This window comes from Pseudomonas sp. Ag1, assembly GCF_000278565.1.
In the GTDB taxonomy this organism is placed as follows: domain Bacteria; phylum Pseudomonadota; class Gammaproteobacteria; order Pseudomonadales; family Pseudomonadaceae; genus Aquipseudomonas.
In genome coordinates this window covers 1-57,671 of sequence record NZ_AKVH01000110.1, presented here as the reverse complement: position 1 = coordinate 57,671, position 57,671 = coordinate 1, and the positions used below count along the sequence as shown (strand labels likewise).

Annotated in this window: 50 protein-coding genes (1 of these 50 running past the window's edge); 26 read left to right on the top strand and 24 right to left on the bottom strand. The window is 61.7% G+C overall.

The genetic code is table 11. The features are described 5' to 3' along the window. Nucleotides 1-1,235, bottom strand: partial view of a membrane-bound lytic murein transglycosylase MltF gene (gene mltF, locus A462_RS05830; RefSeq protein ID WP_008438264.1) — the 5' portion only. It extends 226 nt beyond the left edge of the window; 1,235 of the gene's 1,461 nt are visible here — the first part of the coding sequence; the start codon lies at nucleotides 1,233-1,235; the stop codon falls past the left edge of the window. 287 nt (nucleotides 1,236-1,522) lie between these two features. On the opposite strand from mltF, the gene purL reads away from it, so the two are divergent. Further along, complete coding sequence (purL, locus tag A462_RS05835) at nucleotides 1,523-5,419, top strand: phosphoribosylformylglycinamidine synthase (RefSeq protein ID WP_008438262.1); 3,897 nt, start codon at nucleotides 1,523-1,525, stop codon at nucleotides 5,417-5,419. 4 nt (nucleotides 5,420-5,423) lie between these two features. Further along, nucleotides 5,424-5,735: an NIF3 1 gene (locus A462_RS05840; RefSeq protein ID WP_008438259.1), complete on the top strand. Its 312-nt coding sequence runs from the start codon at nucleotides 5,424-5,426 to the stop codon at nucleotides 5,733-5,735. Between the two features lie 179 nt (nucleotides 5,736-5,914). Here the strand turns inward: A462_RS05840 and nagE are convergent, their stop codons facing one another. From nagE to A462_RS05875, 7 genes are all read right to left on the bottom strand, one after another. Beyond that, nucleotides 5,915-7,573 carry an N-acetylglucosamine-specific PTS transporter subunit IIBC gene (gene nagE, locus A462_RS05845; protein WP_218170368.1) on the bottom strand — a complete coding sequence of 553 codons (1,659 nt, stop codon included), beginning with the start codon at nucleotides 7,571-7,573 and terminating at the stop codon, nucleotides 5,915-5,917. Nucleotides 7,574-7,647: 74 nt separating this feature from the next. Next, nucleotides 7,648-10,155, bottom strand: coding sequence for a phosphoenolpyruvate--protein phosphotransferase (ptsP, locus tag A462_RS05850; protein WP_008438255.1), 2,508 nt, complete (start codon nucleotides 10,153-10,155; stop codon nucleotides 7,648-7,650). Between the two features lie 36 nt (nucleotides 10,156-10,191). Continuing rightward, a complete protein-coding gene (locus tag A462_RS05855) occupies nucleotides 10,192-11,214 on the bottom strand; it encodes an SIS domain-containing protein (protein ID WP_085984656.1) in 1,023 nt (340 codons plus the stop codon). Beyond that, complete coding sequence (gene nagA / locus A462_RS05860) at nucleotides 11,195-12,301, bottom strand: N-acetylglucosamine-6-phosphate deacetylase (protein ID WP_008438250.1); 1,107 nt, start codon at nucleotides 12,299-12,301, stop codon at nucleotides 11,195-11,197. Before nagA ends, A462_RS05855 begins: the two co-directional genes overlap by 20 nt. Nucleotides 12,302-12,311: 10 nt before the next feature. Continuing rightward, entirely contained in the window at nucleotides 12,312-13,070 is a 759-nt protein-coding gene (locus A462_RS05865) for a GntR family transcriptional regulator (RefSeq protein ID WP_003209609.1), read from the bottom strand. Between the two features lie 264 nt (nucleotides 13,071-13,334). Then, nucleotides 13,335-13,838 carry a L,D-transpeptidase family protein gene (locus A462_RS05870; protein ID WP_003209608.1) on the bottom strand — a complete coding sequence of 168 codons (504 nt, stop codon included), beginning with the start codon at nucleotides 13,836-13,838 and terminating at the stop codon, nucleotides 13,335-13,337. A gap of 42 nt (nucleotides 13,839-13,880) precedes the next feature. After that, a complete protein-coding gene (locus A462_RS05875; RefSeq protein ID WP_003209606.1) occupies nucleotides 13,881-14,429 on the bottom strand; it encodes an NUDIX hydrolase in 549 nt (182 codons plus the stop codon). 146 nt (nucleotides 14,430-14,575) lie between these two features. Between A462_RS05875 and A462_RS05880 the strand changes: the two genes are divergently transcribed. The 5 genes from A462_RS05880 to purT all read left to right on the top strand — a co-directional run bounded on the left by A462_RS05880 (nucleotide 14,576) and on the right by purT (nucleotide 17,837). Continuing rightward, a complete protein-coding gene (locus A462_RS05880) occupies nucleotides 14,576-15,178 on the top strand; it encodes a CoA pyrophosphatase (protein ID WP_003209605.1) in 603 nt (200 codons plus the stop codon). A gap of 39 nt (nucleotides 15,179-15,217) precedes the next feature. Then, a complete protein-coding gene (locus A462_RS05885) occupies nucleotides 15,218-15,742 on the top strand; it encodes a gamma carbonic anhydrase family protein (protein WP_008438249.1) in 525 nt (174 codons plus the stop codon). Further along, nucleotides 15,739-15,954 carry a DUF1289 domain-containing protein gene (locus A462_RS05890; RefSeq protein ID WP_008438244.1) on the top strand — a complete coding sequence of 72 codons (216 nt, stop codon included), beginning with the start codon at nucleotides 15,739-15,741 and terminating at the stop codon, nucleotides 15,952-15,954. The genes A462_RS05885 and A462_RS05890 overlap by 4 nt, the downstream gene beginning before the upstream one ends. A 164-nt stretch (nucleotides 15,955-16,118) precedes the next feature. Continuing rightward, nucleotides 16,119-16,586, top strand: a complete 468-nt coding sequence (locus A462_RS05895; RefSeq protein WP_003209599.1) for a hypothetical protein — start codon at nucleotides 16,119-16,121, stop codon at nucleotides 16,584-16,586. A 69-nt stretch (nucleotides 16,587-16,655) separates the two neighbouring features. Then, nucleotides 16,656-17,837: a formate-dependent phosphoribosylglycinamide formyltransferase gene (gene purT / locus A462_RS05900; RefSeq protein WP_008438243.1), complete on the top strand. Its 1,182-nt coding sequence runs from the start codon at nucleotides 16,656-16,658 to the stop codon at nucleotides 17,835-17,837. Nucleotides 17,838-17,926: 89 nt separating this feature from the next. On the opposite strand, the gene A462_RS05905 is transcribed toward purT, so the two are convergent. From A462_RS05905 to A462_RS05915, 3 genes are all read right to left on the bottom strand, one after another. Then, nucleotides 17,927-19,237 carry an MFS transporter gene (locus tag A462_RS05905; RefSeq protein ID WP_008438242.1) on the bottom strand — a complete coding sequence of 437 codons (1,311 nt, stop codon included), beginning with the start codon at nucleotides 19,235-19,237 and terminating at the stop codon, nucleotides 17,927-17,929. Nucleotides 19,238-19,458: 221 nt separating this feature from the next. Continuing rightward, nucleotides 19,459-20,697, bottom strand: a complete 1,239-nt coding sequence (locus A462_RS05910) for a transporter associated domain-containing protein (protein WP_008438241.1) — start codon at nucleotides 20,695-20,697, stop codon at nucleotides 19,459-19,461. A 12-nt stretch (nucleotides 20,698-20,709) separates the two neighbouring features. Next, nucleotides 20,710-21,522 (bottom strand): cytochrome C assembly family protein, encoded by an 813-nt coding sequence (locus A462_RS05915; protein ID WP_010176828.1) that lies wholly within the window; start codon nucleotides 21,520-21,522, stop codon nucleotides 20,710-20,712. 234 nt (nucleotides 21,523-21,756) lie between these two features. Here A462_RS05915 and ffh point away from each other — a divergent pair, with 234 nt between their 5' ends. From ffh to A462_RS05970, 11 genes are all read left to right on the top strand, one after another. Beyond that, complete coding sequence (ffh, locus tag A462_RS05920; RefSeq protein WP_003209589.1) at nucleotides 21,757-23,133, top strand: signal recognition particle protein; 1,377 nt, start codon at nucleotides 21,757-21,759, stop codon at nucleotides 23,131-23,133. A 250-nt stretch (nucleotides 23,134-23,383) separates the two neighbouring features. After that, nucleotides 23,384-23,635, top strand: coding sequence for a 30S ribosomal protein S16 (gene rpsP, locus A462_RS05925; RefSeq protein WP_003209587.1), 252 nt, complete (start codon nucleotides 23,384-23,386; stop codon nucleotides 23,633-23,635). A 5-nt stretch (nucleotides 23,636-23,640) separates the two neighbouring features. Further along, nucleotides 23,641-24,177, top strand: coding sequence for a ribosome maturation factor RimM (gene rimM, locus A462_RS05930; protein ID WP_003175898.1), 537 nt, complete (start codon nucleotides 23,641-23,643; stop codon nucleotides 24,175-24,177). A gap of 43 nt (nucleotides 24,178-24,220) precedes the next feature. Then, nucleotides 24,221-24,931: a tRNA (guanosine(37)-N1)-methyltransferase TrmD gene (gene trmD, locus A462_RS05935; RefSeq protein WP_231988895.1), complete on the top strand. Its 711-nt coding sequence runs from the start codon at nucleotides 24,221-24,223 to the stop codon at nucleotides 24,929-24,931. A 45-nt stretch (nucleotides 24,932-24,976) separates the two neighbouring features. Beyond that, the gene (gene rplS, locus A462_RS05940; protein ID WP_003175895.1) at nucleotides 24,977-25,327 is read left to right on the top strand and encodes a 50S ribosomal protein L19; all 351 of its coding nucleotides are present in this window, start codon (nucleotides 24,977-24,979) and stop codon (nucleotides 25,325-25,327) included. 362 nt (nucleotides 25,328-25,689) lie between these two features. Next, nucleotides 25,690-26,586: a site-specific tyrosine recombinase XerD gene (xerD, locus tag A462_RS05945; RefSeq protein ID WP_003209584.1), complete on the top strand. Its 897-nt coding sequence runs from the start codon at nucleotides 25,690-25,692 to the stop codon at nucleotides 26,584-26,586. A 154-nt stretch (nucleotides 26,587-26,740) separates the two neighbouring features. Next, nucleotides 26,741-27,472: a bifunctional protein-disulfide isomerase/oxidoreductase DsbC gene (gene dsbC, locus A462_RS05950; RefSeq protein WP_003209582.1), complete on the top strand. Its 732-nt coding sequence runs from the start codon at nucleotides 26,741-26,743 to the stop codon at nucleotides 27,470-27,472. Between the two features lie 126 nt (nucleotides 27,473-27,598). After that, complete coding sequence (locus A462_RS05955; RefSeq protein ID WP_003209580.1) at nucleotides 27,599-28,903, top strand: homoserine dehydrogenase; 1,305 nt, start codon at nucleotides 27,599-27,601, stop codon at nucleotides 28,901-28,903. Between the two features lie 67 nt (nucleotides 28,904-28,970). Further along, entirely contained in the window at nucleotides 28,971-30,380 is a 1,410-nt protein-coding gene (thrC, locus tag A462_RS05960) for a threonine synthase (RefSeq protein WP_008438237.1), read from the top strand. Nucleotides 30,381-30,489: 109 nt separating this feature from the next. Next, complete coding sequence (locus A462_RS05965) at nucleotides 30,490-34,071, top strand: transporter substrate-binding domain-containing protein (RefSeq protein WP_008438236.1); 3,582 nt, start codon at nucleotides 30,490-30,492, stop codon at nucleotides 34,069-34,071. 73 nt (nucleotides 34,072-34,144) lie between these two features. Continuing rightward, nucleotides 34,145-35,389: an EAL domain-containing response regulator gene (locus tag A462_RS05970; protein ID WP_008438235.1), complete on the top strand. Its 1,245-nt coding sequence runs from the start codon at nucleotides 34,145-34,147 to the stop codon at nucleotides 35,387-35,389. Here A462_RS05970 and A462_RS05975 read toward each other — a convergent pair. Then, nucleotides 35,358-36,011 (bottom strand): response regulator transcription factor, encoded by a 654-nt coding sequence (locus A462_RS05975; RefSeq protein WP_003209573.1) that lies wholly within the window; start codon nucleotides 36,009-36,011, stop codon nucleotides 35,358-35,360. The two genes, A462_RS05970 and A462_RS05975, sit on opposite strands and share 32 nt — an antisense overlap. 150 nt (nucleotides 36,012-36,161) lie before the next feature. After that, nucleotides 36,162-36,362 carry a hypothetical protein gene (locus tag A462_RS05980; RefSeq protein WP_003209572.1) on the bottom strand — a complete coding sequence of 67 codons (201 nt, stop codon included), beginning with the start codon at nucleotides 36,360-36,362 and terminating at the stop codon, nucleotides 36,162-36,164. Nucleotides 36,363-36,664: 302 nt separating this feature from the next. Between A462_RS05980 and A462_RS05985 the strand changes: the two genes are divergently transcribed. Then, a complete protein-coding gene (locus A462_RS05985; protein ID WP_003209570.1) occupies nucleotides 36,665-36,949 on the top strand; it encodes a DUF3509 domain-containing protein in 285 nt (94 codons plus the stop codon). A 171-nt stretch (nucleotides 36,950-37,120) separates the two neighbouring features. Here the strand turns inward: A462_RS05985 and A462_RS05990 are convergent, their stop codons facing one another. Both A462_RS05990 and A462_RS05995 read right to left on the bottom strand, forming a co-directional pair. After that, on the bottom strand, nucleotides 37,121-37,999 hold the full coding sequence (locus A462_RS05990; RefSeq protein ID WP_003209569.1) for a TIGR02285 family protein: 879 nt from the start codon (nucleotides 37,997-37,999) through the stop codon (nucleotides 37,121-37,123). Continuing rightward, nucleotides 37,999-39,198 carry a CaiB/BaiF CoA transferase family protein gene (locus A462_RS05995; protein ID WP_008438232.1) on the bottom strand — a complete coding sequence of 400 codons (1,200 nt, stop codon included), beginning with the start codon at nucleotides 39,196-39,198 and terminating at the stop codon, nucleotides 37,999-38,001. The genes A462_RS05990 and A462_RS05995 overlap by 1 nt, the downstream gene beginning before the upstream one ends. Before the next feature lie 145 nt (nucleotides 39,199-39,343). On the opposite strand from A462_RS05995, the gene A462_RS06000 reads away from it, so the two are divergent. The 6 genes from A462_RS06000 (at nucleotide 39,344) to A462_RS06025 (ending at nucleotide 44,636) form a co-directional block, all read left to right on the top strand. Then, nucleotides 39,344-39,886, top strand: a complete 543-nt coding sequence (locus A462_RS06000) for a YaeQ family protein (RefSeq protein WP_003209567.1) — start codon at nucleotides 39,344-39,346, stop codon at nucleotides 39,884-39,886. Between the two features lie 186 nt (nucleotides 39,887-40,072). Next, nucleotides 40,073-41,782 carry a single-stranded-DNA-specific exonuclease RecJ gene (gene recJ / locus A462_RS06005; RefSeq protein WP_008438230.1) on the top strand — a complete coding sequence of 570 codons (1,710 nt, stop codon included), beginning with the start codon at nucleotides 40,073-40,075 and terminating at the stop codon, nucleotides 41,780-41,782. Nucleotides 41,783-41,933: 151 nt separating this feature from the next. Continuing rightward, a complete protein-coding gene (locus A462_RS06010) occupies nucleotides 41,934-43,040 on the top strand; it encodes an NADH:flavin oxidoreductase/NADH oxidase (protein WP_003209564.1) in 1,107 nt (368 codons plus the stop codon). A 192-nt stretch (nucleotides 43,041-43,232) separates the two neighbouring features. Beyond that, nucleotides 43,233-43,733, top strand: coding sequence for an AAA family ATPase (locus A462_RS06015; RefSeq protein ID WP_032899788.1), 501 nt, complete (start codon nucleotides 43,233-43,235; stop codon nucleotides 43,731-43,733). Further along, complete coding sequence (locus A462_RS06020; protein WP_008438225.1) at nucleotides 43,717-44,253, top strand: GNAT family N-acetyltransferase; 537 nt, start codon at nucleotides 43,717-43,719, stop codon at nucleotides 44,251-44,253. The genes A462_RS06015 and A462_RS06020 overlap by 17 nt, the downstream gene beginning before the upstream one ends. A 197-nt stretch (nucleotides 44,254-44,450) precedes the next feature. Beyond that, a complete protein-coding gene (locus A462_RS06025; RefSeq protein WP_003209560.1) occupies nucleotides 44,451-44,636 on the top strand; it encodes a hypothetical protein in 186 nt (61 codons plus the stop codon). Between the two features lie 45 nt (nucleotides 44,637-44,681). On the opposite strand, the gene A462_RS06030 is transcribed toward A462_RS06025, so the two are convergent. From A462_RS06030 to A462_RS06070, 9 genes are all read right to left on the bottom strand, one after another. Beyond that, nucleotides 44,682-46,307 carry a glucan biosynthesis protein D gene (locus tag A462_RS06030; protein WP_008438223.1) on the bottom strand — a complete coding sequence of 542 codons (1,626 nt, stop codon included), beginning with the start codon at nucleotides 46,305-46,307 and terminating at the stop codon, nucleotides 44,682-44,684. 357 nt (nucleotides 46,308-46,664) lie between these two features. Then, nucleotides 46,665-48,527 (bottom strand): NAD(P)-binding protein, encoded by a 1,863-nt coding sequence (locus tag A462_RS06035; protein ID WP_008438220.1) that lies wholly within the window; start codon nucleotides 48,525-48,527, stop codon nucleotides 46,665-46,667. 174 nt (nucleotides 48,528-48,701) lie between these two features. Beyond that, complete coding sequence (locus A462_RS06040; protein WP_008438218.1) at nucleotides 48,702-50,126, bottom strand: gamma-aminobutyraldehyde dehydrogenase; 1,425 nt, start codon at nucleotides 50,124-50,126, stop codon at nucleotides 48,702-48,704. A 178-nt stretch (nucleotides 50,127-50,304) separates the two neighbouring features. Then, entirely contained in the window at nucleotides 50,305-51,114 is an 810-nt protein-coding gene (locus A462_RS06045; protein ID WP_003209553.1) for an ABC transporter permease, read from the bottom strand. After that, nucleotides 51,104-52,033, bottom strand: coding sequence for an ABC transporter permease (locus A462_RS06050; protein ID WP_003209552.1), 930 nt, complete (start codon nucleotides 52,031-52,033; stop codon nucleotides 51,104-51,106). Before A462_RS06050 ends, A462_RS06045 begins: the two co-directional genes overlap by 11 nt. A gap of 1 nt (nucleotide 52,034) precedes the next feature. Continuing rightward, a complete protein-coding gene (locus tag A462_RS06055) occupies nucleotides 52,035-53,069 on the bottom strand; it encodes an ABC transporter ATP-binding protein (protein ID WP_003209551.1) in 1,035 nt (344 codons plus the stop codon). A 180-nt stretch (nucleotides 53,070-53,249) separates the two neighbouring features. Then, on the bottom strand, nucleotides 53,250-54,401 hold the full coding sequence (gene ydcS / locus A462_RS06060) for a putative ABC transporter substrate-binding protein YdcS (RefSeq protein ID WP_003209550.1): 1,152 nt from the start codon (nucleotides 54,399-54,401) through the stop codon (nucleotides 53,250-53,252). A 72-nt stretch (nucleotides 54,402-54,473) separates the two neighbouring features. Continuing rightward, complete coding sequence (locus A462_RS06065; protein WP_003209549.1) at nucleotides 54,474-55,931, bottom strand: gamma-aminobutyraldehyde dehydrogenase; 1,458 nt, start codon at nucleotides 55,929-55,931, stop codon at nucleotides 54,474-54,476. A 133-nt stretch (nucleotides 55,932-56,064) separates the two neighbouring features. Beyond that, nucleotides 56,065-56,976 (bottom strand): LysR family transcriptional regulator, encoded by a 912-nt coding sequence (locus A462_RS06070; protein WP_008438216.1) that lies wholly within the window; start codon nucleotides 56,974-56,976, stop codon nucleotides 56,065-56,067. Between the two features lie 168 nt (nucleotides 56,977-57,144). Between A462_RS06070 and A462_RS06075 the strand changes: the two genes are divergently transcribed. Beyond that, a partial coding sequence (locus A462_RS06075; RefSeq protein ID WP_008438215.1) for a tellurite resistance TerB family protein occupies nucleotides 57,145-57,671 on the top strand: 527 nt, incomplete at its 3' end.

The window sequence follows — 57,671 nt, the reverse complement described above, 5'->3', positions numbered from 1 at the left end:
TTCACGTCCAGCCACTTGTTCGGGTTCAGGCCTTCTTTTTCGGCCAGCTTGCGCGCGTCGTCCAAATGCCCGGTGCCGACGTTGTACGCCGCCAGGGCAAACCAGGTGCGGTCCGGCTCGGCAATCTTGTCGTCCAGCTCATCCTTGATCTTGGCCAGGTACTTGGCGCCGCCCATGATGCTCTGCTTGGCGTCCAGGCGGTTGGACACGCCCATGGCCTGCGCCGTGTTCTGGGTCAGCATCATCAGGCCGCGCACGCCGGTCTTGGAGGTCACCGCCGGCTGCCAGAGTGATTCCTGATAGCCGATGGCCGCCAGCAGGCGCCAGTCGACCTTTTCTTCCTTGGCATAGGCCCGGAAGTGTTTCTCGTATTTGGGCAGGCGCTGCTGCAGATGCTGGGCGAAGGTGTAGGCGCCCATGTAGCCGAGTACATCGACGTGCCCGTAATAGCGATCTTTCAGGCGTTGCAGCGTGCCGTTCTTTTCCACCTTGTCGAGGTAGTTGTTGACCTCGTTGAGCAGGCTGTTGTCTTCACCGGCGGCAACCGCCCAGGCTTGATGGCTGGCGTCACCGAGGTCAAAGGCCACCCGCACGTTGGGGAAGTACACCTGGTTCATCGCCACTTCGTTGGAGTCCACCAGCGTCAGGTCGATCTGGCCCTCATCCACCATGCGCAGCAGGTCGACCACCTCAACGGCGTCGGACTCTTCGTATTCAATCCCGGGAAACTGTTTTTTCAGCTGCGCCAGTTGCTCGGCGTGGGTGCTGCCCTTGAGCACCATGATCTTCTTGCCCACCAGGTCTGCCGCGGTGGTCGGCCGGGACTGGCCGTTGCGGTAGATGATCTGCGGGGTGACTTCCAGATAAGGGTGGGAGAAACGCACTTGCTGGCGACGCTGCTCACTGCTGACCAGGCCGGCGGCGGCCAGTACCGGGCCGTTGGGTTTGCCGATCTGCGAGAACAGGTCATCCAGGTTGTCGGCCGCCTCGATCTCGAGCTTTACCCCCAACTCGTCGGCAAAACGTTTCACCAGTTCGTATTCGAAACCGGTTTCGCCGTTACGGTCCTGGAAATAAGTGGCCGGACTGTTTCGGGTGACCACCCGCAATACGCCATCCTCCTTGATTCGCTCGAGCGTGTTGGGTTTATCCACACACGCACTGAGCAGCAGGAAGAGTCCGGTAACGAAGAGCCATTTGGCGCATCGCGGGCGTAAAGCAGTAGGGGAGAACATCTGCGCAGTATACGCAAAGGACCCTCGGCGCCATATCTCGACAGCGGGGCACTTGTCTGCTAGCGCCCGTAAACCTTGGCTGCAGCCCGCAGAAACGGGGCTTGGCAGCCGATTGTGACGGTTAAAATAACTGCCCGGAATAGCCTGTATGGCCATATGATATCGTGCGATTTATGCCAACTGACGTCCGGCTGCGGCCACTGGTGCCGTTTCGGGTGCCGTTGGCGACGGTTTACGCTAGAATGCACGGCCTCAAAGCACACCCCCTTCCCGAGGCTGTCCCGAAGATGTTGATCCTGCGCGGCGCTCCTGCCCTTTCTGCCTTTCGCCACAGCAAACTCCTTGAGCAACTGAGCCAGAAGGTACCTTCTGTCAGTGGCTTGTATGCTGAATTTGCTCACTTCGCCGACGTTACTGGCGTTTTGACCGCCGACGAACAGCAAGTGCTGGCGCGCCTTCTGAAGTACGGTCCCAGCGTTCCTGTTCAAGAGCCTAACGGCCGCTTGTTCCTGGTCCTGCCACGGTTCGGCACCATCTCGCCCTGGTCGAGCAAGGCCAGCGACATCGCCCGCAACTGCGGCCTGGACAAAATCCAGCGCCTGGAACGCGGGATTGCCTTCTATGTAGCAGGCCAGTTCAGCGAGGCCGAGGCCGAGCTGATCGCCAGCAGCCTGCACGACCGCATGACCCAGATCATCGTCAGCCAGCTGGAACAGGCCGCCGGTCTGTTCAGCCACGCCGAGCCCAAGCCGCTGACCGCGATTGACGTGCTCGGTGGTGGCCGTGCCGCCTTGGAAACCGCCAACACCGAGCTGGGCCTGGCCCTGGCCGAAGACGAAATTGACTACCTGGTCAACGCCTTCATCGGTCTGAAGCGCAACCCCCACGACATCGAACTGATGATGTTCGCCCAGGCGAACTCCGAGCACTGCCGCCACAAGATCTTCAACGCCAGTTGGGACATCGACGGCCAGAGCCAGGAAAAAAGCCTGTTCGGCATGATCAAGAACACCTACGTGATGCACAGCGAAGGCGTTCTGTCGGCTTATAAGGACAATGCCTCGGTCATCGTCGGCTCTGTCGCCGGCCGTTTCTTCCCGGACCCTGAAACCCGCCAGTACGGCGCGGTGCAGGAGCCGGTGCATATCCTGATGAAAGTCGAGACCCACAACCACCCGACCGCGATTGCCCCGTTCCCGGGCGCAGCCACCGGTTCCGGCGGCGAGATTCGCGACGAAGGTGCAACCGGTCGTGGCGCCAAGCCAAAGGCTGGCCTCACCGGCTTCACCGTGTCCAACCTGCAGATCCCGGGCTTCGAACAGCCGTGGGAAGTGCCGTACGGCAAGCCTGAGCGCATCGTCACCGCGCTGGACATCATGATCGAAGGCCCGCTGGGCGGCGCCGCGTTCAACAACGAATTCGGGCGTCCGGCCCTGACCGGTTACTTCCGTACTTTCGAGCAATCCATCACCACCCCGCGTGGCGATGAAGTGCGCGGTTACCACAAGCCAATCATGTTGGCCGGCGGCATGGGCAACATCCGCGCCGAACACGTACAGAAAGGCGAGATTCTGGTCGGCTCCAAGCTGATCGTCCTCGGTGGCCCGGCGATGCTGATCGGCCTGGGTGGCGGCGCCGCTTCCTCCATGGCCACCGGCACCAGCTCGGCCGACCTGGACTTCGCTTCCGTACAGCGTGAAAACCCTGAGATGGAACGCCGTTGCCAGGAAGTCATCGACCGTTGCTGGCAACTGGGTGACAAGAACCCCATCAGCTTCATCCACGACGTCGGCGCAGGTGGCTTGTCCAACGCCTTCCCGGAACTGGTCAACGATGGCGACCGTGGCGGCCGTTTCGAACTGCGCAACATTCCAAACGACGAGCCGGGCATGGCCCCGCACGAAATCTGGAGCAACGAATCCCAGGAACGTTACGTCCTGGCCGTCGGCCCTGCCGACTTCGAACGCTTCCAGGCGATCTGTGAACGCGAGCGCTGCCCGTTTGCCGTGGTCGGCGAAGCCACTGCCGAGCCGCAACTGACGGTCACCGACAGCCACTTCGGCAACAGCCCGGTGGACATGCCGCTGGAAGTGCTGCTGGGCAAAGCCCCGCGCATGCACCGTTCGGCCGTGCGTGAAAACGAACTGGGCGACGATTTCGACCCGTCGACCCTGGCCATCGCCGACTGCGTGGAGCGCGTCCTGCACCACCCGGCCGTTGCCAGCAAAAGCTTCCTGATCACCATCGGCGACCGCACCATCACCGGTCTGGTTGCCCGTGATCAAATGGTCGGCCCGTGGCAGGTCCCGGTGGCTGACGTTGCCGTCACCGCCACCAGCTTCGACGTGTACACCGGTGAAGCCATGGCCATGGGCGAGCGGACTCCGCTGGCGCTGCTGGACGCCCCGGCGTCGGGCCGCATGGCCATCGGCGAAACCCTGACCAACATCGCGGCTTCGCGTATCGCCAAGATCTCCGACATCAAGCTGTCGGCCAACTGGATGTCCGCTGCCGGTCACCCAGGTGAAGATGCGCGCCTGTACGACACCGTGAAAGCGGTCGGCATGGAGCTGTGCCCTGAGCTGGGCATCACCATTCCGGTGGGCAAGGACTCCATGTCCATGGCCACCCGCTGGAACGATGAAGGCGTGGACAAGAGCGTCACCTCGCCGCTGTCGCTGATCGTTACCGGCTTTGCGCCAGTCACCGACATTCGCCAGACCCTGACCCCGCAACTGCGCATGGACAAGGGCACCACCGACCTGATCCTGATCGACCTCGGTCGCGGTCAGAACCGCATGGGTGCCTCGATCCTTGCCCAGGTGCACGGCAAGCTCGGCAAGCAGGCCCCGGACGTCGACGACGCCGAAGACCTGAAAGCTTTCTTCGCCGTGATCCAGGGCCTGAACGCCGACGGCCACCTGCTGGCTTACCACGACCGTTCCGACGGTGGTTTGCTGACCAGCGCCGTGGAAATGGCCTTCGCCGGTCACTGCGGCCTGAGCCTGAACCTCGATGGCCTGGCAGAAACTTCCGCTGACATCGCAGCAATCCTGTTCAACGAAGAGCTGGGCGCCGTTATCCAGGTTCGCCAGGACGCAACCCCGGACGTACTCGCACAGTTCAGCGCCGCTGGCCTGGGCGACTGCGTGGCCGTGATTGGCCAGCCGATCAACAACGGTGAAATCAACATCGTCTTCAACGGCGAAACCGTGTTTGAAGGCCAGCGCCGCCTGCTGCAACGCCAGTGGGCCGAGACCAGCTACCAGATCCAGCGCCTGCGCGACAACGCCGATTGCGCCGAGCAGGAATTCGACGTGATCCTGGAAGAAGACAACCCGGGCCTGAGCACCAAGCTCAGCTTCGACGTCAACCAGGACATCGCCGCGCCTTACATCAAGAAAGGCATCCGTCCACAAGTGGCCGTCCTGCGTGAGCAGGGCGTCAACGGCCAGGTGGAAATGGCGGCAGCGTTCGACCGTGCCGGCTTCAATGCGATCGACGTGCACATGAGCGACATCCTCGCCGGTCGCGTCGACCTCAATGAGTTCAAAGGTCTGGTTGCCTGCGGTGGTTTCTCCTACGGCGACGTACTGGGTGCCGGTGAAGGCTGGGCCAAGTCGGCCCTGTTCAACAGCCGTGCCCGTGACGCGTTCCAGGGCTTCTTCGAGCGTAATGACAGCTTCACCCTGGGTGTGTGCAACGGTTGCCAGATGATGTCCAACCTCAGCGAACTGATCCCGGGCAGCGAGTTCTGGCCGCACTTTGTGCGTAACCGATCCGAGCAGTTCGAAGCGCGGGTTGCGATGGTCCAGGTACAGGAATCCAACTCGATCTTCCTGCAGGGCATGGCCGGTTCGCGCATGCCAATCGCCATCGCCCACGGTGAAGGCCATGCGGAATTCGCCAGCGAAGAAGCACTGCTGGAAGCCGACCTGTCCGGTACTGTGGCCCTGCGTTTCGTCGACAACCACGGCAAGGTCACCGAAGGCTACCCGGCCAACCCGAACGGCTCGCCGCGCGGGATTACGGGTCTCACCAGCCGCGACGGTCGCGTCACCATCATGATGCCGCACCCGGAGCGTGTGTTCCGCGCCGTGCAGAACTCGTGGCGCCCGGAAGAGTGGAACGAAGACGGCGCGTGGATGCGCATGTTCCGTAACGCTCGCGTCTGGGTGAACTAAGGCGGTGTACAAGCTCAGCTTCTTTGTGCCCGACAGCCACGTGGATACGGTGAAAACCGCCGTCTTCGCAGCCGGCGGCGGGCGCATCGGCAACTACGACAGCTGCGCCTGGCAGGTACTGGGCCAGGGCCAATTCCGCGCGATGGACGGCAGCCAGCCGTTTATCGGGCAGGTGGGGCAGGTTGAAGTGGTTGAAGAGTGGAAGGTTGAGTTGGTGGTGGCGGATGAGTTGATCGTGGCTGTGGTGGCTGCGTTGAAGCTTAGCCATCCGTACGAGACACCGGCGTATGAGGTGTGGCAGTTGGCGGATTTTTGATTCGCTGGCTGCAAAACAAGAAACCCGCTGGGCCAGTTTGGTCAGCGGGTTTTTTGTTGCCTGTCACGGCCATTCGCGAGCAAGCCCGCTCCCACATTTGACCGCGTTGCCATGACGGGCACCGATCAAAATGTGGGAGCGGGCTTGCTCGCGAAGAGGCCCTGATGCTCAGCAAGGATTCAGGCTTTTACCCCAACCTCACGGCCACTGACCAACCGCTCCAACGCCTCACCCAACCCCGAAGCCTTGTCACCAATCAGCAAGTGCCAAACCCCACTTTCAAGCTGGCTAACCCCCTGGCAACCCAGCGCAGTCAGTTGGGATTCCGACAACACCGAACCATCCCCCAGCTCCACTCGCAGCCGCGTCATCGCCACCGCATCCAGTTGCAATACATTGGCCCGACCGCCCAGCGCACTCAGCCATTTCTCGGCCTCATGCACGTTCACCGGCGTGCTCTTCTCAACCGGTGCAGCAGCGACCGGAGTGACTCCAACATACGAAGGCATCGCCAACCGAATCTCATCGGCAATGCTGTCCGCCATCGGCCCGACCACCACCTGCAAACTCCCGCCATTACCCGGTCGAACCACGGCCATCGCACCCAGCGCCTTCAACTCGGCATCCACCGCCTTGTTGCGGTCCACCATGTCCAGCCGCAGACGCGTCGTGCAAGCACCCACACTCAGCAGATTCTCTGCACCACCCAGCGCCCGAATGTAAGCCCCGGCCCGTTGGTTATCGGTCATGGCCTCGGCCTGCGCGACCTGAATATCCTCACGCCCGGGCGTCTTCAAATTGAAGCGACGGATGCAGTAGTTGAACACGCTGTAGTAGATCACCGCATACGCCAGCCCAACCGGGAATACCAACCAGCCGTTGGTGGATTTACCCCAACCCAGCACCATGTCGATAAACCCACCGGAGAAGGTAAAGCCCAGGTGAATGTTGAGCATGTTGGTGATCGCCATCGACAACCCGGTCAGCAGCGCATGCACCAGGTACAGGAACGGCGCGAGGAACATGAATGCGAATTCGATCGGCTCGGTGACCCCGGTCAGGAACGAGGTCAGCGCCATCGACAGGAAAATCCCGCCCATGATCTTGCGCCGCTCCGGCAGTGCATTGCGGTACATCGCCAGGCACGCCGCCGGCAGGCCGAACAGCATTACCGGGAACATGCCGGTCATGAACTGCCCACCTTTCGGGTCGCCGGCAAAATAGCGAGTCAGGTCGCCGGTCACTACCGCGCCGGTCGTCGGGTCGGTGAAGGTGCCGAACACAAACCACGCCATGTTGTTGAGGATATGGTGCAAGCCGGTGACGATCAGCAGGCGGTTGAACACGCCAAACACGAACGCGCCAAAGCTGCCGCTTTCCATCAGCAGCACGCCGAAGCTGTTGATGCCTTGCTGCACGGGTGGCCAGATCAAACCAAAGATCACCCCCAGCGCCACTGCGGAGAACCCGGTGACGATCGGCACAAACCGTCGCCCACCAAAGAATGCGAGGTACTCCGGCAGCTTGATGTCCTTGAAGCGGTTATACAGGGCACCGGCCATCAAGCCGCTGGCGATGCCCGCCAGCATGCCCATGTTGATGCTGGCGTCCATCACCTTGAGGGTGGAGACCATCACCAGGTAACCGATGGCGCCTGCCAGGCCCGCCGTGCCGTTGTTGTCGCGGGCAAAACCCACGGCAATGCCGATGGCAAAGATCAGCGCCAGGTTGGCGAAGATCGCCTGCCCGGCGTCGTGCATCACCGCGATGTTCAGCAGGTCAGTGTCGCCCAGTCGCAGCAGGAGGCCGGCGATCGGCAAAATCGCGATCGGCAGCATCAGTGCACGGCCCAGGCGTTGCAGCCCTTCGATAAAATATTGGTACACGGCGTGTCTCCCTATTCTTGTTGTTTTCAGCTCAGCGGCCAGTGGTGTTGACAGGCTTGGCGAACGGCCTTGGCGCTGCTCAGGTTAAGCAGGTTTTGGCTCAGTTGCCGGCATTGGGCTGCGTCCAGGTGACGGACACGGTCCTTGATTTCTCCGATTTGCGGCGGGCTGACGGACAGCTCGCTGATGCCCAGACCGATCAGCACCGGCGTGGCCAGCGGGTCGGACGCCAGCGCCCCGCACACACCGACCCAGCGCCCATGCTTGGCTGCGCCGATGCACGTCTGGGCGATCAGCCGCAGCAGCGCCGGGTGCATGGCATCGACCCGGGCGGCGAGGCCGGCGTGGTCGCGGTCCATGGCGAGGGTGTACTGCGATAGGTCATTGGTGCCGATGGACAGAAAGTCCGCGTGCTCGGCCAGTTGTTCGGCCATCAGCGCCGCCGCGGGCACTTCGATCATCACCCCCAGTTCCGGGCGTTGGGTCAGTTCCAGCTCGGCGCACAGTTCATCGAGGCGCTGGCGAATGTGCAGCAGTTCGTCGACTTCGCTGACCATTGGCAGCAGGATGCGGCAACGTTCCAGCGGGCTGACCTGGAGAAGGGCACGCAGTTGCTGGTCCAGCACCTCCGGACGCACTTGCGCCATGCGAATGCCCCGCAGGCCCAGCACCGGGTTGGTCTCGAACGGCAGCGGCAGGTAGTCGAGTTGCTTGTCGCCGCCGACGTCGATGGTGCGGATGATCACTGATTTGTCGCCCATGGCATCCAGCACGGCTTGGTAGGCCTGGCGCTGCTCCTGTTCATCGGGCGCAGTGCGGCGGTCGACGAAGAGAAATTCTGTGCGCAGCAGGCCGACGCCATCGGCGCCATTCTCGAAGGCCAGTTGGGCTTCGGCGCTGGAGGCGACATTCGCGGCCACTTCAATACGCACGCCATCCTGAGTGCTGGCGGTGCCTTGAGCCTGCGCGTGCTGCTGTTGGCGCCGCAGTTTCTGTGCATCGCGCAACTGGTGAACCTGGGCGTGGCGTGCATCATCCGGCGTCAGCTCCAGGCGGCCGTTGGCGGCATCCAGCACCACGCGCTGGCCTTGGGGCACATCAAGCAATTCAGTGCCCAGTGCAACCACGCACGGCAAGCCTTTACCCCGCGCCAGAATCGCCACATGAGACGTCGCGCCGCCTTCGGCCATGCAGATACCGGCGGCGTGTTGATTGCTCAGTTGCAGCAGATCCGATGGGGTCAGCTCATGGGCCGAGACGATAGCGCCGGCCGGCAAATCAAAATTCCAGGCCTCGCCCAGCAACGCCCGCAGCACGCGTTGCTGCAAGTCGCGCAGGTCGTTGGCGCGTTCGGCGAACAACGGTTTACCCAGTGCCAGCAGCACCGCGCATTGGGCCTGGATCGCATCGCGCCAGGCGTGAGTGGCGGCGCTGCCCTGTTCGATGGCGGCGGTGGCGGTCTCCAGCAACGTAGGGTCTTCCAGCAGGGCCAGGTGGGCGGCGAAGATCTCTTCTTCTTCCACATCCTTGCGCTGACGGGCCTGGTCCAGGGTGTGGCGGATTTCGCTACGCACCTGTTCCAGGGCACTGTCCAGGTGCTGCAGCTGCTCATCCGGGGCGTTGTTGCCCGGGTCCACCGGCAGCTCGATTCCGTTCAGGCGGAACAACGGGCCGCAGACCAACCCCGGCGCGGCACACACGCCTTGCAGTACTCCGGCTTCGGTATTCGCGCGGCGTGGGGCGACGGCCACTGGAGCGTGATGCGCTTCGCCAACTTCCACCGACAGCGCAGCGATCAGTGCTTGCAGCGCCGCTTCACAATCCTTGCCACGACAGGTGACCTGCACCTCGTCCTGCTCACCAATCCCCAGGCCCATCAAGCCGATCAAGCTGTCGCACGAAGCCGACTTGCCAGCGAAATGCAGCTGCGACTGGCTGCTGAATGCCTGTGCAGTCTTGCGGATCAAGGCAGCGGGGCGCGCATGCAGGCCGCCACGATGGGTGATGCGAATAGTCGCGCTGGCTTCGGTGACCGACTCATCAATCACTTTCGCTGCACCGGCCAACCGTGCAACCACATGCAGCAGCGGCTCGCCGACCTTCACTGTTTTCAAGGTGATCGGCCGTAGCTCAAACAGCTCGCTGTTGGTCAGGATGATCAAGCTGACCAGGCTTTTGCACTGCCGCGCAATCAGGTCCAGATCAAACTGCACCAGTGCCTGGCCCTTGCTGACGCGCGCACCTTGCTTGACCAGCAGCGCAAAGCCTTCGCCATTCAATTCCACCGTGTCGATGCCCACGTGCATCAGCAATTCAGCGCCGTTATCGGCGCGAATGGTCAGCGCATGCCCGGTGCGGGCGACGTGGATGATCACGCCATCACACGGCGCGTGCAGGCAATCGTTGAGCGGGTCGATGGCAATGCCGTCGCCCATGGCGCCACTGGCGAACACTTCGTCGGGAACGTCGCCCAGGGTCAGCACCGGCCCACTGAGGGGAGCGCTGAGGGTGAGGTCTTTATTATTGTGGGACATGGGCACGGTACTCATCAGGAAAACGCTGCAATCAACTCAGTGGGTGCGGGTCACTTTGCTCAAGTGACGCGGTTGGTCCGGGTCCATGCCCCGGGCCTCTGCCAAACCGGCGGCCATCACGTAGAAACTCTGGATCGCCAGGATCGGGTCCAGGGCCGGGTGTTCGGCGCGGCTCAGAGTCAGGTCGCGCTCGGCGATGTCATCGGGAGCGGCCAGCAGCACGCGGGCACCGCGCTGGCGCATATCTGCGGCCAGGCTCAGCAGGCCGGCTTGTTCGGCGCCGCGTGGGGCGAAGACCAGCAGCGGGTAGTTGTCATCGATCAGGGCCATCGGGCCATGGCGCACTTCGGCGCTGCTGAAGGCTTCGGCCTGGATCGCCGAGGTTTCCTTGAGCTTGAGCGCGGCTTCCTGGGCGATGGCAAAACCGGCGCCACGGCCGATCACCATCAGTTGCTGGCAGTCGCGCAGGGCGTCGATGGCCAGGCTCCAGTCTTGCCTGGCGGCTTCACGCAAACCTTCGGGCAGTGCCTTACAGGCTTGCAGCAACTCGTCTTCCTGATTCCAGTGGCTGATCAGTTGGGCGCTGGCACTCAGAGTGGCGATAAAGCTTTTGGTGGCGGCGACACTGCGTTCCGGCCCGGCGCACAGCGGCACGTGGAATTCGCAGGCGGCTTCCAGTGGCGAGTCTTCGGCGTTGACCATCGAGATGCTCAAGGCGCCGCGCTTGCGCAACAGGCGCAGGCTGTTGACCAGGTCCGGGCTCTGTCCCGACTGGGAGAAACCGAACGCCACTTGCCCGCTGACTTTGAGCGGCGATTGCAGCATGGTCACCACCGACATCGGCAGCGACGCCACCGGAATCCCCAGGTGTTGCATGGTCAGGTAGGCGAAGTAACTGGCGGCGTGGTCCGAGCTGCCACGGGCGATGGTCATCGCCACTTGCGGTGGCTGGCGACGCAGGCGGCCGGCGACTTCCACCAGCAGCGGGTCCAGGCGTTGCAGTTGAGCCTCGACGGCCTCACAGGAGGCCAGGGCCTCTTCAAGCATTTTTGAAGTCAATGGTTTCTCCTTCGACCATTACGTCGGTGAGGTGCAGGGAGCGGTCCAGGCGCACGCAGTCGGCAAAGCTGCCGGGTTGCAGGCGACCGCGTTCTTCGAGGCCCAGGTAGTCCGCAGGAAATTGCGACAGGCGTTGTGAGGCTTCGCTGATCGGCAGGCCGATCTTCACCAGGTTGCGCAGCGCCTGGTCCATGGTCAGGGTGCTGCCGGCCAGCGTTCCATCGGCCAGGCGGACGCCGCCCAGGCACTTGGTCACGGTGTGGCTGCCCAGCTTGTATTCGCCGTCGGGCATGCCGGCAGCGGCGGTGGAATCGGTGACGCAGTACAGGCACGGGATCGAGCGCAGCGCCACGCGCATGGCACCGGGGTGCACGTGCAGCAGGTCGGGAATCAACTCGGCGTATTTGGCGTGGGCCAGGGCCGCGCCGACGATGCCGGGCTCGCGGTGATGCAGCGGGCTCATGGCGTTGTACAAGTGGGTAAAGCTGGTGGCCCCGGCGGCGAGGGCGGCGACACCTTCTTCATAGCTGCCCAGGGTGTGGCCGATCTGCATGCGCACGCCACGTTCGCTGAGGGCGCGGATCAGGCCGTCATGGCCGGCGATTTCCGGGGCAATGGTGATCACCCGGATCGGCGCCAGGCGCAGGTATTCTTCGACTTCGGCCATCAAGGCGGTGTGGGCGAAGTTCGGTTGTGCGCCGAGTTTTCCCGGATTGATGTAGGGGCCTTCCAGGTGCACGCCCAGGACGCGAGCGGTGCCGGTCGGGCGGCTTTCGCAATAGGTGCCGATTTCGCCGAGCACGCGGGAAATCTCATCCACCGGCGCGGTCATGGTGGTGGCCAGCAGCGAGGTGGTGCCAAACCGCACGTGGGTGCGGGTGATGGTGTGGAAGGCGTCGGTGCCTTCCATGATGTCTTTGCCGCCACCGCCGTGCACGTGCAGGTCGATAAAGCCTGGCAGCAGGTACGGCAGGTCGTTGTCAGCCGGGTTGCACGGGCTGCCTTCTACGGCAGTGACCTTGCCGTGCTGGTGCACCAGGCGGCCGCGAACCCAGCCGTGTGGCGTGAGGATATTGTCTTCGGACATGGGCAGTTCTCTAAATTCGCAGTTCAGCGGAATAGTCGTGGCGGCGCAGTTCTGCGACGAAGTCGTAGTAGTCGTTGCGGCAGTAGGTGTCGGTGATTTCAATCGGGGTGTTGTCGGCGGTGTAGCCCACCCGGGTCATCAGCAGCATGGCGGTGCCAGGGGCGATGCCCACCAGGGCTGCGAACTCGTCCGAGGCGTTGATCGCCTGGATGTGTTGCAGGGCGCGCACGATGGGCTTGCCGATGCTTTCCAGGTATTCGTACAGCGAATTGCCGATGGCCTGCGGGTGGGGGAGGACGGAGGCGGGCATGGCGGTCATTTCAATCGCCATCACCGTGTCGTCGGCCTTACGCAAACGCTTGAGCCGCGCGACTTTGTCGCTGGGTGACAGGCCCAGGCGAATCAATTCTTCATGGGTCGGCGGGGTGATGTCGCGCTCGAGCCATTGGGACGTCGGCACAAAGCCCTTGAGCCGGAGCATTTCGCTGAAGCCCGAGAGGCGCGACAGCGGTTGTTCCAGGCGTGGCGTGATGAAGGTTCCGGAGCCTTGGCTGCGACGGATCAGACCTTGTTCGAACAGCACTTCCAGCGCCTTGCGGGCGGTCACCCGGGAAATGCTCAGTTGCTCGCTGAGGGCACGTTCCGACGGCAATGCCTGCTCGGATTTCCACTGGCCGGCATGAATCGCGGCTTCGAGGTTGCGGGCCAGTTGCAGGTACAGCGGCGTCGATTGTTTATCGTCGGGGCGCAGGGCCAGGATGGGGTTCATCGTGTCGGTTTCCGATGCGGTTATTGGAGTGTTGTCGCCCGGTAGTGATCGCAAGCTAATACCACTTAAATACCATGTCAATGCAGCGAAAACAGTGCGGGCGAGCGTTTGCGGGCGCCTTAATAGTGCGCCAGTTCAAGTGGTATTAGAGAGGTCTTTATTTCAGGCAGAAGCGCGCAGCTTGCCGAGGTGAACTGGTATTCACCGGCAGGCCACCCATGGGGCGGGAATTTTTTTTGAATTATTTTACGAGGGGCAGGAAAATTACGGACGAATCTCGATCATCGTGCCGTCTTTCACCAGGTTCCAGACTTCGCGCATGTCGACATTGCGCATGCCGATGCAGCCGTCGGTCCAGTCCAGGGTGTGGAACAGCTCTTCGGGGTAGTCCTCGGCGTCGGGGGTGCCGTGGATCATGATCATGCTGCCGGGCTTGACCCCTTCGCGGCGGGCGCGCGCGGAATCGCTGATATTGGGGTAGGAGATGTGCATGGCCAGGTTGAAGCGGTCGCTGGTCTTGCGCCAGTCGATCCAGTAGAAACCTTCCGGGGTGCGGCGGTCGCCTTCCATCAGCTTGGTGCCCTTGGGGTTCTTGCCCAGGGAAATGCGGTAGGTCCTGAGGGGCTTGCCGTCATTGATCAGTTGCAACTGATGGGCAGACTTGAGCACCAGGATTTTCTCGACGGGTTTGCCCCCCAGGATCACTTGGGTGGAGGCTGGCGACAGCGTGGCAAACGACAGGCAGATCAGAGCAAGCAACCAACGCATTGAAACGGTATCCCCTGAAAAGACTACGTGCCGCCTGGATTGTTATTTGGCCAACTGGGTCAGCGGCGGCACCGATTCGCTGCGCACCGGATACGACTGTTGCCGACGGTCAGCAAAAAAGCATTCTAAGGTACGCCCGACCGTGCGGAAAGCCAGCTCGGACCAAGGGATGTCGGCTTCATCGAATAAGCGCACTTCAAGGCTTTCGGGGCCGGCGGCAAAATCCAGGTCGATCAGTTCGGCCCGGTAGAAGATGTGCACCTGGCTGATGTGCGGCACGTCGATCAGGGTGTAGATGCTCAGGTTGCGCACCCGGGCGCAGGCTTCTTCCAGGGTTTCGCGCATCGCGGCCTGCTCGACGGTCTCGCCGTTCTCCATGAAGCCGGCGGGCAAGGTCCAGAAACCCAGGCGCGGCTCGATGGCGCGCCGGCACAGCAGCACCTGGTCGCCCCACACCGGTACGGTGCCCGCGACGATATTGGGGTTCTGGTAGTGAATGGTCTGACAGTGATCGCAGACATAACGCAAGCGTGCGTCGCCTTCGGGAATGCGCTGGGTGACCGGTTTACCGCACTGGCTGCAGAAGTTCATGCTGGGGTTCCTGGAGAGTGCGCCTATCTTGGCGTGACCGGGTATGGGCTGCAAGTTGTCGTTTAGCGACATGGCCAGGGTTTTGGGGTTGGGCGTGCGCAAGGTTTGGTGCATGATGCAAGGTAGCCAACAGACCGAGATGACTCATGCTGGACGAGCTACTTCGCCGGGTAAGCAATCATACGCCCCACACGCTGGAGACCGACGGTCGTTTCCCGGAAGCGGCGGTACTGGTGCCGATCACCCGCAGTGACGAACCCGAGCTGATCCTGACCTTGCGCGCCAGCGGGTTATCCACCCATGGCGGCGAAGTGGCATTCCCTGGCGGGCGCCGCGACCCGGAAGACCCGGACCTGATCTTCACCGCGCTGCGCGAAGCCGAAGAAGAGATCGGTCTGCCGCCGGGCCTGGTGGAAGTCATCGGCCCGTTGAGCCCGCTGATTTCCCTGCACGGTATCCGTGTCACGCCTTATGTAGGCGTTATCCCCGATTACGTCGAATACCTGGCCAATGACGCCGAGATCGCCGCTGTTTTCAGCGTGCCCCTGGAGTTTTTTCGCCAGGACCCGCGCGAACATACCCACCGTATCGATTACCAGGGCCGCAGTTGGTACGTGCCCAGTTACCGGTTTGGCGAATACAAGATCTGGGGCCTGACGGCGATCATGATCGTCGAGCTGATCAATCTGCTCTATGACGATGCCGACATCAGCCTGCATCGACCGCCGAAAAGCTTCATCAATACCTAAGAGCCAGATGGCCATCGTTCCTGCCGTGAGGATCCACCTATGAAATACCGCCTGGGCGACGCCCGAGTCGAAACCCATCCCAACAGCTGGGTGGCCCCCAATGCCACGCTGGTGGGCAAGGTCAAGCTGGAGGAGGGCGCCAACGTCTGGTTCAACGCGGTGTTGCGCGGCGACAACGAGCTGATCCTGATCGGCAAGAACAGCAACGTGCAGGACGGCAGCGTGATGCACACCGACATGGGTTACCCGCTGACCCTTGGCACCGGCGTGACCATCGGCCATAACGCCATGTTGCATGGCTGCACCGTCGACGATTACAGCCTGATTGGCATCAATGCGGTGATTCTTAACGGGGCGAAGATCGGCAAGCACTGCATCATCGGCGCCAATTCGCTGATCGGCGAGGGCAAGGAAATTCCCGATGGTTCGTTGGTGATGGGCTCGCCGGGCAAGGTGGTGCGGGAACTGACCGACGTGCAGAAGAAAATGCTCGAGGCCAGCGCTGCGCACTATGTGCATAACGCCCAGCGGTATGCCCGTGACCTGGTTGAGCAGGAAGAATGAACCCGGTAGAACGACCCGTCGCCTCGCCGTGCGTGAGCATTTGTGCGCTGGATGACGATGATATCTGCACGGGATGCCAGCGCACGGTGGATGAAATCACCCGCTGGAGTCGCATGGACAATACCGAGCGCCGGGTAGTGCTGGGGTTGTGCCATGAGCGGGCGAAGGCGAGTGGGCTGGTGTGGATGATTCCGGGGAAGTCCGGCGCCTGATAGACCGCTTTCGCGAGCAAGCCCGCTCCCACATTTGATTGCGTTTATCTTGGAGGAATGCGTTCAAAATGTGGGAGCGGGCTTGCTCGCGAAAGGGCCCGCCCAGACGACATATTTCCAAATGTGAAGTACCCTGTGCCCCTTGTTCACAGGTCCCTCGCCCCATGTTCTTCCTGATTGCCTACATCAGCAGCGTCGTGCTGATCAACTTCGCCTTTTCTACCGCTCCGCACCTGGATGTCATCTGGTCTGCCTGGGGCGGCCTGGTATTTGTCCTGCGGGACATGGTGCAAACCCGTTTCGGCCATGGCGCGATCATCGCCATGCTGGCGGCGCTGGTGCTGTCCTATATCACCTCCGATCCGTCCATCGCCCTGGCCAGCGCCACGGCGTTCGCGGTGTCCGAATGCATTGACTGGCTGGTGTTCAGCATCACCAAGCGCCCACTCCACGACCGCCTGTGGATAAGTTCGGCGCTGAGTATCCCCCTCGATACCTTCATCTTTTTCGGCCTGATCGGCGCCTTGACGCCCGCGGTCGCCGGCACTGCCCTGGTGTCGAAATTCGCCGGCGTTACCGTGGTGTGGCTGGCCATGGCCTGGCGTTTGCGCCGGCAGCGCGTCGCCAACTGAAGCCAATCTTTACAGTTCATGTAAAATGCCGGCCTTTCTCCCCACGATCCGCTCCCCTGAGGACCTGAGATGACCCGAATCGGAACTCCATTGTCGCCAACCGCGACCCGCGTAATGCTGTGTGGCTGCGGTGAGCTGGGCAAGGAAGTGGTAATCGAACTGCAACGCCTGGGCGTTGAAGTGATTGCCGTGGATCGCTACGCCAACGCGCCGGCCATGCAGGTTGCCCACCGCAGCCATGTGATCAACATGCTCGATGGCGCCGCGCTGCGTGCCGTGATCGAAGCCGAAAAGCCGCACTTCATCGTGCCGGAAATCGAAGCGATCGCCACCTCCACCCTGGTTGAGCTGGAAGCCGAAGGCTTCACCGTGATCCCGACCGCCCGCGCGACGTTGCTGACCATGAACCGCGAAGGCATCCGTCGCCTGGCCGCCGAAGAGCTGGACCTGCCGACCTCGCCGTACCACTTCGCCGACACCTTCGAGGACTACAGCAAGGCCGTCACCGACCTGGGCTTCCCGTGTGTGGTCAAGCCGGTGATGAGTTCGTCGGGCAAGGGCCAGAGCTTGCTGCGCAGCGCCGATGACGTGCAGAAAGCCTGGGATTACGCCCAGGAGGGCGGGCGTGCCGGCAAGGGTCGCGTGATCATCGAAGGCTTTATCGACTTCGACTACGAAATCACCCTGCTGACCGTGCGCCACATTGGCGGCACTACCTTCTGCGCGCCTGTCGGTCACCGTCAGGAGAAGGGCGACTATCAGGAATCCTGGCAGCCACAGGCCATGAGCCCGATTGCACTGGCGGAATCCGAGCGCGTTGCCAAGGCGGTAACCGAAGCGTTGGGTGGTCGTGGTCTGTTTGGCGTCGAGCTGTTTATCAAAGGCGATCAGGTGTGGTTCAGCGAAGTGTCGCCGCGCCCCCATGACACTGGCCTAGTGACCCTGATTTCCCAGGACTTGTCGCAGTTCGCCCTGCATGCGCGGGCAATTCTCGGCCTGCCGATCCCGTTGATCCGTCAGTTCGGGCCTTCGGCTTCGGCAGTGATCCTGGTGGAAGGCAAGTCGACCCAGACGGCGTTTTCCAACCTGGGTGCAGCCTTGAGCGAGCCGGATACGGCGTTGCGTCTGTTCGGCAAGCCGGAAGTGAATGGCCAGCGTCGTATGGGCGTGGCGCTGGCGCGGGATGAGTCGATTGAGGCAGCGCGGGCTAAAGCCACTCGTGCTTCGAAGGCTGTTGTTGTAGAGCTGTAACCGAGTCGCGCCCATCGCGAGCAAGCCCGGCTCCCACATTTGGAATGCATTTCCCTGTGGGAGTCGGGCTTGCCCGCGATGGCGGTTTATCAGCTAACGCGATTCAAATCGTTATTGCGCGTCTCTTTCAGGCACAACACAGCAATCAAGCTGATCACCGCTGCCGCCGACACATACCCGCCGACATAACTCAAACCGCCCATCGCCACCAGCTTGGTCGCGAAGAACGGTGCCGCCGACGCACCCACGATCCCACCCAGGTTATACGCCGCCGAAGCACCGGTATAACGCACGCGGGTCGGGAACAGTTCCGGCAACATCGCGCCCATCGGGGCAAACGTCACGCCCATCAGGAACAGCTCCAGCGCCAGGAACAGTGCCACGGCCCAGGTTGAACCGTGGGTCAGCAACGGTTCCATGGTGAAGCCGGAGAGGATGGTTAGAATCGCCCCCACAATCAGCACCGGCTTACGCCCGTAACGGTCGCTTGCCCACGCCGCCAGCGGCGTCGCCGCGCCCATGAACAGCACCGCGAAGCACAACAGCCCGAGGAAGGTTTCACGGCTGTAACCCAGCGTAGACACGCCGTAGCTCAGGGAAAACGCGGTGGTGATATAGAACAGCGCATAACACACCACCATCGAGGCCGCACCCAGCAGGACCGGCAGCCAATGCTGGCTGAACAGTTCCACCAGCGGCACCTTCACCGGCGCTTCCTTGGCCACGGCGTTCGCGAACACCGGCGTTTCATGCAGTTTGAGCCGCGCATACAGCCCCACCATTACCAGCGCCGCGCTGAGAATGAACGGAATGCGCCAGCCCCAGCTGCGGAACTGTTCGTCGCTCAGGCTCATGGCCAGGATCAGGAACAGCCCGTTGGCCGCCAGAAAGCCAATCGACGGGCCCAGTTGCGGGAACATGCCGAACCAGGCGCGTTTGCCCTTCGGGGCGTTCTCGGTGGCCAGCAACGCCGCGCCGCCCCATTCGCCGCCAAGCCCGAGGCCCTGGCCGAAGCGCAGTACGCAGAGCAGGATCGGTGCCCAGGCGCCGATGCTGTCATATCCGGGCAGCAAGCCGATCAGCGTGGTGCACACGCCCATCAGCAGCAGGGAAGCCACCAGTGTCGACTTGCGGCCAATCCGGTCACCAAAGTGGCCGAACAGCGCCGAGCCCAGTGGCCGCGCGATAAACGCGATACCGAAGGTCAGGAACGAGGCGAGCATCTGCGCCGTGCCGGAGGTTTGCGGGAAGAACACCGGGCCGATCACCAGCGCGGCGGCAGTTGCGTAGATATAGAAGTCGTAGAACTCGATGGCGGTGCCGATGATGCTCGCGGTGGCGACCCGGGCCGTCGAGTTGGTCGGGGCGGCGGTCGCCGTCTCGTTATAGGTGGTGCTCATTGAGGTATCCCTGACGGTCATTGCGCGTTTGGACGCGGATTATTATTGGTCGAACACCCATGGATCAGGGGTGTGCGCGGGGCGGCTCGGGATGGGAGCAAACACCGGTCAGACACGGTAAAGCGGTGCCTGGACGCGCTCAGTGCGGGTAGCACGCGGTCGGGCGGGGCTTGGGTAAGCCGCCCGATTATAGGAAGGGGTTTGCGGATCCAACAAGGGGCTTAAGCGGCGACCGGCACCGTGCTGGTGTGCCAGATCAGCACCTTGGCGACGCGGTTGTCCTCGGTCTCGAGGATTTCCAGGCGATAGCGGCCGATTTTCAGGCACACGGCGCAATCCGGAATGGTCTCCAGTGCTTCGGTCACCAGGCCGTTGAGGGTCTTGGGGCCGTCACTGGGCAGGTGCCAGCCGAGGGTTTTGTTCAAGTCACGGATCGAGGCGGCGCCGTCGATCACGTAGCGGCCATCCAGTTGGGGCTGGATGTGCGGGTTGTCGAGGTGCTGCTCGTTTTCGAACTCACCGACGATTTCTTCAAGAATGTCTTCCAGGGTCACAATGCCCAGTACTTCGCCGTATTCATCAACCACCATGCCCAGGCGGCGCTGTTGCTTGTGGAAGTTCAGCAATTGCAGTTGCAGCGGCGTGCTTTCCGGGACGAAGTAGGGCTCGTGACAGGCCTCCAGCAGGGCTTCCTTGGTCAGGCTGGCGTCCGGCAGCAGGTGGCGGATCTGCCGCGTGTTGAGCACCGCCTCGACCTGGTTGATGTCGCTGTGGAACACCGGCAGCCGGGTTCGGGTGGAAACCCGCAGTTGCTCGATGATTTCCTCTACCGGGTCATCCAGGTTGATGCCGTCCACTTCGCTGCGGGGCACCAGGATGTCGTTGACGGTGATGTTGTCCAGGGCGTGGATGCCCGGCATGCCCGGCGCGCGGGTGTTGGGGATTTCGGCTTCCGGCTCGTCGTCCTGGTCCGGCTGCGGCTCGTCGCTCTTCTTGACCAGCCCGGGCTTGCGGGTGAACGGGCGCAGCAGCAACAGGCTGACACCGTTGAGCAGCCAGGCCAGCGGATAAAGGATTTTCAGCGGCACGCTCAGCAAGGTATTGCCGAAGCCAAGGATGGTTTGCGGGTGGCGAGTGGCCAGGGCGCGCGGCAGATAGTCGGCCAGCACCAGCAGCACCGCGCTGGAGATCACCCAGCCGAGCCACGGGCCGTTTTGCGCCCAGGCGTAGATCGCCAGCAGGGTGCAGAGAATCACCACCACGGCGCGGCATAGGGTGTTGCAGAGGATCAGGCTGTTGCGCGGGAAGTTCAGGCGGGCGGCGGCTTTGTCACCCTGGCGGGTGCCGGGGCGCAGGGCCAGCAAATGTTGCTGGGCGGCTTCGATGGCGGTAAACAGCGCCGACCATAAAACCAGCAAGGCTACTACCGCAAGCATCGGCCCCAAGGGCAAGTTGTCCATGTCGGCTGCCCGTCAGATATGCAGGATGTATTCGCGAACCAGCTTGCTGCCGAAATAGGCCAGCATCAGCAGGCAGAAACCGGCCAGGGTCCAGCGGATCGCCTTGTGCCCGCGCCAGCCGAGACGGTTGCGGCCCCACAGCAGCACGCTGAACACCACCCAGGCCAGGCAGGCCAGCAGGGTTTTATGCACAAGGTGCTGGGCAAACAGGTTCTCGACGAACAGCCAGCCGGAGATCAGTGACAGCGACAGCAGCGTCCAGCCGGCCCAGAGGAAGCCGAACAGCAGGCTTTCCATGGTTTGCAGCGGCGGGAAGTTCTTGATCAGCCCCGACGGGTGCTTGTGCTTGAGTTGGTGGTCTTGCAACAGCAGCAGCAAGGCCTGGAACACCGCGATGGTGAACATGCCGTAGGCGAGGATCGACAGCAGGATGTGGGCGAGGATGCCCGGCTCTTCATCAATGACCTGCACGGTGCCGGTCGGTGTGAATTGCGCCAGCAGCACCGTCAGCATCCCGAGCGGGAACAACAGCACCAGCAGGTTCTCCACCGGGATCCGGTAGCAGGCCATCAGGGTCAGCGCGATCACCGCGGCGGCAATCAGGCTGGCAGCGCTGAAGAAATCCAGGCCCAGGCCGACCGGCGTCATCAAGTGCGTGAACAGGCTGGCGGCGTGAGCCAGCAGGGCGAGGACGCCAAGGCCTACCAGCAGGCGTTTGTCGGCCTTGGCGCCTTGGGCCAGACGAGTGCCCTGATAGAGGGTCGCAGCGGCATACAAGATGGCGGCGGCGAGGCTGGGTAGCAAACTGGGTGACAAAGGGAGCATAAATCCTGTTAAGCAGGCCCGAAAGGCGCTGAGTTTGGCATACACCTGCGTAACACGAAAGACTCTCAGGCCAGACAGCGGGTGTGCATGGCGACAGTCTTCGCTATAATCCGCGACCTGCCCACGCCGCAGGCTCGCCGAGCGCTGTTTTTAATAGCGATTTACCACAGCCTGGGCCGCCATTACCTCGGTCTAACAATGCATTTCGATGAATAGGGCCTGAAAGGATCGCGCATGTTTGAAAATCTGACTGACCGTCTCTCGCAGACGCTGCGCCATGTCACCGGCAAGGCCAAGCTGACCGAGGACAATATTAAAGACACCCTGCGTGAAGTGCGCATGGCGTTGCTGGAAGCCGACGTCGCCTTGCCGGTGGTGAAGGACTTCGTCAACTCGGTCAAAGAGCGCGCGGTCGGCACCGAAGTGTCCCGCAGCCTGACGCCGGGCCAGGCCTTTGTGAAGATCGTCCAGGCCGAACTCGAAAGCCTGATGGGCGCGGCCAACGAAGATTTGAACCTCAGTGCCGTGCCGCCAGCCGTTGTGCTGATGGCCGGTCTGCAAGGTGCGGGCAAGACCACCACCGCCGGCAAACTGGCGCGCTTCCTTAAAGAGCGCAAGAAGAAGTCGGTGATGGTGGTGTCTGCCGACGTTTACCGTCCGGCGGCTATTAAACAGCTGGAAATGCTTGCGGGCGAAGTGGGCGTGACCTTCTTCCCGTCCGACCTGAGCCAGAAGCCGGTCGATATCGCCCAGGCGGCTATTAAAGAAGCCAAGCTGAAATTCATCGACGTAGTCATCGTCGATACCGCCGGTCGCCTGCACATCGATGAAGAGATGATGGGCGAGATCAAGGCGCTGCATGCCGCGATCAACCCGGTAGAGACCCTGTTCGTGGTCGACGCCATGACCGGCCAGGATGCGGCCAACACCGCCAAGGCCTTTGGTGATGCGCTGCCGCTGACCGGTGTGATCCTGACCAAGGTCGACGGCGACGCCCGTGGCGGTGCCGCCTTGTCGGTGCGTGCGATTACCGGCAAGCCGATCAAGTTCATCGGTATGGGCGAGAAGAGCGAAGCGCTCGAGCCGTTCCACCCTGAGCGGATCGCCTCGCGTATCCTCGGCATGGGCGACGTGCTCAGCCTGATCGAGCAAGCGGAAGCGACCCTCGACAAGGACAAGGCCGACAAGCTGGCTAAAAAGCTGAAGAAGGGCAAGGGCTTCGACCTCGAAGACTTCCGCGACCAGCTGCAACAGATGAAGAACATGGGCGGCCTCGGCGGCCTGATGGACAAGCTGCCGAACATCGGCGGCGTGAACCTGGCGCAAATGGGCAATGCCCAGGGCGCGGCAGAGAAGCAATTCAAGCAGATGGAAGCCATCATCAATTCCATGACCCCGGCCGAGCGCCGCGACCCTGAGCTGATCAGCGGTTCGCGCAAACGTCGGATCGCCATGGGTTCCGGCACCCAGGTGCAGGACATCGGTCGCTTGATCAAGCAGCACAAGCAGATGCAGAAGATGATGAAGAAATTCTCCGCAAAAGGCGGGATGGCCAAGATGATGCGCGGCATGGGCGGTATGTTGCCCGGCGGCGGCATGCCGAAAATGTAAAGAATTCGAGCAGAAGTTCGCTTCTGCTCCGACCCGCAGGGATGCGGGATCTCCAGCAAACCCGCCATTGGCGGGAGCTGACTTGCCGTTTTAACCGACGGCTCTATAGCAGATCTGAATGGCACGCTGATAGGCGCCAGAAAAAGACATTTGCAAAAGTCCGGATATTCCTTAGAATATGCGGCCTTTCGGGCACCTATGCCCGCTGTGCATTTAGATTTGCAGCACCGACTACAGGAACGATGTTCACATGCTAACAATCCGTCTTGCCCTTGGCGGCTCCAAAAAGCGCCCGTTTTACCACTTGACCGTAACTGACAGCCGCAACCCACGTGACGGCTCTCACAAGGAACAAGTTGGCTTCTTCAACCCGATCGCTCGTGGTCAAGAAGTCCGTCTGTCCGTGAACCAAGAGCGCGTAGCCTACTGGCTGAGCGTTGGTGCACAACCTTCTGAGCGCGTTGCTCAGTTGTTGAAGGATGCATCTAAGGCTGCGGCCTGAGCAATATGAACGCGACGCCAGCGGTAGCTGATGATTTGATCGTTATCGGCAAGATTTATTCTGTTCATGGCGTTCGCGGCGAAGTGAAGGTGTATTCCTTTACTGATCCGACTGAAAACCTGTTGCAGTACAAGACCTGGACGCTCAAGCGCGAAGGTAGTGTGAAACAGGTAGAGCTGGTCAGTGGACGCGGGAGCGACAAGTTCCTGGTCGCAAAGCTCAAGGGTCTTGATGATCGTGAAGAAGCTCGTCTTCTGGCCGGTTATGAGATCTGCGTGCCGCGCAACCTGTTCCCTGAATTGACCGACGGCGAGTACTACTGGTACCAGCTGGAAGGTCTGAAGGTTATTGATCAACTTGGGCAATTGCTCGGGAAAATCGATCATCTTCTGGAAACCGGCGCCAATGATGTAATGGTGGTCAAGCCTTGCGCTGGCAGCCTGGATGATCGCGAACGCCTGTTGCCCTATACCGAGCAATGCGTGTTGGCCGTCGACCTGGCAGCGGGCGAGATGAAGGTGGAATGGGACGCGGACTTCTAACGTGGCTAACCTGCGCGTTGAAGTGATCAGTTTGTTTCCCGAGATGTTTTCCGCCATCAGCGAGTACGGCATCACCAGTCGGGCGGTGAAACAGGGGCTCTTGCAGCTCACCTGTTGGAACCCGCGAGACTACACGACGGATCGACATCACACTGTGGACGATCGCCCATTTGGCGGTGGCCCTGGCATGGTGATGAAGATCAAGCCCCTGGAAGATGCGTTGGTTCAGGCCAAGGCAGCCGCCGGGGAGAAGGCGAAGGTAATTTACCTGTCCCCTCAAGGCCGTCAGCTGAATCAGTCGGCGGTACGCGAGTTGGCGAATCTGGAAGCATTAATCCTGATTGCCGGTCGCTATGAAGGCATTGACGAGCGGTTTATTGAAGCTCATGTCGATGAAGAGTGGTCGATTGGGGACTATGTCCTGTCTGGCGGCGAGCTGCCGGCGATGGTCCTGATAGATGCGGTTACACGACTGCTGCCTGGAGCTTTAGGGCATGCGGACTCCGCGGAGGAAGATTCCTTCACGGATGGTTTGCTGGATTGCCCGCACTACACCCGACCGGAGGTGTATGCGGATCAGCGTGTTCCCGACGTATTGCTAAGTGGCAATCACGCACACATCCGGCGTTGGCGTTTACAGCAGTCCCTCGGGCGGACCTATGAACGACGCGCCGATCTTCTGGAAAGCCGCTCGCTTTCTGGAGAAGAGAAGAAGCTGCTCGAGGAATACATCCTCGGGCGGGACGATAGTTAACAACGTATCGATGGTAGGTCCGACGACTTACCTTAGGAGCACAGCATGACTAACAAAATCATCCTTGCACTCGAAGCAGAGCAGATGACCAAAGAGATCCCTACCTTTGCCCCGGGCGACACCATTGTCGTTCAGGTGAAAGTGAAGGAAGGCGACCGTTCGCGTCTGCAAGCGTTCGAAGGCGTGGTAATTGCCAAGCGTAACCGTGGTGTGAACAGTGCTTTCACTGTTCGTAAAATCTCCAACGGTGTTGGCGTAGAGCGTACTTTCCAGACCTACAGCCCGCAAATCGACAGCATGGCCGTTAAACGTCGCGGTGACGTACGTAAAGCCAAGCTGTACTACCTGCGTGACCTGTCCGGTAAAGCAGCTCGCATCAAGGAAAAACTGGCTTAAGTCCAGCTTCCCGATGCAGAAAAAAGCAGCCTACGGGCTGCTTTTTTGTTGCCTGAAATTTGTCCATTTCCCCGGTATCTATTCATGACTCCCCGCCTCGAAGAAATTCAGCGTCTCGCTGACCTTAAAGCCGTTTTCCGCTTTTGTGGCGAGGGAGCTTGCTCCCGTTGGGCTGCGCAGCGGCCCTGAAACCGGCAATAGAAGTCTCTCTGTTGGACCTCAATGGTCAATCAGGGCCGCTTCGCGCCCCAGCGGGAGCAAGCTCCCTTGCCACAGATTATTTGCCCGCTTTCATTGATGTGTAGCGGCCCGTGCTGCGATAGGATCTACCCGACATCGCCATTTTCCCTGCTTGAGCCCTCATGTCCGCCATCGACCACCCGCAGATAGACCGCTTCCTCGACGCCCTCTGGCTGGAAAAAGGCCTGTCGGACAACACCCGCCAGGCTTACCGCAGCGACCTCGCGTTGTTCAATGGCTGGCTGCAGGAGAAAAACCTCGAGCTGCTCGACGCCGGTCGCGAGCTGATTCTCGACCACCTGGCCTGGCGCCTGGAGCAAAACTACAAGCCTCGCTCTACTGCGCGTTTTCTCTCAGGCGTGCGTGGTTTCTATCGCTACCTGCTGCGGGAAAAGCTGATCGCTGTCGACCCAACCCTGCAAATCGACATGCCACAGTTGGGCCGGCCACTGCCCAAATCCCTGTCGGAAGCCGACGTTGAAGCCCTGCTCGCAGCCCCCGACCTGAGCGAAGCCATCGGCCAGCGCGACCGTGCCATGCTGGAAGTGCTGTATGCCTGCGGCCTGCGCGTCACCGAGCTGATCAGCCTGACCCTGGAACAGGTCAACCTGCGCCAGGGTGTATTGCGCGTAATGGGCAAGGGCAGCAAGGAGCGCCTGGTGCCCATGGGTGAAGAGGCGATCGTGTGGATCGAACGCTACATGCGCGACGCCCGAGCCGAGTTGCTCAACGGTCGGCCCAGCGATGTGCTGTTTCCCAGCCAGCGCGGCGAACAGATGACCCGCCAGACCTTCTGGCATCGCATCAAGCACCAGGCCAAGGTTGCCGGCATCGGCAAGTCGCTGTCGCCCCACACCCTGCGCCACGCGTTCGCCACGCATTTGCTCAACCACGGCGCGGATTTGCGCGTGGTTCAAATGCTCCTGGGCCACAGCGACTTATCCACCACCCAGATCTACACCCACGTGGCGCGGGCACGTTTGCAGGAGATGCACGCCAAGCACCATCCCCGTGGATGAAAAATACTTCGGAAAAAGCCCAATTTCCCCGCGACTGGCTGCCCTGCGGCCCAACTGTGGTAGGCTTTGCCGGTTCGCAAAGGGGACGGCCCAAACCCGTGTTTGAAGATCGGTGTTCCTGCTCCCGTCCCTGCATCTGCCTTCAGGAGTTCCCATGCGCTTGACCCAGATTTTTGCCATCGCAGCCATTGCGTTGGTCTCAACCTTTGCCGTCGCCGACGACGCCGCAGAGAAGACAATCCGCAAGAGCCTGGAAGCCCTCCAGCTCGACACCCCGATTGAAAGCATCAACGCCAGCCCGATGGCCGGCCTGTACGAAGTCAAGCTCAAGGGCAGCCGCGTGCTGTACGCCAGTGCCGATGGCCAGTACATCGTCCAGGGCTACCTGTTCCAGCTCAAAGACGGCAAGCCGGTGAACCTCACCGAGAAAGCCGAGCGCCTGGGCGTGTCCAAGCTGATCAACGGTATTCCGGTGGCTGAAACCGTGGTTTACCCGGCCATCGGCGAAACCAAGACCCACATCACCGTGTTCACCGACACCACCTGCCCGTACTGCCACAAGCTGCATGCCGAAGTGCCTGAGCTGAACAAGCTCGGTGTTGAAGTGCGCTACGTGGCGTTCCCGCGCCAGGGCCTGGGTTCGCCGGGTGACGAGCAGTTGCAAGCCGTCTGGTGTTCGGCCGACAAGAAAGCGGCCATGGACAAGATGGTCGATGGCAAGGAAATCAAGGCCGCCAAGTGCGCCAACCCGGTTTCCAAGCAGTTCGCCCTCGGCCAGTCGATTGGTGTGAACGGTACGCCGGCCATCGTTTTGGCTGACGGCCAGGTGATTCCGGGCTACCAGCCTGCGCCGCAAGTTGCCAAACTGGCACTGAACGCAAAGTAAGCATTATCGTCGAGCCTTGACGATCATGATCCGCCGACAGTTCGGCGGGTCATTAATAGAGAGCCGCAGTTGTGCGGCTGTTTTCACGGCCGACCTTGAGTCGGCCGTTTCATGGGGAGTTCTTCAGTGAAACCGGTCAAAGTAGGCATCTGTGGGTTAGGGACCGTCGGTGGCGGCACCTTCAACGTACTTCAGCGTAACGCTGAAGAAATTTCCCGCCGTGCAGGGCGTGGGATTGAAGTGGCTCAAATTGCCACGCGTACGCCAAAGCCTCAGTTCCAAACGACCGGTATTGCGATTACCAACGATGTCTTCGAAGTCGCCACCAACCCTGAAATCGATATCGTCATCGAGCTGGTAGGCGGCTACACCGTGGCCCGCGAGCTGGTGCTCAAGGCTATCGAAAACGGCAAGCATGTGGTCACTGCCAACAAGGCGCTGATTGCCGTGCACGGTAACGAAATCTTCGCCAAGGCCCGCGAGAAGGGCGTGATCGTGGCATTCGAAGCCGCCGTGGCCGGTGGTATCCCGGTGATCAAGGCGATCCGTGAAGGCCTGTCCGCCAACCGTATCAACTGGGTGGCCGGCATCATCAACGGCACCGGTAACTTCATCCTCACCGAAATGCGCGAGAAGGGCCGTACCTTCGAAGACGTGCTGGCCGAAGCCCAGGCCCTGGGTTACGCCGAAGCCGATCCGACCTTCGACGTGGAAGGCATCGACGCTGCCCACAAGCTGACCATCCTGGCGTCCATCGCCTTTGGTATCCCGCTGCAGTTCGACAAGGCCTACACCGAAGGCATCACCAAGCTGACCACCGCCGACGTGAACTACGCCGAAGCCCTGGGCTACCGCATCAAGCACCTCGGTGTGGCGCGCAGCACCCCGGCCGGTATCGAGCTGCGTGTGCACCCGACACTGATCCCGGCCGACCGCCTGATCGCCAACGTCAATGGCGTGATGAACGCCGTGATGGTCAACGGTGACGCTGCCGGTTCCACCCTGTTCTACGGCGCCGGCGCCGGCATGGAGCCGACCGCTTCGTCTGTGATCGCCGACCTGGTGGACGTGGTGCGTGCCATGACCAGCGACCCGGAAAACCGCGTACCGCACCTGGCCTTCCAGCCGGACTCGCTGTCGGCCCACCCGATCCTGCCGATCGAAGCCTGCGAAAGTGCCTACTACCTGCGCATCCAGGCCAAGGATCATCCGGGCGTGCTCGCCCAGGTGGCCAGCATCCTGTCGGAGCGCGGCATCAACATTGAATCGATCATGCAGAAGGAAGTCGAAGAACAAGACGGCCTGGTGCCCATGATCCTGCTGACCCACCGTGTGCTGGAGCAGCACATCAACGACGCCATCGCCGCGCTTGAAGCGTTGCAGGGCGTGGTTGGGCCGGTGGTGCGGATTCGCGTCGAACACCTGAACTAATCGTTTTGCGGCAAGGGCCCCACGCGTTCGGCGGCCCTTGTTCAAGCATGCTCTAGAGGAGCCAGTCATGCGTTATATCAGCACCCGCGGCCAGGCACCGGCCCTGAATTTCGAAGACGTTCTGCTGGCCGGTCTGGCCACTGACGGCGGCCTGTACGTGCCGGAAAACCTGCCACGCTTCACCCAGGAAGAAATCGCTTCGTGGGCCGGCCTGCCGTACCACGAGCTGGCGTTCCGGGTCATGCGCCCGTTCGTCACCGGCAGCATCCCGGATGCGGATTTCAAGAAGATCCTGGAAGAAACCTACGGCGTGTTTTCCCACAGCGCCATCGCCCCGTTGCGTCAACTGAACGGCAACGAATGGGTCCTGGAGCTGTTCCACGGCCCAACCCTGGCGTTCAAGGATTTCGCCCTGCAACTGCTGGGTCGCCTGCTGGACTATGTGTTGGAAAAACGCGGTGAGCGCGTGGTGATCATCGGCGCTACTTCCGGTGATACCGGCTCGGCGGCGATCGAAGGCTGCAAGCACTGCGAAAACGTCGACATCTTCATCCTGCACCCGCACAACCGCGTGTCGGAAGTGCAGCGTCGGCAGATGACCACGATCTTCGGCGAGAACATCCACAACATCGCCATCGAAGGCAACTTCGATGACTGCCAGGAAATGGTCAAGGCCAGCTTCGCCGACCAGAGCTTCCTCAAGGGCACGCGCCTGGTAGCGGTGAACTCGATCAACTGGGCGCGGATCATGGCCCAGATCGTCTACTACTTCCATGCTTCCCTGCAGTTGGGCGGCCCGGCGCGTTCGGTGTCGTTCTCGGTGCCAACCGGCAACTTCGGCGACATCTTCGCCGGTTACCTGGCACGCAACATGGGCCTGCCGATCAACCAGCTGATCGTCGCCACCAACCGCAACGACATCCTGCACCGCTTCATGAGCGGCAACCAGTACGTCAAGGAAACCCTGCACGCCACACTGTCGCCGTCGATGGACATCATGGTCTCGTCGAACTTCGAACGCCTGCTGTTCGACATGCACGGTCGCAACGGTGCTGCCCTGGCCGGCCTGATGGACAGCTTCAAGCAAGGTGGCGGTTTCAGCGTCGAGCAGGAGCGCTGGACCGAAACCCGCAAGCTGTTCGACTCCCTGGCGGTGGACGACGCAGAAACCTGCGAGACCATCGCCGAAGTCTACGCCCAGACCGGCGAGCTGCTGGACCCGCACACCGCCATTGGCGTCAAGGCCGCGCGCGAATGCCGCCGCAGCCTGGACATCCCGATGGTGATTCTCGGCACCGCGCACCCGGTCAAATTCCCGGAAGCGGTAGAGAAGGCCGGGGTTGGCAAGGCGCTGGAATTGCCGGCGCACCTCACCGACCTGTTTGAGCGTGAAGAGCGTTGCACGGTATTGGCCAATGACCTGAAAGCGGTACAGGCGTTTGTCAGCCAGCATGGCAATCGCGGCAAGCCACTCTGAGCCAACGGCTTTGCGTGGTGGATCAAGCCCGTCTTCGTGACGGGCTTTTTCATTCTGGCGAGCCATACTTGCGCGGCGACCAACAAGAATAATCAAGGAAACCCAACCGGTGTATTTATCGACCCGAGCACACGCGTGGCTGGCATGTGTGCTGCTGCTTGGCCATGGTTCGGCAAGCCTCGCGGCTGTCAGCCTGCCGTTCAAGCTGGTGCCGGCGTTCATTGCCCTGGAGCCCATGCCCCTGACGGCCAGCGAGCAGCAATGGCTGGCGGCGCATCGGCCGTTGAGGGTGGGCATTTCGATTGATGACTATCAGCCGATCGATATCACCCGCGACCGCAATCGCTACCAGGGCATCAGCGCCGATTACCTGAGCCTGATCGGCGCGCGTCTGCATGCACCGATGCAAGTCCTGGGTTTTGCCGAGCGGGCGCAGGCGGTGGAGGCCCTGCGGAGCGGCGCCATCGATATTCTCACCAGTGCCAACGGTTACGAGCGTGATGTGTCGGGGTTGCGCTTTACCGAAGACTACATGCCGGACCGCTCGGTGGTGGTCGTGCGCCGGGATGACAGCACCCAGAACGAGGACCTCAAGGACAAGAAGCTGGTGTTGCTGGACGGTTACGCCAACGTCAAGAACGTCCATCAGGCGTATCCCGGCAGCCACATCATGCTGGCACCGAATCTCTACAGTGGCCTCGAAGCGCTGAAGCAAGGTGATGCCGATGCGTTTATCGGCAACGAAGTGATCGTGCGCGCCTATAAATCGCTACGGCCCTACCTGGGCTTGCAGATCAAGGTGGAAAGCCGGCTGGCGCCCATCGGCTTTGCCTTTGCCACGCGGGAGGCCGACCCGCTGTTGGGGACGCTGATGGACCGGGCGCTGGCGAGTATTCATGAGTCTGTGCGGCGGGAGATCCTTGCGCGCTGGACCACCGGACTGGGGGTGGGCATTGCCGCCGAGCGCATCGCCTTGTCGGCCCCGGAGCGGGCCTGGGTACTTCAGCATCCGCATGTGGTGGTGGCGTCCCAGCAACTGTCTCCCTATGTATTCAAGGACAAGGACGGCCAGTGGGTGGGGCTGAATGTGGACTTGCTCAACCGCATTTCACGCATGACCGGCCTGCAGTTCGTGATGGAGGAAGTGTCCTCCACGGCACAGACCCTGGGGTTGCTGGAAACGGGCAGGGCGGACATGAACACCACCCTGGCCGAAAATCAGGAGCGCAAGGCCTTTCTCGATTTCAGCCATGGGTTCGGGGGCTCAGGCTGGGTGTTTATCCAGCGCGCTGACGCACCGCCAGTGGCCAGTTTGAGCGAGCTTTCAGGCAAGGTGCTGGCGCTGCCGGCACGCCATGTCCTGGAGGGGTACATTCGTCGCGAGCACCCCGGGATCAAGCTGCAATCGGTGGATAACTACGTCCAGGCCCGGGAGCTGGTAACGCAGGGGCGCGCGGCGGCGACTATCCAGAGTGAAGTGGAAGTGCAGAGTTACCCGGCCGATGAGTTGCGCATCGGCCGCAGTGTCGAGGGCAAGTGGTCGGCCAACAGCCTGTCGGTGCGCAAGGATCAACCGGAACTGCTGAGCATTTTGAACAAGGCGCTGGAAGCGCTGCCGGTCGCGGAATTGAGCGCCCTGCGTTTGCGTTGGCTGGGTAGCGTACCCGTCCCGGTGCCGGCCTGGCAGCGGGTGCCGCCATGGGCCTACTGGACGGTCGCCATGGCGCTGCTGTTTGTGCTGGTGTCCCTGGCCTGGAACAGCCGGCTCAAGCGCCAGATTCGCCAGCGCCTCCAGGCCGAGCAGCGGCTCAACGACCAGTTGGCGTTCAAGCGCGCGCTGCTGGACGGCATGCCCAACCCGGTATTTGTGCGTGATCTGGAAGGACGCCTGGTGACCTGCAACACCAGCTATGAACAACAGTTGAACACCCGGCGCGAGCAGATCCAGGGCCTGACGCTGATGGAAAGCGGGCTGATGCCTGACGCTACGGCCGCGCGCCTGCATGCCGGCCACATGGAGCAATTGGCGAGCCAGCAGTCGCTGTTCGTCGACCGGCAGCTGGAGTTCAATGGCGGGGCGTTTCATGTGTATCAGTGGACGGTGCCGTTCTTCGACGCCAAGGGCCAGCTCCAGGGTTTGCTCGGTGGCTGGGTCGATATCAACGAGCGCAAGGTCCTGGAGCTCCAGCTGATGGATGCGCGGCAGGCCGCTGACGAAGCGAACTACGCAAAAAGCGCGTTTCTCTCGACCCTGAGCCACGAGATTCGCACGCCGATGACCGCCATCATCGGTCTGCTCGAGCTCGAGCAGGAGCGTGCCCTGGCTGAAGGCAAGCCAGTGTCTGAAGCCCTGCGAGTGGCCCATCGCTCGGCGCGTGAGTTGATCGCCCTGATGGGCGACAGCCTGGACCTGGCCAAGATTGAAGCCGGTCATCTGCAACTGGCGCCGCAGGCCACTGACTTGAAAGGTTTCTTCGAGGGCATACAGCGCTTGTTCGAACCCATGGCGCAGAAAAAGGGCCTTCACCTGACCCTGGCATTCGACCCGAGCGCGCAAGGGTATTACTGGTTCGACCCGCTGCGCCTGCGTCAGGTTATCCATAACCTGTTGGGCAACGCGCTCAAGTTCACCTCGCGCGGCGAGGTTCGGGTCAGTGTTGTGCGCAAGCTTGACCCGGCGGGGGCCGAATATTTGCACCTGTGTGTGGAGGACAGCGGGCCGGGCATTGGCGTCGAGCAGCAGGCGCGAGTGTTCAAGCCGTTTATCCAGGTCAGCGCGCGGACGGCTGCCGAGCACGGCGGCACGGGACTGGGCTTGAGCATCTGCCAGCAACTGGTGGAATTGATGGGAGGCAGCATCACCCTGAGCAGCGTGGTGGGAGAGGGCACGGTGGTGTGCATCGACCTGTACCTGGATCGGGTCAGCAGTGACGACGTGCCAGCATCTGCCGGTGTACCGCTGCTGGTCGCCGGCCGCAACCTGTCGGTGTTGGTGGTGGATGACCTGCCGGCCAATCGGCTGGTGCTGGTTCAGCAGTTGCAGTTCCTGGGTCATCAAGTAGTGGCCGTCGACTCGGCCGAAGCGGCCTTGCAGCGTTGGCATCATGAGGTGTTTGACGTCATGGTCACCGATTGCAATATGCCGGGCATGTCCGGCTACGCCTTGAGTGAGGCCATCCGCCGGCTTGAAGCCCAGGAGCAACGGCCACGCCTGGCGCTGGTGGGTTGCACGGCGAATGCCCTGGATGATGAACAGCAGCGCTGCCGGGAGGCGGGAATGGATGAACTGCTGGTCAAGCCCGTGACCCTTGAGCACTGGACGCGTGTGCTCGCCCGCGTCGTGCCTGCACGCTCTTTCAGCATCCAGACCCTGCGCACCATGACCCAGGCCGACGGACCGGTTTTGCAGCGGATGCTGCAGGAGCTGGCGAGGAGCCTTGAGCAGGAACATAACCTGATGGCGTCCGCCATGACGGAACACGACCAGGTCCGGCTGGCCGCCTCGCTGCACCGCCTGAAGGGCATATGCTGCCTGGTGGATGCGCTGCCGCTGGCCAAGGCCTGTGTGGCGCTGGAAGGGTGTATTCGGGAGCAGCGCAACGCTGAGGTTGAACTGCATTGGTTAGCGCTGCGCGAAGCATTGATCGAATTCCAGGTCGAGCTTGAGGCTTATCTGGACCCGTCCGAATAAGACATGTCCTATGGGGAAGGCGCGGGGTTTTTATTAGTCTGTGCACCCTCGCTTCTCCCCGGTAACGTTTTTCATGCGCTCCCTCAACGTCCTGATCCTCGAAGATAACCCGTTCCAACTGATGGCCCTGCATCAGATGCTCAACGCCAACGGCGTATTCAATGTACGCACGGCCGAAACGGTCGACGCCGCTCGCCAGTCACTGGAGAGCAAGGGCGCGGTGGACATCGCGATTTGCGATCTGTACCTGGAGCAGGGTGATGGCCTTGAGCTGATTCGGGAAATGGCCGAGCGCCGCCAGGCTCAGGTGTTGATCCTGCTGAGCAACGCCGAGCCGGATGTGCTGGAAGGCGTGGCGCACATGGCCCGACAGTTGGGGCTCAACGTGCTCGGCTGCCTGCCCAAGCCGGCGTCGGCAACGCTGATCGGGAAAGTCCTCGAGGCGTGCCGGGAGCGCTTACGGCCCGGGCCGCCGGTGGTGTCCTGGGAGCGGGTGCGCCACCTGCTGGACTTGAGCGAATCCGAGCAGTTGCCGCCTTCGGCGGATCTGAGCCAGGCCGCTATAGCCCGCTGCGGCACGGTCTGGTATCAGCCCATTGTCAGCCAGGCGGGCGCGTTGCAAGGTGTTGAAGCGCTGGCCCGCTGGCAGCTTCCTGACGGCGAGTTGCTGTTGCCTGACGCGTTTCTGCCGGTGCTGGAGTTTGCCGGAATGGAAGAGGCGTTTACCTGGCACGTGCTGGAACAAGCGCTGGGCCAGGCGGCACACGTCATGCGCGAAACCGGGCAGGTGCTGCCGGTGGCGGTGAATATCCCGGGGCGGATGCTGGAGCGTCCGCACTTTCCCCAAGTGCTGCAAGGCTTGCTGCAACTTCACGGCGTGCCCGCCCGTGGCCTGACCCTGGAACTGGTGGAAACCTCGCGCCTGAACACCGACAGCGCCCACGTCACCGGCTTGCTGCGTTTGCGGATGATGGGGTGCAAGCTGTCCATCGGTGATTTCGGCGTGGGCGACACCAGCCTGCAACGCTTGCTGGAATTGCCCTTCAGCGAATTGAAGATCCCGCCGGCGTTTGCCAGCGGCATGGCCAGGGACGATCGCAAGGCGGCAGTGGTTGCTGGCGCCATGAGCATGGCGAGGCGACTGGGTGTGGGTGTGGTGGTGACCGGGGTTGAAAGTGCCGCCGACTATCACGCGGTAAGTGAACTGGGGGCCGCGTGGTTGCAAGGCTGCTTTATCGCCGGCCCCATGGACGCCGAGGCGCTGAAGCAGTGGATCGCGTTTCAGGCTAGGCCAGCCCGTGTTCCTGCACATAGATAAACAGCGCGGCGTCGTTGCTCAGGCCCAGCTTGCGCATGGCGCTGACCTTTTGTGCACTGACGGTTTGCTTGCTGCGATGAAGATTCGCGGCGATCTCGCCTACCGTCAGGCCGCCGGCCAGCAGGCGGATGACTTCCAGTTCACGGGGTGATAGTTGATCCTGGGAGTGCACACGCTCGACGCCTGCCAGGTTCAGTGACTGACTGATGGTCTGGGCCACATAACGTCGCTGCTGGCGCACCTGACGGATTGCTTCAGGCAATTCGTCTGCGAGACTGGCCTTGCTCAGCAGGCCCATGACACCCAACTCCAGGATGGCGTGGAACAGGCCGGCGTTGTTCAGCATGGTCACCACCACGATGGGCAGGCCCGGGTGATGCCGGCGCAGTTGTTCGATCAGGCGCAAGCCGTCGGCCTGGGGCTCGGCGGGCATCATGAAGTCGGTCACCAGAATGTCGCAGGCACAACGTTGCAGCAGTTCGCCAAGGGCCTGGGGTGAGTTGGCTTCACCGACGATGGTTAGCCTCTCGTCACGTTCCAGGACTGCCCGCAGACCGATTAGGAAAATCGGGTGGTCGTCGGCGAGGACGATGCGCAATGGCTTGTCAGACGTTTCGTTCAATACAGGCTCCCGGGGTAATTCGGGGATTCTAGCCTGTTAACGCAGGAGAGGGTCTGAAGGTGCGGTTTACAAAGGTGTAAAAAACGCCGCGTCCCCGTCCGTGGGGCAGCGGCGTTTTTCGTTTCTGGCAGGCCCGGCCGGAGCGATCGTTTAGGCGAGTAGTTTTTGCGCCACTGCCATTACGGTTCCGACAGCCGTGAAGAAGCCGATGGCGATACCAACGGGATACCAGAAATTCTCTCGGGTTATCTTGTGGGACTCTGCGTTTAGCTTGCGTTGCTCGGCATAAATTCTGGATATGTCGGCGTGAATCTTCTCTAGTATTGCCTGCTCTTTTTCGTGTTCCAGCATGGTCTTCGTCCTTCGCAACGGGGCCTCTTGGTATGCGCTGTTTATCGATGTGCCGGCATGATCAGCGCTCACCGAGTATAGGATTCACCCTCGGCATCAGCGCCAAAACGGCAACTCATTGAGTAAGCAGTTATGTGCTGCCGTTTTTTGCTTGTCATGTTGCAAGCGCATGCTGGACACGTCATCCCCCGGCAACCCTTGAAAGACGAAAAAGCGAACTTTCCTACGACGCAAATAGTCACTTAGGATAGATGCAGCTCCCGTTTACACGATTGTTTCCGAACTATTGAGTGGTGATCGAGATGGAAAGTATCAGCCTATTGCTCGGTGAAGCACTGAGCCCTTATCAGGTCACGCTGACCACCTCGGGTGTGCAGGGCGAATGCCTGGTGACCGTAAAGAATCCGGCCGGTGCCATCGTGGTCGAACGAGAAGTCGACCAGGCACAATTGACCGACAAGCGTGCATTGGTGGATGTGGTGGACTGTTTGCACCGCGACTTGATGATTGCCGAAGGACGCCTGGAACCCTCGGTCATGGCGGCCCTGCGCAATGCGGCCCTGACTCGGCCGATTGCCTGCGCATGAAGATTTATTTTTGTTGGGAACCTTCCTACGGCAAGGTGAGTCAGATTTTGTAACAGCGAGATCAAGCATTGTGCTCCGGTGCTTGTAGCTCGTTGTTACTGGTCTTTTTAGGCCCTTATTAACCCCGAGTTGTCTCCCCACTGCTCGGGGTTTCTTTTTGCCTGCGATTTGTCATGGGCTCGGGGCATCCTGGAAAAACGTCGGGTGGTCTTGCAGGTATTGCTCACGCATGACCGGGTCGAGCCATGAGGCGTAGGACTGTCGCAGTTGCTCCTGCGGGATCTCGCGCAGCACCTGATTGATCCGCTCGATAGCCGTGCGGCCTGAGGCGTTATCCGTGCAGGCAATCCGGGTCAGTTGATAGGGCGGGGTGCCTTTGATGGGGTAGAAGATCAGCTCCTGTGGATCAATGCCTTGTTGCAGCGCCTGGTAGCGCACTTCTGTCCAGTAACCCAGCACCGCTTCCAGCCGCCCCTTTCGTTGCATCTGCAGCAGGCTGCCGAGGGCGTCATTGCCGTAATGTGGCGCCAGTTTGTGAGCACTGGTGTGCTTCAGCGCTTCATCGATGATGGCGCCGTAGCTGCGTTCGGCGATGATGCCAAGGCGCGCATCCCGTGCATTCAAAAATGCCTCCAGGTCGAACCGTCCATCCACCACAAACGGCGCCAGCAGCGCCCGCTGACCCTGGCGGATCGTCACCCCGTTGCTCACGGCCGCGAAGGCCTGGGCGGAAAACACGATGGTTTTAGCGCGCTCCGCCGTCCATAGCAGGGACGGGTCGCAGGTAAGCGTGCCGGGGTCGCGGAGCATCTGCATGCCGCGCGCGCGGTTCACGTGGAGGATCTGATGTCGATACTCCGGCATGTGTTCGGCGAGTATCGGCAGCAGTTGGTCGAGGGCGCCCTGGCCTTTTTGCGGGCCTTCGAAAATCGTCACTGGCGGCAGATCACGCAACAGCCAGATCAAGGTTTCCTGGGCCTGGCTCGACAGTGGCCAAGTCCCGAGCAGTGAACCCAGGAGGCAGAGTCGAATGATGAAGCGCCGGCCCATCAGATCGCGCCGTTCTCACGCAGGCGAGTAACGGCGGCCGCATCGTAGCCCAATTCAGCGAGCACCACGCTGTTGTGCTCGCCCAGCTGCGGTCCGACCCATTCACAACTGCCCGGTGTGTCCGACAGTTTGGGCACGATGCCGGGCATCTTGAAGTCCTTGCCGCCCGGGAGCTGCGCCTTGAGGAACATCTCGCGGGCGAGAAATTGCGGGTCTCCCAGCATGTCTTCCGCGCTGTAGATACGGCTGGCGGGCACTTCGGCCTTGTTCAGCTGTTCCACCACTTGCTCAAGCGGCAGCGAGTTGACCCAGCGATCAATCACCCCGTACAGCTCATCGCGCCGGCTGTCGCGGCCATCGTTGCTGGCCAGCGCCGGGTCGTTGGCCAGGTCGTCGCGACCAATGGCCGACATGAAGCGCTTGAAGATCGCGTCGCCATTGGCGCCGATCTGCACATGCTTGCCATCTTTGCTGGTGTGGATCGAGGAGGGCGTGATGCCGGGCATGATGTTGCCGGTGCGCTCGCGGATAAAGCCGAACACGTCGAACTCCGGGATCATGCTCTCCATCATCGCGAAGATCGCCTCATACAGCGCCACATCCACCACCTGGCCGAGCCCGCCATTCACTTCACGATGACGCAGGGCCATCAGCGCCCCGATCACGGCCCACAACGCCGCGATCGAGTCCCCGATGGAAATCCCGGTGCGCACCGGCGGGCGGTCCTCGAAACCGGTGATGTAACGCAGGCCCCCCATGGATTCGCCCACCGCGCCAAACCCTGGCTGGTCCTTCATCGGCCCGGTCTGGCCAAAGCCCGAGAGGCGCACCATCACCAGTTTCGGGTTCAGGGCGTGCAAGGTTTCCCAGCTCAGGCCGAGCTTTTCCAGCACGCCAGGGCGAAAGTTCTCAATCAAAATGTCGGCATCCGCCAACAGTTGCTTGAGGATTGTCAGGCCGTCCGGGTGTTTCAGGTTCAGGGTCAGGGATTTCTTGTTGCGCGCCTGCACAAACCACCACAGCGAGGTGCCTTCATACAGCTTGCGCCACTTGCGCAGCGGGTCGCCGCCATCCGGGGATTCGACCTTGATCACCTCGGCGCCGAACTCGGCGCAGATGCGCGACGCAAACGGGCCGGCGATCAAGGTGCCGAGTTCGATGACTTTCAGGCCGGCAAGTGGTTTGGCGGTAAACGACATGAGGAACCTTTCGGGCAGGGCAGGGATGTGAGCCTTTTAACATAGGCGAGTGGCGCAGTGATAAGGATGATGCAGCGCAGGATTCGTTGAATCACCTCGCCATCGGTTAGACTTGCCGCCTTTCCCTGTCTCTAGAAGTCCGTTCATGGCCCAGCCGTCCACGACCTACAAGTTTGAACTCAACCTCACCGACCTTGACCGTTCGGTGTACGAGAGTGTCAAGCAGACCATCGCCCGCCACCCTTCGGAAACCGAAGAGCGCATGACCGTGCGTTTGCTGGCCTACGCGCTTTTCTACAACGAGCAGCTGTCTTTCGGTCGTGGCCTGTCAGATGTAGACGAGCCGGCGCTGTGGGAAAAAAGCCTGGATGATCGCGTCCTGCACTGGATCGAAGTCGGCCAGCCGGACGCGGACCGCCTGACCTGGTGTTCCCGCCGTACCGAACGCACGACCTTGCTGGCCTACGGCAGCTTGCGCGTCTGGGAAGGCAAAGTGGTGCCGGTGGCGAAGAACCTGAAAAACGTGAGCATCGCCGCCGTACCCCAGGAAATCCTGGAAGTGCTGGCCAAGGACATGCCCCGGGTGATCAAGTGGGACGTGATGATCAGCGAAGGCACGATCTTCGTGACCGATGACCGTGGGCAGCACGAAGTCCAGCTGGAATGGCTGGCTGGCGAGCGCGGCTGAAACGTCGATAACTGATTGGACGCTGGTCGAGTGTGGGAGCTGTCGAGCTTCAGCGAGGCTGCGATGCAGGCGCTGCGGTCTGACAGGTACACCGAGGTGATCCCATCGCAGCCTCGCTGGGGCTCGACAGCTCCTACAAGGGATCACCGCTAATTTTCAACATTAAAGAGAAGCTTCCGTCACCCCATGCGTATCGATCCTCGCCCGTTGCCCGCCGTCCTGCCATTCCTCGGTGAATTGCCACCGTTGTTGACCCGTCTCTACGCCGCACGCGGGGTGCAATCGGAAGCCGAGCTGGATAAAAGCCTGGCGCGGCTGATCCCGTATCAGCAGCTCAAGGGCATCGATGCCGCGGTGGACTTGCTGGTGACGGCCCTGGAGCAGCGCCAGCGGATCCTGATCGTGGGTGACTTCGACGCCGACGGCGCCACCGCCAGCACCGTGGGCACCCTGGGCCTGCGCTTGTTGGGCGCCGCCCATGTCGACTACCTGGTGCCCAACCGTTTCGAATACGGCTACGGCCTGACCCCGGAAATCGTCGCCGTGGCCCTGCAGCGCCAGCCACAGCTGCTGATCACCGTGGACAACGGTATCTCCAGCGTCGAAGGTGTGGCGGCCGCAAAAGCGGCGGGGCTCAAGGTGCTGGTTACCGACCACCACTTGCCGGGCGACGAACTGCCCGCAGCCGACGCCATCGTCAACCCGAACCAGCCGGGCTGTGAATTCCCCAGCAAGGCCCTGGCGGGTGTGGGCGTGATCTTCTACGTGCTGATGGCCCTGCGTGCGCGCTTGCGCAGCTTGGGTTGGTACGAGAACAAGCCGCAGCCGAATATCGGCGAACTGCTGGACCTGGTGGCCCTGGGCAGTGTGGCCGACGTGGTCCCGCTGGACGCCAACAATCGCATCCTGGTCTACCAGGGCCTGGAACGCATTCGCGCCGGTCGTGCCCGGCCGGGGATCAAGGCGATCCTCGAAGTGGCCAAGCGCGATCACGCCCGCATCACCTCCACCGACCTTGGTTTTATCCTCGGCCCGCGCCTGAACGCCGCCGGGCGCCTGGATGACATGAGCCTGGGTATCGAGTGCCTGCTCACCTCGGATTTCGCCGCCGCCCGGGAAATGGCCGCGCAACTGGACGGCATGAACCAGGACCGCAAGTCCATCGAACAAGGCATGCAGCGCGAGGCCCTGGCCCAGCTCAAGGACTTGCCGGTGGAGTCGATGCCGTATGGCTTGTGCCTGTTCGACCCGGAATGGCACCAGGGCGTGATCGGCATCCTTGCCTCGCGCATGAAAGAGCGTTACTTCCGCCCGACCATCGCCTTTGCCGACGCCGGTGACGGCCTGCTCAAGGGCTCCGGGCGCTCCGTGCCGGGTTTTCATATTCGTGACGCGCTGGCCGTGGTGGCCAGCCAGCACCCAACGCTGATCGCCAAGTACGGCGGCCACGCCATGGCGGCGGGTCTTACCTTGCCCGAGGCCAACTTCCCACTGTTCGCCGAGGCCTTTGACGCCGAAGTGCGTCGGCAACTGCGCGAAGAAGACCTGACGGGCCGGCTGCTGTCCGACGGCACCCTGGCGGTTGAAGAGTTTCACCTGGAACTGGCCCGCGCCCTGCGCAACGCCGGGCCGTGGGGCCAGCATTTCCCAGAGCCGTTGTTTCACGGGGTGTTCCAACTGGTGGAGCAGCGCGTCGTCGGCGAGCGCCATCTGAAGGTGGTGCTCAAGAGCGAGTGTGGATCGGTGAAGCTCGATGGCATTGCTTTCGGCATCGACCGCGAGATCTGGCCCAACCCCACCATTCGCTGGGTAGAACTGGCCTACAAGCTCGACGTGAACGAGTTCCGTGGTCAGGAAACCGTGCAACTGATGATCGCGCATATCGAGCCGCGCTGAACCCTGTGCAATCCTCTGTTGTCGACTAGTCTCTAAGCACTGTGTGATCGGTCTTGTGACCTTGTCTTATTTCAGCCCGCCGGGGACGGGTTTTTCGTCGACCTTTCAAACAGAACCCTGGAGCCTGCCCACTGCATAAAAGAGGTGCCCCATGAGTCTGCTGCTTGAACCCTATACCCTGCGCCAACTGACCCTGCTCAACCGCATCGCCGTTTCGCCGATGTGCCAGTATTCCAGCGTCGATGGTCTGGCCAATGACTGGCACCTGGTGCACCTCGGCAGCCGTGCCGTCGGTGGCGCCGGGCTGATCTTTACCGAAGCCACTGCCGTGACTGCCGATGGCCGCATCACCGCCCAGGACCTGGGCCTGTGGAACGACGAACAGATCGAACCGCTGCAACGCATCACGCGCTTTATCAATGCCCAGGGCGCGGTGGCGGGCATTCAACTGGCCCACGCCGGGCGCAAAGCCAGCACGCACCGGCCATGGATCGGCAAGCACGGCAGCGTCAAGCCGGAAGATGGCGGCTGGGTGCCGGTGGGCCCCTCGCCGATTGCCTTCGATCCGCAGCACACTTCCCCCAAGCAACTCGATGAAGGGCAGATCCAGCAAGTGATCGCTGACTTCGTCGCTGCCGCCAAGCGCGCGTTGACCGCCGGTTTCAAAGTGGCGGAAATCCATGCCGCCCATGGCTACCTGTTGCATCAATTTCTTTCGCCCCTGAGCAACCAGCGCCAGGACCAGTACGGCGGCTCGTTCGAAAACCGCATCCGCCTGGTGCTGCAAGTGACCACGGCGGTGCGTGAGGCCTGGCCGCAAGAGCTGCCGCTGTTTGTACGGGTCTCGGCCACCGATTGGGTCGAGGACGGCTGGAACCCGGATGAAACCGTCGAACTGGCGCGCCGCCTGAAAGACCTGGGCGTCGACCTGATCGACGTCTCCTCGGGTGGCACCGCGGCCAATGCGGAAATTCCTACCGGGCCCGGCTACCAGACCCGCTTTGCCGAGCGTGTGCGCAAAGAGTCGGGAATCGCCACCGGCACCGTGGGCATGATTACCGAGCCCGCCCAGGCCGAGCACATCCTGCGCACCTGCCAGGCCGATATCATTTTCCTCGCCCGTGAACTGTTGCGTGACCCGTACTGGCCACTGCATGCCGACGATGACCTGGGCGGGCGCAAAGCCACCTGGCCGGCCCAGTATCAGCGGGCTACGCATCGAGACCAGCCGATTCATGAGTCGGATTTGCGGGATTAACCTTGCGTAGGAAAACGCCTGAAGCTAATGTCGAAACTATGACTCTATTACTGAACGCCTCGATTATTCCCACCCTCCAGGAGAGGGTGGGCTGACGCGTGCTGGAAAAGCATGAAAAACCCGCCCTTGAACCGGCGGGTTTTTTATTGCCCGCCGATCACCGGCCAAGCCCTGCGACACAAGGAGAAGCTCATGTTGCACCTGATCTGCGGCAAAATCGCAGCCGGTAAATCGACCCTGACCCAGCAGTTGTCGCAAGCCCCACAGACGGTATTGATCAGCGAGGATGAGTGGCTGTCACGCCTTTATCCCGGACAGATCCAGGCTCTGGGCGACTACGTGCGCTGCACCGGCCACCTGCGCGATGCGTTGACGGCCCATATCATCTCGTTGCTCAAGGCCGGCGTCTCGGTGGTGCTGGATTTTCCCGCCAACACCCTGGCCAGCCGCCGCTGGATGCGCTCATTGTTCGAAGGCGCAGGCGCTGACCATCAATTGCACTACCTGGATGTGCCGGACGAGGTCTGCAAGGCACGCCTGCGTGCGCGCAACGCGGAGGGTACCCACGCGTTCGAAACCAGTGACGCCCAGTTCGACTTGATCACCGGCTATTTCGAAGCACCGACACCTGCGGAAGGCTTCAACCTTGTTCACCATCAACCCTTGGAAGCACAGCATGTTGATCAAGCGTGACCTGACCGAACAGGACCTGCCGTTGCTGGCGCTGATTGACCGTACCGAACGGATCGAGGCGTGCTATCGCGTGGAGCACGGGGAGTTGCTGCTGTACCCCGAGCACCACGACATGCGCGGTTGGCCCGAAGGCGAAGCCGAGCAGGATGCCGTGGCCTTGCAGGCGTGCCTGAAGCGCGGAGGGTGGCTGCACGGAGTGTTTGACGATGAGAAGCTGCTGGCGGCCGTGGTGCTGGACAACCGGGTTATCCTCAACCAGGGCCTGCGTATGCGCCAGCTCAAATTCCTGCATGTGAGCCATGGGGCCCGTGGCCTGGGCCTGGGTGGCCAGCTGTTTGCCCTGGCCTGTGAACACGCCCGCGCAGCTGGGGCCGAGGCGTTGTACGTATCGGCCACGGAATCGCGCAATACGGTGGAGTTCTATCTGCGGCTCGGCTGCCGGTTGCTCAAGCAGCCGGATCCCGAGCTGTTTCAGCAGGAGCCGCACGACATCCACCTGTACCGGCCGCTTGTGGGATAACGCTGTAGGTCATTGCCCTGCAAGCGTTTTTTTAAGTGATTACTCTAAAAAAGTCCCACGCCCGGCAAGATAGTTTCTACGCTTAAGGTAAGCATGATTTCTGGCCCAGGAAATCAGCTTGTTGATCCTCGCAGGTCGCATCGCGGGATGGGGTTATGGGCAACCAGGAGCAGTTGATTGATACGAGGAGACAGTCCATGGCCAAGTCCTATGGTGTAGCGGGGGTGTTGTCGTCTTTTCTGGCCCGCAGGATGTCGCTGCGCAGCCGGCGCCTGAGTTCGGACGAAGAGCAATTGCTGGAACAGTACCGCGCCCTGACCGAGAGTGATCAGGTGGCGATGCGGTACTTGATCGGGGCGATGAAGAGTATTTCGCGGTTCTGAAGATCCCGAAGGGGCGTTCCCACGCGAGCGTGGGAACGTTCGGTATCAGGTGTACTTGCGCTTGTCTGGTGCAGGTGGGAAGTATTGGTACAGCCAGGTTTCGCTCAAAGTGCGGTCCTGGGTGCGGATGAACAGCCGCAGTTCAACCGGCTCGACGCTGTCGCTGGTCGGGTACCAGTCAAACAGAATTCGATAGCCCTTGATGGCATCCAGTACCAACACGCTGAAGTCTTTGACCTCACCATGGGAGCAGGTCACCACCGGCTCGATCCCGGTGCCTTCAGGCAAACGATCCAGCCCGCCGCCGTTGAAGTCCACGGCAAAACGCCGCGCCCAGACATCGGGGTAGTGCTCGCCCGGCGCCCAACCTTCGGTGAAACCGCCCATGCCCGAACGGGTGGCATTGACCTGCGCCAGTGGCGTGCTGACCGGCGGCAGGGCGCTCCAGTAGAGCTTGTAGCCGTAGTTCAGGGATTCGCCGGCAGCGACGGGCTTCTTCGGGGTCCAGAAGGCCACGATGTTGTCCAGGGTCTCGCCGGTTGTAGGAATTTCCAGCAGATCGATAGAGCCTTCACCCCACGCAGTAGTAGGTTCTACCCACAGGCTTGGGCGTTTGCTGTACCAGTCCACCGTGTCCTGATAGCTGGCGAACTCATGATCGGTCTGCACCAGGCCGAAGCCTTTCGGGTCGGTGTCGGCAAACGCGTTGAATTGCAGGGTAGCCGGGTTGTTCAGCGGGCGGCAGATCCACTCGCCATTGCCGCGCCACATGGCCAGGCGATCCGAGTCGTGGATTTGCGGGTGAATGGTGTCGCACATCCGCCGCTCAACGGTGCCGCAGCTGAACATGCTGGTCATCGGTGCGATGCCCAGTTGCTCGATGGCGGTACGCGCATTGATATGGGCGTCGATGGCCATTACCACCTGGTTGGCCTGGCAGTCGATATCGAAGCGATAGGCACCAGTGGCGCTCGGCGAATCCAGCAGGGCGTAGACCACGAAGCGGGTGCTGTCCTTGTCCGGGGTTTCGAACCAGAACTTGGTGAAGTCCGGGAATTCCTCGCGCTTTTTCGCGTAGGTGTCGATGGCCAGGCCGCGTGCGGAAAGGCCGTACTGGCCGGTGGAATCCACCGCACGGAAGTAGCTGGCGCCGAGGAAGGACAGCACGTCGTGGCGGTCCAGTTCCGGGGCCTTGAACAGCTTGAAGCCGGAGAAACCCAGGTCGCCGGTCAACTGCTTGGTGTCTACCGTGGTTTTTTCATAGTTGAACAGCGAAGGGCGGAAGTGCACCTCGCGGGCCTGGCGGGTTTTCGGGTCGACGCTGTACATGCGCACCGGCGTCTTGAAGCCCATGCCGACGTGGAAGAACTGCACGTCCAGTTGGCCGTTCAATTCTTTCCACAGCGAATGCTTGCCGTCGTAGCCGATGGCGTTGAAATTCTGCGGGGTCATGGTCGCCAGGGTCGGCGGCAATACCTGCTTGGTGTCCTGGTAGCGATTGCTTGCCAACTGCTTGGCCTGGATCTTCAGGGCCTCGAAATCGAAGGCCTGGGCCTCGCCATCAGCGGCGCGGTTGCCCGCCCAGGCCTGGGCGGCCAGCAGGCCACTGGCCGACAGACCGGTGTAAGCCGCGATGGCCATGGACGCTTTGAGCAAATTCCTGCGGTGCATAAATACAACCTGTCGTGAACAATCCCGCGCCGTTCCTGGCACGTGCTGGATCAAGGAAAACGGTTCGGACATGCCTTCGGCCAAACGCAACGGACATTAAACAGATGCCAAATAGCTTAAGCGGTTCGGTGCGCAAGGAAAAATGATTGATGGCGGGTTGATGGCGCTGCATATGAAACAAGACGTTTCTGTGGAAACCGTGTGGCGAGGGAGCTTGCTCCCGTTGGGGCGCGAAGCGACCCCAGCTCAGGCGATCGAGATCCTTCAGGGATATCTCGATCGCCTGGTTTGGGGCTGCTGCGCAGCCCAGCGGGAGCAAGCTCCCTCGCCACGACAACCTCTTCAGGAACGCCGGGATCAGCCCACTTCGCCTACCGCTCGATATGCCTCATCAATCGCCGCATGGGCATACGCGCTCCATGCGGCATCCGAGTTGGCGATGCTCACATGTCCCACCGGCTGGCGCGCCAGGTCCTTCAGTTTTTCGCTTTCATCGGCATCGTCAAACAAGCTGTTGGAGAAGGTCGCATAGCCGTGTGACCAACGGTTGACAGTGATCGCCAGAATGTCGGTCTGGTGGTTGAAGCCACCCGGGCCGAGCATGCGCTGCAGTTGGTCGCGCAGTTGCGCTTCCAGTTGTTCAAACGTCTGCCCGTACAACTTGCCCCGCCCGGCGCGGGCCTGGTCGCGGCCGTTCATGCCGCTGTTGGGGCTGGTGGGCACGTACACCATGTGCAAACCAATCGGCTGCGTCGGGTCGCGCGGGTGCTCGTAGCCGCCCATGCTCACCGGGTAATCCAGCTTGATCCGGCTGTAAGGCTGGGTCGCTGCATAAATCTCGTGCACCCCCAGCTTCTGGAACGAGGTCCAGTTGCGCACCACCACTTTGGTGTAGACCAGCGGGTACTTCACGTTCTGGCTCAGGGCCTGGGCTTGTTCTGCCGGCAGGTCCCGCAGCAGGTACGGGATCATCATGTTGTAGCAGGCCAGGATGCAGCGTTTGCCGCGTACCTGTGCGAGTTGGCCGCCACGGCTGTAGCCGATGTGCACACCGTCACCGACGTTACGCACACTGACCGCAGTGCTGTTCAAACGCACCCGCACCGGCGTCCTGGGCTGATCAAGCCTGGCGTAGTCAAACGGCGCCAGCACGATGTCATCCATGGTGTGCCCCGGTGCCACTGCCGGAATCAGGCTGCGCACCAGCAAGCGTGCCAGCGAGGCGTTGCCGTCGGGGAAGTGGTAGATGTAGGGTTCTTCCATTTCTGCGGCGGCTTCTTCGCTGATCGGTGCCAGGTTCATTCCGCCGAAGCCAGGGAAACCCACGCTATAGGCATCAGCCGACGCCACCGCGTCGATACTCAAGGCCATGAAGTCGTTGGTGCGGCTTTGGAAGTACTTCACCGCGCCTTCCGAGAGTCCTACGTTCTTGAGCAGGAAATCGCGGTAGCTGGTGGTCGCGAGGTACTCGGCCTTTTCCTCGGCAGTCTTGCCCGGCAGGTAATCCTTGGGCGCGACGTGCAAGGCAATCAGCGCCTGACGGTCGGTTTCCGGCATCGGGAAATCACTGATGAAGTCGCTGATGGAGCGCGCATGCAATTGGTCCGGGGCGATGTCGTCGGCGACCATCGGCGTCGGGTCGCCGGTCACCAGTTTGTCTTCGCCAAAGTTTTCCTTGTCGAAGAACACCCCGCGGGACAAACCCAGGCCCGGGTAGAACTGGCGGTCGAAGGCGGTCTCGAAGCGCTTGATGTTCACCCCGAGTTTTTTCAACAGCCCGTTTACTTCCTTGCTGTAAAGATGATTCGGTGACTGGAACGCTTCGCTGCCGCCGTAGCCGATGATCAGCCGGCCACCGGCCTGGAACTCATTGCGCTTGGCATGGCCGCCGAAGTCGTCGTGGTTCTCCAGGATCAGGATCTTCGCCTTCGGGTGCTTCTCACGGTAGAACCACGCCGCCGACAAACCGCTCAAGCCACCGCCGACCACCACCAGGTCGTAGTCTTCGGTGATCGGCAGTTTATCGGTGTCGAAGGCCTTCTTTTCCCAGCCCATCTGGTGGGCAACTTCGAATGAGCCGACATGGCTGCCGCGCAAGCCTGTGAGGGCGGGCGGGTAGTAGCGGCCATCGGGAGCGGCCTGGAGGATTTGCAGCGGGGTCATACCGGCGGCAATCGTGATAGCGACGCCGTTGAGGAAGTCGCGGCGGGTGATGTCCATGGGAACCTGCGAATTATTTATTGTTATGAGATCCCTGCAGGAGCCGGCTGTTGTGGCGAGGGAGCTTGCTCCCGCTGGGCTGCGTAGCGGCCCCAAAAAACCTGGGAGCACCTCGCACTACAGCGGGAGCAAGCTCCCTCGCCACAGTGAGCTCGCTTCGACAGGGGTAAAGGGTCAGTGCTTGAACATCACATGGCGAACGGTGGTGTAGTCCTCCAGGCCGTACATGGACATGTCCTTGCCGTAGCCGGACAGTTTCTGACCGCCATGGGGCATTTCGCTGACCAGCATGAAGTGGGTGTTCACCCAGGTGCAGCCGTACTGCAACCGTGCAGCCAGGCGATGGGCGCGGCCGACATCGGCGGTCCACACGGAAGAGGCCAGGCCGTAGTCCGAATCGTTGGCCCAGGCCAATACCTGGGCCTCGTCGTTGAATTTGGTTACCGACACTACCGGCCCGAACACTTCGCGGCGCACGATTTCATCGTCCTGCTGCGCGTCGGCCAATACGGTCGGCTCAAAGAAGAACCCGTTGCCTTCCACCGCCTTGCCACCCGTGATCAGGCGGATATGGGATTGCGCCACGGCACGCTCCACAAACCCGGCCACACGGTCACGGTGCTGTGCGGTGATCAGCGGGCCCAGCTCGGTGGCCGGGTCATCCTGCAAACCGTATTTGATGCTGGCAACCGCCGCGCCGAGCTTTTCGACGAACGTGTCGTAGATATCGGCCTGTGCATAAATCCGGCACGCAGCGGTGCAATCCTGCCCGGCGTTGTAGAAGCCGAAGGTGCGAATGCCTTCCACCGCCGCGTCGATATCGGCGTCGTTGAAGATGATCACCGGCGCCTTGCCGCCCAGTTCCATGTGCATGCGTTTGACGCTGTCGGCAGTGCTGGAAATGATATTGGCCCCGGTGGCAATCGAACCCGTCAGCGACACCATGCGCACTTTCGGGTGATTCACCAGCGGGCTGCCCACGGTTGGCCCACGGCCAAACACCAGGTTGAGTACACCGGCCGGGAAAATTTCAGCGGCCAGTTCCACCAGGCGCAGCGCGGTCAGCGGGGTTTGTTCCGAAGGCTTGAGCACCACGGTATTACCGGCGGCCAGGGCCGGGGCGATTTTCCAGGCGACCATCATCAGCGGGTAGTTCCACGGCGCGATGGAGGCAATTACGCCCACCGGGTCACGGCGGATCATCGAGGTGTGGCCCGGCAGGTACTCGCCGCCGGCCGAACCGCTCATGCAGCGGCTGGCGCCGGCGAAGAAGCGGAACACATCGGCCACCGCCGGGATCTCGTCGTTCAGCGCGGCGCTGTAGGGTTTGCCGCAGTTGTCCGACTCAAGCTTTGCCAGCTCTGCGCCGTGGGCTTCGATGGCGTCGGCGAGTTTGAGCAGCAGCAGCGAGCGATCCTTCGGTGGCGTTTGCGACCAGCCTTCAAAAGCGCTGTCGGCAGCACGCACCGCGGCGTCGACCTGGGCTTCGCTGGCTTCCTTGATTTCCACCAGTACCCGACCCAACGCCGGGTTGAACACCGGCTGCGCCGGGCCTTCGCCTTCGACCAGATGGCCGTTGATCAGCAGTTTGGTTTGCATGGTTCAGTCCTCTTAAAGCTGCATCGTTTCCCCTGCCGAAACCGGTTCAAGTGTGGGAGCGGGCTTGCTCGCGAATACGGTCTTTCAGTTGATACATCACCTGACTGATACACCGCTTTCGCGAGCAAGCCCGCTCCCACATTTGAACCTCATTCCTTCAGTGGCAATGTGTTGTCAGTTATTTACCGCCACTACCGGCCACGCTTTCGCCGCCGCGGGTCAGGTAATAGGCACCCAGGATCGGGAACATCGTCACGATCATCACCAGCATCGCCACCACGTTGGTCACCGGCACATCCCGTGGCCGGCTCAACTGGTTGAGCAGCCACAGCGGCAAGGTGCGCTCGTGGCCGGCGGTGAAGGTGGTGACGATGATTTCGTCGAACGACAGCGCGAACGCCAGCATGCCGCCGGCCAGCAACGCCGAGCCGAGGTTGGGCATGATGATGTAGCGGAAGGTCTGCCAGCCGTCGGCGCCCAGGTCCATCGAGGCTTCGATCAGGCTGTGGGAAGTGCGGCGCAAACGGGCGATCACGTTGTTGTAGACGATCACCACGCAGAAGGTCGCGTGGCCGACGATGATGGTGAACATCCCCGGCTCAATCCCCAGGGTCTTGAAGGTCGCCAGCAACGCGATACCGGTGATGATCCCCGGCAGTGCAATCGGCAGGATCAGCATCAGCGAGATGCCTTGCTTGCCGAAGAACTCCCGGCGATACAACGCCGCCGAGGCCAGGGTGCCGAGCACCATCGCAATCAGCGTGGCGATGGCCGCGATTTGCAGCGACAGCTTGATCGCTTCCAATACGTCCGGCCGCGAGAAGGCCACGCTGAACCACTTCAGGGTGAAGCCCTGGGGTGGAAAGCTGAACGCCGCCTCTTCGGTGTTGAAGGCGTAGAGGAAGATGATCAGGATCGGGAAGTGCAGGAAAACCAACCCGCCCCAGGCCGCGATTTTTAGACTGAGTGAGGCTTTTTCAGAGTGCATCGAAGGCCCCCAGACGTTTGACGATGGACAGGTAAACCGCGATCAGCACGATCGGCACCAGGGTGAACGCCGCGGCCATGGGCATGTTGCCGATAGCGCCTTGTTGCGCGTACACCATGCCGCCGACGAAGTAACCCGGCGGGCCCACCAGTTGCGGCACGATGAAGTCGCCCAGGGTCAGCGAGAACGTAAAGATCGAACCCGCCGCAATCCCCGGCACCGACAGCGGCAGAATCACCTGCATGAAGGTCTGGCGCGGCTTGGCGCCGAGGTCTGCCGAGGCCTGCAGCAACGATGGCGGCAAACGCTCCAGCGAGGCCTGGATCGGCAGAATCATGAACGGCAGCCAGATGTACACAAACACCATGAACCGCCCCAGGTGCGAGGTGCTCAAGGTGCTGCCGCCCACGCCGGGAATGCCCATGATGAATTGCAGCGCCGGCTCCAGGCCCAGGTGCTGCACGAACCACTGCGCCACGCCGCCCTTGGCCAGCAGCAGGGTCCAGGCGTAGGCCTTGACGATGTAGCTGGCCCACATCGGCATCATCACCGCGATGTAGAAAAACGCCTTGGTCTTGCCGGTGGTGTAGCGCGCCATGTAGTAGGCGATCGGGAACGCGACGATGGCACTGGCGATGGACACCACCACCGCCATGCTCAAGGTGCGCACGATGATGTCGAAGTTCGACGGCTGGAACAGCGCGGCAAAGTTGGCCAGGGTCAGGTCCGGGGTGACCGCCATGGTGAAGTCATCGAACGTATAGAAGCCTTGCCACAGCAAGGTCAGCAGCGAACCCAAATAGATCGCGCCGAACCAGATCAGCGGCGGCACCAGCAGCAGCGACAGGTACAGGTTGGGCTTCTTGTACAGCAGGTTGGAAAACCTGCGCATCGGGGGTTGGGACAGGGCCAGGCTCATGTCACACCTCGCCTGCGATGTCGGTCAACGGCGTCATGGCTTCCCGCGCCCAGCGCGCGGTGATGGACTGGCCGACTTGATGCCCGGCGGTGGTGTCCAGCCATTGGTTGTTGGCCTGGCTGATGTTCAGGGCCTGGCCGTTTTCCAGTTTCAGTTCGTAGCGGGTGGCGCTGCCCTGGTACTGGATGTCATGCAGCAGGCCGCTGACTTCCACCTCGCCGCTGCCCAGCGGGCCTTCGGCGAAACGCACGTGTTCCGGGCGGATCGAGAACGGCTGCGGGTTACCGCTCAAGCGTTGCGCCAATTCGCCGCGAATCACGTTGGAGGTGCCGACGAATTCCGCGACGAAGGTGGTGGCGGGCTTCATGTACAGGTTGCGCGGAGTGTCGACCTGTTCGATGCGGCCCTTGTTGAATACGGCCACACGGTCGGACATCGACAGTGCTTCGGTCTGGTCGTGGGTGACGAAGATGAAGGTGATGCCAAGTTGGCGTTGCAGTTTCTTCAGCTCGCTTTGCATCTGTTCGCGCAGCTTCAGGTCGAGAGCGCCGAGGGGCTCATCCAGCAGCAATACGCGCGGACGATTGACCAGTGCGCGGGCCAGGGCCACACGTTGACGCTGGCCGCCGGAGAGTTGCACCGGCTTGCGGTCGCCGTAACCGCCGAGGGCGACCATGCCCAGCGCTTCTTCGGCGCGGTTGAGGCGTTCGGTCTTGCCCACGCCTTTGACTTTCAGGCCGTAGGCCACGTTGTCGCGCACGTTCATGTGGGGGAACAGCGCGTAATCCTGGAACACAGTGTTCACGTCGCGCTGATACGGCGGCAAGCCGGCGGCTTCCTCACCGTGGATGCGGATGGAGCCGGCACTGGGTTGCTCGAACCCGGCGATCAGGCGCAGGCACGTGGTCTTGCCCGAGCCGGAAGGGCCGAGCATGGAAAAGAACTCGCCGTCCTGGATATCGATGGAAACCCGGTCAACGGCTTTCACTTCGCCGAACTGACGGGAAACGTGGGTGAATTGGACTGCAAGCGTCATGGTGCGGTGCTCCAAAAAGGCGCGTCTTGTAAAAATTAAATCGGAGGTAGAGGTGATCGTTCCCACGCTCTGCGTGGGAATGCAGCGCTGGACGCTCCGCGTCCGCCCTTAAAGTCGTGACGCGGAGCGTCACAGGAGGCATTCCCACGCGGAGCGTGGGAACGATCAACTAGGGAGTGCTTAGCGCCCGCCCATGATCGCGATGTAATCCTGGGTCCAGCGGCTGTACGGCACGAACTTGCCGCCTTCAGCCTGCGGGGTTTTCCAGAAGGCGATCTTCTCGAACTGGTCGAAACCGTTGGTCTTGCAACCCTCGGCGCCCAGCAGTTCGCTTTCCTTGCACGCCGCGGGAACCGCCGGCAACGAACCGAACCACGAGGCCACATCACCCTGGACCTTCGGCTGCAGCGACCAGTCCATCCACTTGTAGGCGCAGTTCGGGTGCTTGGCATCGGTGTGCAGCATGGTGGTATCCGCCCAGCCGGTGGCGCCTTCCTTCGGAATGGTCGAGGCAATCGGCTGTTTCTCGTTCACCAGGCCGTTGACCTGATACGGCCATGCGCTGGAGGCCACCACGCCTTCGTTCTTGAAGTCGCTCATTTGCACGGTGGTGTCATGCCAGTAGCGGTGGATCAACGGCTGCTGAGCGCGCAACAGGTCGAGCACGGCCTTGTACTGGGTTTCGGTCAGCTCGTACGGGCTCTGGATGCCCAGTTCCGGCTTGGTGGCCTTGAGGTACAGCGCCGCATCGGCGATGTAGATCGGGCCGTCATAGGCCTGCACGCGGCCTTTGTTCGGCTTGCCGTCCGGCAGGTTCTGCGCATCGAACACTACGTTCCAGCTGGTGGGCGCGGTCTTGAACACGTTGGTGTTGTACATCAACACGTTCGGGCCCCACTGGTACGGCGTGCCGTACGTTTGCTGGCCGACCACGTACCACGGCGCATCTTTCAGGCGCGGGTCGATGTTCTTCCAGTTGGGAATCAGCGAGGTGTTGATCGGCTGTACGCGCTTGCCGACGATCAACCGCAGCGAGGCATCGCCGGATGCGGTGACCAGGTCGTAGCCGCCCTTGGCCATCAAGCTCACCATCTCGTCGGAGGTGGCGGCGGTCTTGACGTTGACCTTGCAGCCGGTCTCTTTCTCGAAACCGGTGACCCAGTCGTAGTTCTTGTCGCTTTCGCCACGTTCGATATAGCCGGGCCAGGCGACGATATCCAACTGGCCTTCACCGGCACCCACCGCCTTCAGCGGTTCGGCGGCCTGGATGCTGACACTGGCCAGCAGCGCGGTGGTCAGGGCACTGAGCAGTGCGGTCTTGTGCGCAGACATGGGGGTTCCCTCTTCTTTAATTATGGTCGGGGCAGTTTTTGCAGCAGGTGGTGCGTGAGCGTCGTTGTTGTTTTAAAGATGCTGGCCGTGGCGCGCCATGATGTGCCGCACCACGCTGTAGTCCTGTAGCGAATCGCTGGACAGATCTTTGCCATACCCCGAGCGCTTCAAGCCGCCGTGGGGCATTTCGCTGACCAGCATGAAATGACTGTTGATCCAGGTGCAGCCGTATTGCAGGCGCGACGCCACTTGCATCGCCTTGTCCAGATTCTGGGTCCACACGGAGGAGGCCAGGCCGTATTCCGAGTCGTTGGCCCAGTCCACCGCCTGTTCCAGCTCGTCGAAGCGGGTCACGGTGACCACCGGGCCGAACACTTCGCGCTGCACGATTTCATCATTCTGTTTACAACCGGCCAGCAAGGTTGGCTGGTAGAAGAAGCCAGCACCGGAATGCACGGCGGCGCCGGTGATGCGTTCGATATGCGGCTGGCCGAGGGCGCGTTCGACGAAACTGGCGACGCGGTCGCGCTGGCGGGTGCTGATCAGCGGGCCGAGTTCGTTGTCGGCATCGCGCTTGCCGGCAAACCGCAGGCTGCTGACGGCGGCGCCGAGCTCGGCCACCAATTTGTCGTGGATGCCGGCCTGGGCGTAGATGCGGCACGCGGCGGTGCAGTCCTGGCCGGCGTTGTAGTAACCGTAGGCGCGCACGCCTTCGACCACGGCTTGCAGGTCGGCGTCGTTGCACACGATCACCGGGGCCTTGCCGCCCAGCTCCAGGTGCGTGCGCTTGAGTGTCTTGGAGGCGGCCTGGAGGATCTTCTGCCCGGTGACGATATCGCCGGTCAACGAGACCATGCGCACCTTCGGGTGGCTGACCAAATGGCTGCCGACCCCTTCGCCGCCGCCACACAGGATGTTGATCACCCCGCGCGGCAACAACTGGCTCAGTACGGGCGCCAGGGCCAGGATCGACAGCGGAGTATGTTCCGACGGCTTGAACACCAGGGTATTACCGGCCGCCAGGGCCGGGGCGATTTTCCAGGCGGCCATCATCAGCGGGTAATTCCACGGCGCAATGGAGGCCACCACGCCAATCGGATCGCGACGCACCATGCTGGTGTAGCCCGGCAGGTATTCACCGCTCAGTTGCCCGGTCTGGCAGCGCACGGCGCCGGCGAAGAAACGGAACACATCGACGGTTGCGCTCAAATCGTCCTGACGTGCCAGGTGCAGCGGCTTGCCGCAATTCAGCGATTCCAGGCGGGCGAGATAGTCGGCTTGTTTTTCGATTGTCTCGGCGATGCCCAGGAGAATGTTCGAACGCTGCTGGGGCGTGGTCCGCGACCAACCGGCAAAGGCCCGGTGGGCGGCGAGGATTGCGGCTTCGACCTGCTCGGTACTGGCTTCGGCGATATGGGTGAGGATTTCACCGGTGGCCGGGTTGATGATCGGCTCGACAAACCCCTGGCCCGGGACCAGTTCGCCGTCGATCAGCAACGCAGTGAGCAGCGGTGTGGGCGCGCCAGACATTTTTCGCGATCTCTTTTCTTGTGTGGTCATGGCTGTTCTCGTGCGAGGCGCCTGACCTTCTCTTATGGGATGAGCAGAGACTAGAGGTCAGGCGCGAGGTCAACAAATACTAAATACTGAAAGCAGCATTCGATTAAATAGATGGCTTGCGTGGGTGGGGCTGTTCGCGGGCCACCGTCAGGAATGGGTCCACCAGCGCCGGGCGCGCCGTGCCCCGGCGCCAGGCCAGGCCCACGTCGAGGGTCTGGCTGAGGTCGGCAATCGGCCGGGCCTCGATGATGTCGCCTTCCAGGGACCAGGGGCGGTAGGTCATGTCCGGCTGGATCGACACGCCCAGGCCGGCGGCGACCAGGCTTCGCACGGCTTCCGTCGAGGCGGTGCGCAAGGTGACGCGGGGTTGCAGCCCGGCGCCGGTCCACATGCGCTGGGCGTTGTGGCCCATTTCATCGACGTTCAGCTGAATCAGCGGCTCGCGCGCTACTTCCGCCAGGTTGATGCTGTCGTGTTCCAGCAGCGGGTGCTGGGCCGGCAGCCATAAACGGTGGGGCGAGTGGGTGAGCACTTCGGTTTGCAGGGCGTGGCGGTCTTCGAGGTTGGAGAGGATCAGCACGCCGACGTCGATTTCACCGCTGACCAGCAGGTGTTCGATGTAGGGGCGTTCGTCCTCCATCACGCGGATCTCGACATTGGGGTAGGCGCGCTGGAAGCGGGTAAGCAAGTCCGCCAGGTAGTAGCCGGCGACCAGGCTGGTCACGCCGATGATCAACTGCCCGGCCACCTGGTCGGTGCTCTGTTGCAGGCTGCGCTTGGCGTTGTCGACGGTGGCGAGGATGAGGTGCGCCTGGCGCAGGAACTGGTGGCCCTGGTGGGTCAGGGTCATGCCCTTGGCGTGGCGGTTGAACAGGTTGACGCCGATTTCCTGTTCCAGTTGCTGGATCGCCAGGGTCAGGGTGGACTGGGAGATGAAGGCGGTCTGGGCAGCGGCGGAGATCGAACCGGTCTCGGCCACGGCGATGAAGTGACGGATCTGACGCAAGGTCATCATGCTGGAATTACCAGTGGGGTGTTTTTATAGATTTGTTCGAGTGTATATCGTTTTAATTGAGGGGTAAGTGCGTTACATCTGGAAGCACTCTAGATCGGGGGTTTTTGGCACTTAGTTTTACGCTGGGGGCCTATTGGTCCTGTGAACTTGAGTTTCTGGAGGTTGTGAATGAATACCCGTGGATTGCTCGATCAACTGCTCAAATCCGGCCAGGACATGTTGCAGAACAAGGCTGGCGGGCAGCGCAAGTCAGATGACAAGGGTGCCCTTGGCGGACTGCTGGGTGGCGGCGGGTTGGGTAGCTTGCTTGGCGGTGCCGGTGGTGGGGCCCTCGCGGCCGGCGCCATGGGTCTGTTGCTGGGCAACAAGAAAGCCCGCAAGTTTGGCGGCAAGGCGCTGACCTATGGCGGGTTGGCTGCTTTGGGGGTGATTGCCTACAAGGCCTACAGTAATTGGCAGGCGCAGCAGGCGAGTGCGCCTCAAGGGGAGCCGCAGACCATTGATCGGTTGCCGCCGGCCCAGGTCGAGCAGCACAGCCAGGGGATTTTGAAGGCGCTGGTGGCTGCGGCCAAGGCTGACGGGCATGTGGATGAGCGTGAGCGGGCGTTGATCGAAGGGGAGTTTGTGAAGCTGGATAACGATCGTGAGTTGCAGCAGTGGTTACATGCCGAGCTGAACAAGCCGCTGGATCCGGC

Bases quoted from the DNA above. Each gene is read 5' to 3' on its own strand.
- purL (WP_008438262.1), top strand. From the start codon at position 1,523: ATGTTGATCCTGCGCGGCGCTCCTGCCCTTTCTGCCTTTCGCCACAGC.
- nagE (WP_218170368.1), bottom strand. From the start codon at position 7,573: ATGCTGCCGATCGCGATTTTGCCGATCGCCGGCCTCCTGCTGCGACTG.
- ptsP (WP_008438255.1), bottom strand. From the start codon at position 10,155: ATGTCCCACAATAATAAAGACCTCACCCTCAGCGCTCCCCTCAGTGGG.
- nagA (WP_008438250.1), bottom strand. From the start codon at position 12,301: ATGTCCGAAGACAATATCCTCACGCCACACGGCTGGGTTCGCGGCCGC.
- A462_RS05865 (WP_003209609.1), bottom strand. From the start codon at position 13,070: ATGAACCCCATCCTGGCCCTGCGCCCCGACGATAAACAATCGACGCCG.
- A462_RS05870 (WP_003209608.1), bottom strand. From the start codon at position 13,838: ATGCGTTGGTTGCTTGCTCTGATCTGCCTGTCGTTTGCCACGCTGTCG.
- A462_RS05875 (WP_003209606.1), bottom strand. From the start codon at position 14,429: ATGAACTTCTGCAGCCAGTGCGGTAAACCGGTCACCCAGCGCATTCCC.
- A462_RS05880 (WP_003209605.1), top strand. From the start codon at position 14,576: ATGCTGGACGAGCTACTTCGCCGGGTAAGCAATCATACGCCCCACACG.
- A462_RS05885 (WP_008438249.1), top strand. From the start codon at position 15,218: ATGAAATACCGCCTGGGCGACGCCCGAGTCGAAACCCATCCCAACAGC.
- A462_RS05890 (WP_008438244.1), top strand. From the start codon at position 15,739: ATGAACCCGGTAGAACGACCCGTCGCCTCGCCGTGCGTGAGCATTTGT.
- A462_RS05895 (WP_003209599.1), top strand. From the start codon at position 16,119: ATGTTCTTCCTGATTGCCTACATCAGCAGCGTCGTGCTGATCAACTTC.
- purT (WP_008438243.1), top strand. From the start codon at position 16,656: ATGACCCGAATCGGAACTCCATTGTCGCCAACCGCGACCCGCGTAATG.
- A462_RS05905 (WP_008438242.1), bottom strand. From the start codon at position 19,237: ATGAGCACCACCTATAACGAGACGGCGACCGCCGCCCCGACCAACTCG.
- A462_RS05910 (WP_008438241.1), bottom strand. From the start codon at position 20,697: ATGGACAACTTGCCCTTGGGGCCGATGCTTGCGGTAGTAGCCTTGCTG.
- A462_RS05915 (WP_010176828.1), bottom strand. From the start codon at position 21,522: ATGCTCCCTTTGTCACCCAGTTTGCTACCCAGCCTCGCCGCCGCCATC.
- ffh (WP_003209589.1), top strand. From the start codon at position 21,757: ATGTTTGAAAATCTGACTGACCGTCTCTCGCAGACGCTGCGCCATGTC.
- rpsP (WP_003209587.1), top strand. From the start codon at position 23,384: ATGCTAACAATCCGTCTTGCCCTTGGCGGCTCCAAAAAGCGCCCGTTT.
- rimM (WP_003175898.1), top strand. From the start codon at position 23,641: ATGAACGCGACGCCAGCGGTAGCTGATGATTTGATCGTTATCGGCAAG.
- trmD (WP_231988895.1), top strand. From the start codon at position 24,221: ATGTTTTCCGCCATCAGCGAGTACGGCATCACCAGTCGGGCGGTGAAA.
- rplS (WP_003175895.1), top strand. From the start codon at position 24,977: ATGACTAACAAAATCATCCTTGCACTCGAAGCAGAGCAGATGACCAAA.
- xerD (WP_003209584.1), top strand. From the start codon at position 25,690: ATGTCCGCCATCGACCACCCGCAGATAGACCGCTTCCTCGACGCCCTC.
- dsbC (WP_003209582.1), top strand. From the start codon at position 26,741: ATGCGCTTGACCCAGATTTTTGCCATCGCAGCCATTGCGTTGGTCTCA.
- thrC (WP_008438237.1), top strand. From the start codon at position 28,971: ATGCGTTATATCAGCACCCGCGGCCAGGCACCGGCCCTGAATTTCGAA.
- A462_RS05970 (WP_008438235.1), top strand. From the start codon at position 34,145: ATGCGCTCCCTCAACGTCCTGATCCTCGAAGATAACCCGTTCCAACTG.
- A462_RS05980 (WP_003209572.1), bottom strand. From the start codon at position 36,362: ATGCTGGAACACGAAAAAGAGCAGGCAATACTAGAGAAGATTCACGCC.
- A462_RS05985 (WP_003209570.1), top strand. From the start codon at position 36,665: ATGGAAAGTATCAGCCTATTGCTCGGTGAAGCACTGAGCCCTTATCAG.
- A462_RS05990 (WP_003209569.1), bottom strand. From the start codon at position 37,999: ATGGGCCGGCGCTTCATCATTCGACTCTGCCTCCTGGGTTCACTGCTC.
- A462_RS05995 (WP_008438232.1), bottom strand. From the start codon at position 39,198: ATGTCGTTTACCGCCAAACCACTTGCCGGCCTGAAAGTCATCGAACTC.
- A462_RS06000 (WP_003209567.1), top strand. From the start codon at position 39,344: ATGGCCCAGCCGTCCACGACCTACAAGTTTGAACTCAACCTCACCGAC.
- recJ (WP_008438230.1), top strand. From the start codon at position 40,073: ATGCGTATCGATCCTCGCCCGTTGCCCGCCGTCCTGCCATTCCTCGGT.
- A462_RS06010 (WP_003209564.1), top strand. From the start codon at position 41,934: ATGAGTCTGCTGCTTGAACCCTATACCCTGCGCCAACTGACCCTGCTC.
- A462_RS06015 (WP_032899788.1), top strand. From the start codon at position 43,233: ATGTTGCACCTGATCTGCGGCAAAATCGCAGCCGGTAAATCGACCCTG.
- A462_RS06020 (WP_008438225.1), top strand. From the start codon at position 43,717: ATGTTGATCAAGCGTGACCTGACCGAACAGGACCTGCCGTTGCTGGCG.
- A462_RS06025 (WP_003209560.1), top strand. From the start codon at position 44,451: ATGGCCAAGTCCTATGGTGTAGCGGGGGTGTTGTCGTCTTTTCTGGCC.
- A462_RS06030 (WP_008438223.1), bottom strand. From the start codon at position 46,307: ATGCACCGCAGGAATTTGCTCAAAGCGTCCATGGCCATCGCGGCTTAC.
- A462_RS06035 (WP_008438220.1), bottom strand. From the start codon at position 48,527: ATGGACATCACCCGCCGCGACTTCCTCAACGGCGTCGCTATCACGATT.
- A462_RS06040 (WP_008438218.1), bottom strand. From the start codon at position 50,126: ATGCAAACCAAACTGCTGATCAACGGCCATCTGGTCGAAGGCGAAGGC.
- A462_RS06045 (WP_003209553.1), bottom strand. From the start codon at position 51,114: ATGCACTCTGAAAAAGCCTCACTCAGTCTAAAAATCGCGGCCTGGGGC.
- A462_RS06050 (WP_003209552.1), bottom strand. From the start codon at position 52,033: ATGAGCCTGGCCCTGTCCCAACCCCCGATGCGCAGGTTTTCCAACCTG.
- A462_RS06055 (WP_003209551.1), bottom strand. From the start codon at position 53,069: ATGACGCTTGCAGTCCAATTCACCCACGTTTCCCGTCAGTTCGGCGAA.
- ydcS (WP_003209550.1), bottom strand. From the start codon at position 54,401: ATGTCTGCGCACAAGACCGCACTGCTCAGTGCCCTGACCACCGCGCTG.
- A462_RS06065 (WP_003209549.1), bottom strand. From the start codon at position 55,931: ATGTCTGGCGCGCCCACACCGCTGCTCACTGCGTTGCTGATCGACGGC.
- A462_RS06070 (WP_008438216.1), bottom strand. From the start codon at position 56,976: ATGATGACCTTGCGTCAGATCCGTCACTTCATCGCCGTGGCCGAGACC.